This window comes from Testudinibacter aquarius (genome assembly GCF_004342725.1).
Classification (GTDB): Bacteria; Pseudomonadota; Gammaproteobacteria; order Enterobacterales; family Pasteurellaceae; genus Chelonobacter; species Chelonobacter aquarius.
This window is the reverse complement of the sequence record NZ_SMCP01000001.1, coordinates 276,778-334,448: the sequence shown is the minus strand read 5'-3', so window position 1 is coordinate 334,448 and position 57,671 is coordinate 276,778. Positions and strand designations below refer to the sequence as shown.

Sequence of the window (57,671 nt, the reverse complement as noted above, 5' to 3'; positions counted from 1 at the left end):
TCCATTCTGCCCAAGGGCCATAGCTTAAAATCGACGGCAAGTTGCCCAAAATATAGATCGCTGCCAGCACCAAAATAATCGCTTTGCGCCGATTCATGCGGGTTTTTTCTTGCAAGGCAGTGATCAGCACTTCATAAATTGTCAACGACGTGGTGAGAGCGGCAACGAGCAGCAGTGAGAAGAAGATGACGGCAAAAAATTTGCCAGCCCATAGGTGGGAAAACACAATCGGCAGACTTTGGAATACCAAGGTTGGACCGGAATCGGGGGCGACACCAAAGCTAAACAGCGAGGGGAAGATCATAAAACCGGCTAATACTGCGATTAGGGTGTTGGTAAAACCGGTGATTACTGCCGTTTGTACTAGATTTTCGCCTTTTTTCAAATAGCTGGATAAGGTGATGATCACCCCAAAGCCCAAACTCAACGCAAAGAATACCTGCCCCAAAACAAACATAAACAGTTGTGGCGTGATTTTGTTGAAATCCGGTTGCAGATAGAATCGAATCCCTTCAGCAGCGCCGGGCAGGGTGACATTACGGATCACCATGCAAATCAAAAACACAAACAGCAACGGCATCAAATATTTCACCGCTCTTTCAATGCCACCGATTACCCCTTTGACCAAAATAATGTAGTTAATGATCACAAACAGCAGAGTGTAAAGGCTGATCATCAGCGGGCTGTTGTTGATGCTTTGGTTAAAAAATTCCGCCGTCAGCTCTTTGCTCACCGGTTGTGAAATCGCTAAATTTCCGTTGAACAGGCTGATAATATAGTTGATCACCCAACCGCCGAGCACCATGTAATACGCCATAATGCAGAACGAGCCAAGCATCCCTAAATAGCCCAAATATTTCCAACCGGCGGCGATCGGTTTGCCGTTGATAGTGCCACTAAAGGAGTCAATGGCATTCACTCGAATACGGCGTCCAATCACATTTTCGACCAGAATCATTGGAATACCGATTACAATCATCGCGATACAAAACAGCAAAACATAAGCGCCGCCGCCGTTTTCGCCGACTAAATAAGGGAAGCGCCAAGTAGCGCCGAAACCAACTGTTGCGCCGGCGACAGTCATAATATAAGTAAGGCGGCTGCTCCAAGTCTGTCTTTCTGGTGCTTGCCGTGTTTGAGAGGTTGTTGTCATAGTTTGCCTGATAAAATTAGGGGTAAAGCTAAGTTTTAGCCGGACTTTTTAACATACCTTGTCGGCAATGTAAATCGTTCTGCAAAAAACGGTTAAGTTTGCTATTATTCTGCGACAGACCCTAAAATCAATAACAAGGAATAAAAACAATGGTGACGGTTTACGGTATTAAAAATTGCGATACGGTCAAAAAAGCATTGACGTGGTTGGCGGCGAACGGCATTGAAGCCAAATTGCATGATTATCGTGTCGACGGAATTGATGCGGCTTATCTCGCTGAAGTCGAGGCGTTATTCGGCTGGCAGGAGCTGGTGAACAAGCGCAGCACTACATGGCGCAATTTGGATCAAGCCACTAAAGACGGGTTGAATCAACAAGCTGCACTGGCGTTGTTGTTGGCGCAGCCGACTTTGATTAAACGTCCGATTGTATTGGGTGCGGCAAAACCGTTAATCGGTTTTAATGATAAACAGTATACGAACGTGTTTAACGGTTAAAAGTGCGGTCGGATGAAACAGACAATTATTGAATTAGCGCAGGATCTGATCAGCCGTCCGTCGATCAGCCCACAAGACTTGGGCTGTCAGCAACTGATTGCAGAGCGTTTGGCAAAAATCGGCTTTGAAATCGAATGGTTGCCGTTCAACGACACCCTGAATTTATGGGCGCGACATGGTACGCAACGCCCCTGTATCGCCTTTGCCGGCCATACCGATGTGGTGCCGACCGGTGAGCAAAGCCACTGGCAATATCCGCCGTTTGCCGCCGAAATCGTTGACGATATGTTATACGGCCGTGGTGCAGCCGATATGAAAGGATCGCTGGCGGCAATGGTGATTGCCGCGGAACACTATGTACAAGCCAATCCCGATCATCAGGGCAGCATCGCCTTTTTGATTACTTCTGATGAAGAAGCGGCGGCAACTGACGGCACGGTGCGTGTGGTCGAAACCTTGATGGCGCGTGGCGAGCAAGTGGATTTTTGCATGGTAGGCGAACCGTCAAGTGCGGTCAAGCTGGGCGATATCATCAAAAACGGGCGGCGTGGTTCGATTACTGCCAATTTGACGATTCAGGGCATTCAAGGGCACGTTGCCTATCCGCACTTGGCCGAGAATCCGGTGCATAAATCCCTTGCCATGCTAGATGAATTGGTCAACATCGAATGGGATCGCGGCAATGCCTTTTTTCCACCGACCACGCTGCAAATCGCCAATATCCACGCCGGTACCAGCAGCAATAATGTGATTCCTGGCGAGCTGTTGGTGCAGTTTAATCTGCGTTTTTCCACCGAAATGGCGCCGAAATTGATTCAACGGCGGGTGACGGATCTGTTGGCGAAATACGGACTGCAATATCGACTGGATTGGAATCTGTCCGGCTTGCCGTTTGTGACTGAACAAGGCGAATTTATTCAGGCAGTGAAAAGTGCGGTCAAGCAACATCTCAATATTGAGCCGAAACTGGATACCGGCGGCGGCACTTCCGATGGACGTTTTATCGCCCAAATGGGCACGCAAGTAGTGGAACTGGGTCCGCTGAACGCCACGATTCATAAAGTCGATGAGTGTGTGAGCTGCCAAGATCTGTATCGTTTGGGTTTGGTGCATCGTCAATTACTACAAAATTTATTAGGCTAAGACTAAATTGTGACTCGATTTTTGTTTACTGACCAAATGCTGACCGGCAAAACTGATGTACATCTGGTGCCGCTGCCGTCAGCCTACGCTAGCCATCACCGACTGCAAGCCGATGCGCAGCGTGCTTTCATTGCACTACAGCAAAGTGCGGTCAAAGCAGGCTTTGATTTGCAACCGGCAAGCAGTTTTCGTGATTTCAAACGCCAGCAGCAGATCTGGAACGGCAAGTTTTTGTGCCAGCGCAAAGTGCATGATGATGACGGTAATCCGCTGGATTTGACTTGCCTTGATGACTGGCAAAAAGCGCAAGCGATTTTACGTTGGTCGGCGTTGCCCGGTGCCAGCCGCCACCATTGGGGAACGGAAATTGATATTTACGACCCTACGCGCTTACCGTTGGGGCAAGCGTTGCAGCTTGAGCCGTGGGAATATGAAGAAAACGGCTATTTCTATGATTTAGCCTGTTGGCTGAGCGAACGGCTACCGCACTTTGACTTTACCCTACCGTTTCAAGCCGTCTCTACTTTGGAAATCGGACGCGAACCGTGGCATATCAGCTACAAACCGCTTGCGGAGCAAGCCAAAGTGCGGTTCAGCCCGGAAATTTTACTGCATAGTTGGCAAAATGAAGACGTTGAAGGTAGTAAGTTGTTGGCTACCAAGATTACGGAAATTTTCAAACGTTTTATTACATAATTGTTACCATTCCAAGCCTATTTATTTTTTTAAATTAAAAAAATGTGATCTAGATTTTATTTTTTTAATTTAATAATAGAAAGTCATTGGCACTTTTTAACCAAATCGTTTATAGTGCGCCCCAATTATGCTATGGAGCAATCCATCAGGTGTAATACCACATATTTTATAGAGACTGGTTGTTGTCGGCTGAAAAGCGGCAGTCTCGTTTAGATACTCTTCAAAAGAACCAATTTATTAGAGGTTAGTATGTCAAGTAATCTGTTTGCGGTTGCGCAAAAGATCGGTAAAGCATTAATGTTGCCTGTATCGGTATTGCCGATTGCGGGGATTTTATTAGGGATCGGGGCGGCGCATTTCAGCTGGATGCCGGAAGTTGTTTCCAATTTATTTGAACAGGCCGGTGGCTCAGTGTTCGGGCAAATGGCGCTGTTGTTTGCTATCGGGGTTGCGTTGGGCTTCACCAACAATGACGGGGTAGCCGCATTAGCATCGGTTGTCGGCTATGGGATTATGGTCGCCACATTGAAAGTGATGGCGCCGGTGGTCGGGGTTGAAAATATCGAAACCGGGGTGCTCGGTGGAATTTTGGTCGGGGCTGTTGCCGCTTGGGCGTTTAACCGTTTCTACCGCATCCAATTGCCAGCGTATCTCGGCTTTTTTGCCGGTAAGCGCTTTGTGCCGATTGTCACCGGTTCGTTGGCAATTCTGTTAGGTGTGGTATTGTCATTGGTTTGGCCTCCGGTCGGTGGGTTAATCGATACGTTTTCACGCTGGGCTGCGGAACAGAATCCGGCATTGGCATTCGGGATTTATGGCGTGGTTGAGCGTAGCTTGATTCCGTTTGGTTTGCACCATATCTGGAACGTACCATTCTTTTTCCAAGCCGGGACTTGTGTGGACGCCAGCGGTGTGACCCAGCACGGCGTGGTAACCTGTTTCTTATCAGCGACTGAAGCCAGCCGTACCCCTGAAATGAGCTATTTCGGACAGTTGGCGGGTGGTTATATGTTCAAAATGTTCGGTTTACCGGCTGCTGCAATTGCAATTTGGCGTGCGGCAAAACCAGAAAACCGTGCCCGTGTCGGCGGGATCATGATCTCCGCAGCTTTGACTTCGTTCTTAACCGGGATCACTGAACCGTTAGAATTCTCTTTCATGTTCGTTGCGCCGATTCTGTATGCGATTCACGCATTATTGGCAGGTTCAGCCTATGTCGTGACCAACATGTTGGGCATGGTGCACGGTATGACCTTCTCGCACGGTTTCATCGACTTCACCTTGTTGTCCGCCAATTCACATAAACTGTGGCTGTTCCCGGTGGTCGGTGGTATTTATGCGGTGATTTATTTCACGGTATTTACCGTAGTGATCAAAGCCTTGAATCTGAAAACGCCGGGTCGTGAAGACGAAAACGAAGGAAAAAGCGCCGCAGTTGCAAGTAGTGGTGATGAAATGTCAGCCAATCTGGTTGCGGCATTCGGCGGCAAAGAAAACATCAAGAGCCTTGATGCTTGTATCACCCGCCTGCGTATCGGCGTCAACGACGTCAGCAAAGTCAATCAACCGCGCTTGAAAGAGCTGGGAGCAGCCGGTGTGGTGGTGGTAGGTAGTGGGATCCAAGCGATTTTCGGTACCAAATCCGAAAACTTGAAAACCGATATGGATCATTGGATTCATAAAAACTAACCAAATCGGTTGAGCGATTAAAAAGCCTTGTGTCATTCGATTGGCGCAAGGCTTTTTTTATGCTTCAAAGTGCGGTCAAACTACTTCAATCACAACACCACTGTGCAACCCTCGCGGCAATTGTCCGCCACGGCGGCCACGTTCGCCTTTGAATTTCTCCAAATCCTCCGGTTTAAGTGTGACTTTGCGCCGTCCGGCGTGGAAAATCAGGCTGTTTTCCGGTTTGATTAACAGGATTCGGCTTAACAGCTCTTCACGCGATTTGGCATTGGCGGCCGGAATACTGATAATTTTATTGCCTTTTCCTTTCGACAGGCTTGGCAGATCGGTGACCGGGAAGATTAGCATTTTGCCGATCGAAGAGATTGCGACCAATAGCATACCATCTTCCAAGACGGCTTGCGGTGGCAGCACTTTGGCGTTTTCAGTCAGGCTGATCAAGGCTTTACCCGCTTTGTTGCGTGAAATCAGATCGTCAAATTTACACACGAAACCATAGCCCGAATCGGACGCCATCAGATAGGCTTGTTGTTCGTTATCCATCAATAATTGTTCCACCACGGCGCCGCTTGGCAGGCTGAGCTTGCCGGTCAGGGGTTCGCCTTGGGAGCGGGCGGACGGCAAGGCGAGCGGATCGAGCGCATAACTGCGACCACTGCTGTCGATAAACACCACTGCTTGATTGCTTTTACCGTTGGCGTGTTGCAGGTATTTATCGCCGCTCTTATAGTTCAAGCCTTGTGCGTCGATTTCATGCCCCTTGGCACAGCGTACCCAGCCCATTTCGGAGAGAATGACGGTCACCGGCTCGGCAGGCAGCATATCGGTTTCGGAAATCGCTTTGGCTTCGGCTCGTTCCACAATCGGCGAACGGCGTGGGCTGTCATAGGTTTTGGCATCTTGCTGAATCTCTTTTTTGATCAGCGTATTAAGGCGGCGTTCTGATCCTAAAACCAATTGCAATTGATCGCGTTCTTGTGCCAGTTCATCTTGTTCCGCCTGAATTTTAACCTCTTCCAACTTTGCCAAATGGCGCAATTTCAAATCGAGAATCGCATCGGCTTGGATTTGGCTGAGGTTGAAACGTTGCATCAATACCGCTCTTGGCTCGTCCTCGTTGCGAATGATCTCGATCACTTCATCAATATTCAAATAGGCGATCATCAAACCGTCCAAAATATGCAGCCGAGCCAACACTTTGTCCAAGCGATATTGCAAACGACGTGTGACGGTGGTGCGGCGGAAGGTCAGCCATTCGCTGAGAATGGTATGTAGGTTTTTGACTGCCGGTTTTTGATCCAAGCCGATCATATTCATATTGACACGATAGCTTTTTTCCAGATCGGTGGTGGCAAACAGGTGATCCATCAACGGTTCGAGATCGACCCGATTGGAACGTGGCACAATCACGATCCGTGTCGGGTTTTCGTGATCGGATTCATCACGCAAATCATCGACCATCGGTAATTTTTTATTGCGCATCTGTTCGGCAATCTGTGCGATCACCTTTGAACCGGAAGTTTGGTGCGGAAGTGCGGTTATGATGACTTCGCCGTCCTCTTTCTTCCAGATCGCCCGCATTTTGATCGAGCCGCGCCCATTTTGGTACAGCTTGGCGAGTTCCTCTTTCGGCGTGATAATTTCTGCTTCGGTCGGAAAATCAGGGCCTTGCACAATGGTTAATAACTGTTCAAGCGTGGTTTGCGGATTATCCAACAACAACACTGCCGCTTCGGCAATTTCATTCAGATTATGTGGCGGAATGTCAGTCGCCATCCCGACCGCAATGCCGGTGGTGCCGTTGAGCAAAATATGTGGCAGGCGTGCCGGCAGATATTGCGGCTCTTCTAATGTGCCGTCAAAATTTGGTTGATAATCAACCGTGCCTTGCCCCAATTCGGATAGCAGCACTTCGGCGATCTTTGACAAACGCGATTCGGTGTAACGCATCGCCGCGAAAGATTTTGGATCGTCTGCCGCGCCCCAGTTGCCTTGCCCGTCCACCAGTGGATAGCGGTAGGAAAACGGCTGTGCCATCAACACCATCGCTTCATAACAGGCACTGTCGCCGTGTGGATGGAATTTACCCAACACATCCCCGACGGTACGCGCCGATTTTTTGTATTTGGCGGAGGCATTCAGTCCCAGTTCAGACATCGCATAAATAATCCGCCGTTGCACCGGTTTCAAGCCGTCACCGATAAACGGCAGGGCGCGATCCATAATCACGTACATCGAATAGTTTAAATAGGCTTTCTCGGTGAAATGCGCCAGTGGCATTTGCTCTACGCCTTCGTAGTTAATTTGTTGTTCACTCATGTTTTATTACCTGCGAGGATTAAACCGCTAAATCGGCGTGGTTGCCGTTGAGTTGCAGCCAGTTTTTACGATCTTCAGAACGTTTTTTCGCCAGTAGCATATCCATTAATTCAAGGGTTTGGTTGGTCGATTGATGTTGCTCGACCGCACTTTCATTTTGTGCTGTGGTTTCTTTTTCCGCTTGTTGATAGGTCAGTTGCACTAAACGGCGGGTGTTGGGATCCATGGTGGTTTCGCGCAGTTGTAGCGGATTCATTTCGCCCAACCCTTTGAAACGCTGTACGTTTGGCTTGCCACGTTTGCCTTTTAGGCGATCGAGAATTCCTTCTTTTTCACCCTCGTCTAAGGCGTAAAACACCTCTTTGCCTAAATCAATCCGGTAGAGCGGCGGCATCGCCACATACACATGCCCTTGTTGTACCAATTGCGGAAAGTGGCGCAGGAACAGCGCACAGAGTAAGGTGGCGATGTGCAGGCCATCTGAATCGGCATCGGCGAGGATACAGATTTTGCCGTAACGCAGTTGCGATAAATCATCGTTGTCGGGGTCGATGCCCAGCGCAACGGCAATATCGTGGATTTCGTTAGATGCCAACACTTGATCGGAAGCCACTTCCCAGGTATTTAAAATTTTGCCGCGCAACGGTAAGATCGCTTGAAATTCCCGGTCGCGCGCTTGTTTTGCCGATCCGCCGGCGGAGTCGCCTTCCACCAAAAACAGCTCGGTTTTATTTAGATCTTGGCTGCTGCAATCGGCGAGTTTGCCGGGCAGTGCCGGACCACTGACCAATTTTTTACGCACCACTTTTTTGGCGGCACGCAAACGGCGTTGTGCCGAATTGATCGCCATTTCCGCCAATAATTCTGCCTGTTGTACGTTTTGGTTCAGCCACAAACTGAAAGCATCTTTCACCGTGCCGGCCACAAAAACCGCACTTTGGCGGGATGACAACCGCTCTTTGGTCTGCCCGGCAAATTGCGGATCCTGCATTTTCAGTGACAGCACATAAGCACAGCGATCCCAAATGTCATCGGCGGTCAGCTTCACGCCACGCGGTAACAAATTGCGAAATTCGCAAAATTCACGCATTGCATCAAGCAAGCCTTGGCGTAAACCGTTGACGTGTGTGCCGCCTTGTGGAGTTGGGATCAGGTTGACATAGCTTTCGCCCAATAATTCGCCGCCGTCCGGCAGCCACATCAATGCCCAAGTGACGGCTTCAGTATCGGCCTTAAATTCACCGACAAACGGAATTTCAGGAATGGTGGCGACGTCCTGCACGCTTTCTTGCAGGTAATCCGACAAGCCGTCTTGGTAGCACCAACTTTCCTGCGTGCCGTTCACTTTATCGCTGAAGCTGATTTCCAATTTTGGACACAGCACCGCTTTGGCGCGCAGCAGATGGCTTAAACGGCTAGCCGAAAATTTTGCCGAGTCGAAATATTTCGGATTCGGCCAAAAACGCACCGTGGTGCCGGTATTGCGCCGTCCGCAGTTGCCGATCACTTGCAGCTCTTCGATTTTTTTGCCGTTGGCAAAAGCAATGCGATAGATTTCGCCATTGCGCTTTACCGTCACTTCGACCCGATCCGACAGCGCATTCACCACTGAGATTCCCACGCCGTGCAAACCGCCGGAGAACTGGTAATTTTTATTAGAAAATTTGCCGCCGGCGTGTAGCTTGGTCAGGATTAATTCCACCCCGGAAATTTTTTCGACCGGATGAATATCCACCGGCATACCGCGCCCGTTATCAATCACTTCCAGCGATTGATCTTCGTGCAAAATCACCTCGATTTTGCTGGCATAACCGGCAAGGGCTTCATCGACGCTGTTATCAATCACCTCTTGTCCTAAGTGGTTGGGGCGGGTGGTGTCGGTGTACATGCCCGGTCGCAGTTGCACCGGTTCTAGATCTTTGAGGACGGTAATATCGTCGGCTTGGTAGTTCGAGGTTGTCATATCGGCTTTTATTCAGATGTCAGGTTAAATGCAAAATTGCCCAATTCTATCAAACCTGCCATGAAACCGACAATCTTAATTCGGTTTATTTGCTTTGGAGGCGATATTTTGTTGCTAGTCCTTGAGATAAGGGAGAAAAGTGTTTTTACATTTAGGGTAATTCGCTATAAAATGGGCGCCGGTTGTTAAGATAATAACTTGGAGTTAGTATCTTAAAGTCAAGCAGTTGGCATAAGTAAAAACACTGAGATTTGTTTGGTGAGCTGATAACGGTATAAAAATAAGATGAATATAAATACAATTGGAATAGTCGTATCGCTATCGTTGTCTGTGGTGGGGTGTCAAAACAGCGCTATAAAACAATGGGACCAGCAACATCCGCGCCCTTCGCTGCACATCGGAAATAATACCGAGAATGTCATCAAGATCTCCTATGATATCAGCAGTGCAAAGCAAGGTGCACAGACTGAATACAGCCTCAAGCGCTTACAAAAAAACCGAGATTGGGTCAATCAACTGAGTCAACAAAGCAAAACCGTAGAACAATTTAAGCCGGTCAAACTGGACAATATTGATACCGTTAATCCAAATGCCTACCTTTATATTGATGAGTACAATGTGCGTTTAGGCAAAGTGCGGGTTGGCTTGGGTGCCTTTGCCGATTATCGTGTGGCATCGCTGGGTTCAAGTGACAAAACTAAGATCTATTCCAATATCCAAGTGTACAACTGTAGCGAACGTAGTAGTATTACGGCGATTACTTACACCTATACCGCCAATACCTATGAAACACAAGTGTTTGCGCCGGAATCTACCTGGGAAACCCCGCGTCAAGGAACGGCACAGCGTTGGTTGATGAATGCGGTCTGTTCGGCAACACTGGTTGAAACCGACGATAGTTCCCTTGCGGTCGGTTACAGTGTGTTGCTTAATCAGCTGGGCTAACACAATAGCCGTCATCTCTCAGGTATGGCATAATAGGTAAGATATTATGCTGTTGAAAGAGGTTCATTGGTGATGCTGGATTTTAATTATTCCATTTATATTCAATTTTTTATCGGTTTGGTGGCAGTGGTGAATCCATTCGGCGTACTGCCGATTTTCGTTGGTATGACCTCTAACCAATATGAAGCGCAGCGTAATAGAACCAACTTAACGATGTGCATTTCCGTTGCAGTCATTTTGCTGACCAGCCTGTACCTGGGGCAGATTATTCTCAATCTTTTTAATATTTCACTGAATGCGTTCCGTATCGCCGGCGGTATTTTGATTGTCTCGATTGCAATGAGCATGATCAGCGGTAAATTAGGTGAGCAAAAGCAAAACAAAGAAGAGAAAAGTGCGGATCTGTCTGATTACGGCAACATTGCGGTGGTGCCGCTGGCAATGCCGATTATGGCCGGGCCGGGCACGATCAGCTCGACCATTGTATGGGCTTCACGCTATCACAGCTGGCTGGATTTTATCGGCTTCACCCTTGCCATTTTACTCTTTTCTGTTTTTTGCTATTTCTTGTTCCGCTCTGCACCGTTTGTGGTGAAAACCTTAGGCAATACCGGCAGCAATGTGGTCACGCGGATTATGGGGGTGATCTTGATGGCGCTGGGCATTGAAGTTGCTGCGGCAGGGATCGGCAATCTCTTTCCCGGCTTGGTGAATGGTTAATGATCAATGATGAATAGGTTTAAGCGAAGACTTTACTGCTGTTGCAAACCGCTGCTTATTTTATTCGGCAGCTTATCAATGCTGATCTCACTTTTCGGTTGCGATTGGCAATCGCCTGCGCCTGAAACCAAGCAACCGCAAAGTACGCTTGAGCTGCCGGATCAAAGCCGTTATCTATTAAAACGTGGGCTTTATGTTTCCGGCTTTACTTTACAACCACAACAGTTATCTGATGACTCACAATTGCCACTGATTCAGGATTTGTATGAAGGCCTGGTGCGTATTGATCAAGATGGCAAAGTGCAGGGTGGTGCGGCGCAATCTTGGCAGCAGCAACAGTATAAAATTTGGACCTTTCAGTTAAGACCGGGGTTGCGTTGGTCGAATGGAGAACCGCTGACGGCGCAGGATTTTGTACAGAGTTGGTATGCGTTGGCAGTGCAGGCACCGGATAATCCACTCAGCGAATATTTGCGCTTTATGGCGATTGAAAATGCGGAAAAAGTGTTGAGCAAAGAATATGGTGTCGAAATGTTGGGCATTAAAGCGCTGGATGCCGAGACGCTACAAATCACCTTATCGCAACCGATGCCCTATCTACCGCAAATGTTAAGCCATGTTGCGCTGTTGCCGCAATATCAGGGCGAAAGCAACGGCACGTTGGTCAGCAACGGTGCTTATAATCTGTTATACCGTCACACGACGGATTTATTGTTGGAAAAAAATCCATTTTACTGGGATGCTGATAATGTTTCGTTTCGCAATGTCAGTTACCATGCGCTCGACAGCAGCGATAATCCGGCACACTATGATCTGGTGCGTCAAATAGCCGGGGATGTACAGCCTGCTCCGCCGCAGATGCAACAATTGGCACTGCCGACACTCTGTAGTTATTATTACGAATTTAATTTTAGTCATCCACGGCTAGCGCAAAGTGCGGTGCGTAAAGCATTGACGGCGATGATCTCACTGCCGGAAATCAATAGCGATATTGCAAATATCGGACGGATCAATACTAAATTTTTACCACGCGATATGCAGTCACAACAGGCGGAGCAGAGCTGGGCGCCGACAGTAACCGAACAATTGCTGGTACAGGCAGGTGTGGACGGCGGTCAGCCACTGCGTTTGCGTTTGACTTATGAGCAGCAGGGTATTCACCCACAACTTGCGCAACGCTTGATTCAGATGTTGTCACAGTCTGATTTAATTCAAATTCAGGCGCAGGCAGTCACACGTCAGCAATTGTTGCAACAGCGTATGCAAGGGGATTTTGATTTGATTGCTTCCGGTTGGTGTGCAGATTATCCTGATCCTTCGGCTTTTTTTAGTATTTTCCACAGCCGGAGCGCCAATAACAAAGTCGCTTACCACAACCCACAGCTGGACGAGCTATTGCAAAAAAGTGTTGAAAGTGCGGTAACAGAAGCCGAACGGGTGCAGATTTATCAACAAATTGAGCAAGTGATCAACCAGGAGCAGCTGGTATTACCACTGTTTCAGTATTATAACTACTATCTGATCAAATCTGACTTGGCGGGCTATGCCAGCCCAGCAGCTACTAGCAGTCTTTATAGCCGTGATTTGTACCGCAAAATCCGCCTGACTCAATCAGAACAACACCCCGAGCAAACCGAACAGTAAGGAGGCAGCATGTTGAAACCCGTTGTGATCATTCACGCCAAATTGCCGGACGCACTATTGCGCAAACTGGAAGCGCATTTTCAACTGGTCATCGTTGAGAAGCTGTCTGCTGAAACAATGCCGTTATTGCGCCAACAGTTGGCAACGGCGGTCGGCATAATCGGTACGGGTTTGCGTGTTGATGAGGCATTGTTGCAACAAGCGCCATTATTGAAAGTCGCTTCCACTATTTCGGTCGGTTATGATCAATATGATTTATCGGCATTACAGCGCCGACAAATCACATTAACCCACACGCCGTATGTGTTGAACGATACGGTAGCGGATTTGGCGTTTGCCTTGATGCTGGCGGCAGCGCGAAGGGTGTGTGAACTCAATGCGGTGGTGAAACAGGGACAATGGCATAAGCAGAGCGAAAGCGGCTATTTTGGGGTGGATTTGCACCATAAAACACTGGCTATTTTAGGCATGGGGCGCATCGGACAAGCAATAGCCAAACGGGCTTATTTTGGGTTTGATATGAAGGTGAGCTACAGCGCACGCCATGATAAACCGGAGGTTGACCGCACTTTTCAAGCGCAGCGTGTTGAGCTGGATCAACTGCTGAGCAGTGCTGATTTTGTGGTCAATATTTTGCCGTCAACGATGGAAACGCAAAATCTGATTGGTGAAAAACAATTCGCGCTGATGAAGCCAAGTGCGGTGTTTATCAATCTTGGACGTGGCAATACCGTTGATGAGCAGGCGCTGTATCGGGCGTTAAAAAACAAACAAATTTTGGCGGCAGGCTTAGATGTTTATCAATCAGAACCGATTGCCACAGACTCGCCATTATTGACTCTGGACAATATTGTCTGCCTGCCACACATCGGCTCGGCAACCGCAGAAACCCGTTTCGCGATGCAGAGTTGTGCGGTGGATAATCTGATCAATAGCTTGTTGTATCCGAACGATCCGCAGAAAACGGTGTATCGGGTTAATTAAGCGATTTCACATATCATATAGGGCGTATGCAATACGCCCTACAAAAATATTGTTAACACCATTTGTCAGCAGTTCAAAATTGAACTTATTCGCTAATTTGTTCGCGCTGGCAGGAACAGCAAACACCGTGTTGATGTTGGTCATGCTCCTTATTCTCATGGTTATGCACAATCAAATGCCCCATTTTCTCGGCTTTAGTGCTTAGGTAAGCGGTGTTATAACGGTTTTCGCCAACATTCAGTGCCACTCGCTCGACCACATTGATGCCCGCTTCGCGCATCGTGTCGATTTTGTTGGGGTTATTGGTCAGCAACCGCACTTTCTTAACGCCTAGCAGCTCGAAAATATCAGCACAGACCGCAAAATTGCGCTCATCGGCAGCAAAACCCAGTGCTTCATTGGCTTCGATGGTATCCAGTCCCTGATCTTGTAGCGAATATGCTCTGATTTTATTAATCAAACCGATCCCACGCCCCTCTTCACGGTGATAAATCAGTACGCCGCGCCCGGCTTCACTGATTTGGCGAAGTGCGGTTTCCAGTTGGAAGCCACAATCACATTTCAGGCTATGCAAGGCATCACCGGTTAAACACTCGGAGTGGATTCGTGCCAGCACCGGATTGTGTTCGCTGTCGCTGATGTCGCCCATCACCAGAGCAGCGTGTTCTTTGTGGGTATCGGGAAATTCAAAACCGACCATCCGGAAAATACCGAATTTAGTCGGCAACTGAGCTTCCGCGACTAATTGAATTTTTGACATTATTTTTTTCCTTTTTATGCTGATTTAATATACGGCAGTATAACCGCACTTGGCTTAAAGCTTGTCTCTTTTTTTAAATGGATTCAATAGACAGCACCACCTTTTGCATTTTTCCACCTTTTTTTGCGATTCCGTGCAATGTGTCAAAGAAATAACGGCGGTTTTTCGCTAGAATCTAAACAATGATTGTTAACGGAGTAGATTATGTATTATTACGGATTGGATATTGGCGGCACCAAAATTGAATTGGCGGTTTTTAACCAAAAATTGGAAAAATTGCACAGTGAACGGGTCAACACCCCGAAAGAGGATTACCATGAGTGGCTTGAAGCGGTTGCTGGCTTGGTAGAGCGTGCCGACAGCCGTTTTGACTGTAAGGGAACCGTGGGAATCGGGGTTCCGGGATTTGTCAATCGTGAAAGTGGACTGGCGGAGATCACCAATATTCGTGCGGCGGATAATCGCCCGATTATTTTTGATTTGAGCCAGCGTTTAGATCGCGAAGTGAGGGCAGAAAATGATGCCAATTGTTTTGCCATTTCCGAAGCTTGGGCGGAAGAGAATCAGCAATATCCGTTTGTGTTGGGGTTGATTTTGGGCACTGGCTTTGGCGGTGGCTTGGTGTTCAACGGCAAAGCCCATGCCGGTCATGTCGGTATGGCCGGTGAATTGGGGCACATTCAACTCAACTACCATGCTTTAAAATTATTAGGTTGGGATAAAGCCCCAATCTATGAGTGCGGTTGTGGCAATCGCGCTTGTTTGGATACTTACCTGTCCGGACGCGGTTTTGAAATGTTATATCGTGATCTCAAAGGTGAGGCGCTGCCGGCTAAAACCATTATTGAACGCTTTTATGCCAACGATGCCACGGCAGTCAGTTTTGTACAACTGTTTATTGAATTGACCGCAATCAGCATTGGCAATATTATCACGGTGTTGGATCCGGATATGATCGTACTGGGCGGTGGTTTGTCTAACTTTGATTATCTGTATCAAGCACTGCCGAAAGCCTTACCGGCGCATTTGATGCGAAGTGCGGTAGTACCGGTGATCAAAAAAGCTAAATATGGCGACTCCGGCGGCGTGCGTGGCGCAGCGGCACTCTTCTTGAGCCGTTAGCAGCGAGACAGATTTACAACAATGCTGAAGTCTCCAATACGATTTTGCCATCGCTGACACGCAATTTTTTTACCATCTGTTTAATCATATTTTGGGTGGCATCGTTGCTGTCGAGAGTGTACACCGGAAATTGATTCAGCAGCGTTTGCACAGTGTTGTTTAACATCGGCATAATCAATTGCAGCTGGTCGGCATATTTTTGCGGCTGTGACGACCAGCGTAACATTCGTAGGTTTTTCAGATAAACGGCACCCTGCTCGGCGTTATATTCGGGTTCTACATCAAAAACCAAATTGATTCGACTGTCGAATTGCCGGTTGTTATAAGAAAATGCCGCACTGACAACACCGTCCAGCTCGATTTTATTACTGTTGTTGCGCCCGACGTTTGCCTGCATTTGATCGACTTTATAGCGGATATTGATAATTCCGGGCAGATTAAATTGATCGTTAAAGCCCAATTTCCGGCTTAAATAATGATTGATTTGTGCCTCGCTGATCTCGATGTTGTTGGCATTAGCGGATAACGGCAAGGCAAACGGCAACATAAAAAGCAGCATGAACAGAACACGAATAACAGGCATTTGAAGCATAAAAAAACATCCTTGAAGGTTTAAATCAGTAAAAAAAAACGATAGAATGAGGCAATTTCTCTATTTTGTGAATAAATTTTAATCACTTGGTTTTGAATCAATCTATTTTTCATTAAGCGATTCTCAATGAATCCATTTCAAATAAAATAAGGAATTCTATGAAAAACTCTCTTATAAAAACAGCAGTGCTGTCTGCGGTGTTAGCATTGACTGCTTGTAGTCATTTGACCGATGAAAGCGGCACAAGTTCAACCTCGGCTCAATCAGTGTTGAATCAGTCTTTTGCTCAGTTGGAGCAAGCGGCAGCTAATCAAAACAGCTTTCAGTACCAATTGAATAAAGAGATGTATAAAGCTTATTTCAATGGTGGTTCACTGAGCTATGTGTTGCAGCAGGGTGAAAAAGGTGAGCGCAAAGTTTTTTATAAAGCAGGAAAATTGTACGGGGTACAAGATGCCGAGGGGAGCTATGAATTTGATGCAGCTGGAAAATTGATCACTGCGTTAAATTCTAGCGGTAATACCTTGTCATTGTCGGCCGAAGCGCTGGCGAAAAAACAGCAAGAATTGAATGCCAGTGGCAAAAAATTAGCCGCGATGTTGAGCAGCAATTCAGCGGATCGCTCGGTTGGATCGATCAGAACCGGTGGCGATGCTAAGCTGAATTATTTGTGTATTGCCAAAATTCAACAAGTGGCATCGACCAAACGGGTGTTTCGCAGCTCACCGAATAAAGCCGGCAGCACCAGCCGCTTGACCGCAGATGTACGTTTGAACGGCAACCAGTATTACAATATGGATTGTCAGCTACAGGGCGAACGTGTCGCTTTGCTGAGTTTAATTCAAAAATAATTCATCTAAACCGGATGGGAATATAAAAGAGCGGTTCGGAGCGCCAACCGCTCTTTGTCTTTTTGAAAAATGATAATGACAAATTTACAGCAAACTATTGCGCAAGTGTTAAGTGCCAATCGAGGTGAACGAGTAGTGGCGTTCGATGTTGACCATCAGAAATATTGGCTGAAGCAAGCGGAAAAAAATACCGGATTTATGCGTATTTTGAAAGCCAATCCGCAGCGGGCGCTGGCGCAAGAAATTCAGGCTCTGCAATACCTGAATAAAGTTGGGGCACCTTGTGCCGAGCTGGTGGCGTGGGACGATGATTATTTGGTGCTGAAAGATGTTGGCGCAACGGTCGATCAATGGCTGCAAAATTCTGCCTGTGACCAACAACAAAAGCAGCAGATCATTAATGATTGCGCAATGGCTTTGGCAGAATTACATGCTTTGGATCTGGTGCATGGTCGTCCGGCAACACGTGATATCGGCTGGGAAAACGGCAAAGTGCGGTTTATTGATTTCGAATCAAAGTTGAATATCGACCGTTTGCAGTGGAATAAAGCCAGAGATTTGATTATTTTTATTCACGATCTTTATCGTAACACTTTGCCTCAGCAAATGGTTGAAAGTGCGGTGTCCAGCTATCGCCAGCACGCAAACAGTGAGCAAAATTGGCAATATGCGTTGCGGATATTACATAAATACCGTTTTTTATATCCATTATTTAAACCGTTTTACTCGATTGCCGGCAAAGATCTGCTGGCAGGTTTAAAAGTATTTGAGTATTGGCAGAACAACAGCAGCGACAATGAGGTGAACAAATGAAATGGATTCTAATTGTAGTGTTGGCATTGGCATCGGCGGCTTGCAACAGTGGCAGTATCAGCGGTGGTGTTGGGGGAGGTAGCATGGGTATTGGCGGTCAAATCGGGATTTCCGGTGGCATCGGGTTTTAAAGATACCGCACTTTTGATGATTGTGGAATGAATAATCGGCCGGAATTTCGACTTCAGTGCTTTTTTGTTGACGGAAAACTTGCTATTTCTGGTTTAACTCATTACAATACGCCCATATTTTCGGACGCGGGGTGGAGCAGCTTGGTAGCTCGTCGGGCTCATAACCCGAAGGTCGTTGGTTCAAATCCAGCCCCCGCAACCAATTGAAATTTGCTTTCAGCTCAACTTTCAATGTAAAGCCAAAACGCAACGGGTGCTTTGTTTTAGCGGTTTTAAAACAAAAACATCAGCTTCCGGTTCTAGCCTACAAAGCCCCGATATGGGGTTTTTTTGTGCAATAATTTTGACTGTTTAGCCTTGGCTGAACTATTTTGAAACGGGCTGTCAGCCCTTTTTTTATATCTTATTTTTCAATAAATCGTTTTCTTGATTGGGGGTTGTCTTGGCAACATTGGAACAAAAAATACAGGAATTGGTACAGGATTCCATTGAGGCACTGGATTGTGAGTTGGTCGGCATTGAATGCCAACGCAGTGGTCGCTTTCTGACGGTGCGAGTCTATATTGATAAAGACGGTGGCGTGAGTGTTGATGATTGTGCCGATGTCAGCCGCCAAGTCAGTGCGATTATGGATGTCGAAGATTTGATCGCCGACAAATATAATTTGGAAGTGTCATCTCCGGGATTGGACAGACCACTGTTCAGTTTAGCGCATTATCAGCGTTTTATCGGACAAGAGGTCAGCGTACATTTGCGTGTGCCGGTGTTGGACCGCCGTAAATGGACCGGCAAACTGGAGAATGTTACTGGCGATGTGATTACCCTGATAGTGGATGGCACGCCACAAGTATTTGCTTTTGGGAATATCCAAAAAGGCAATATTGTTTATAAATTTGAAGATTAATTTTGATCATGGCACGGCAAAGTGCGGTGATGTAGACAGAGGCGAAAATGAGTAAAGAAATTTTATTAGCGGCCGAAGCCGTATCTAACGAAAGATTATTACCGCGTGAAAAGATTTTTGATGCGTTGGAAAATGCTTTGGCAATTTCGACCAAGAAAAAACATGAAATGGATATCGATGTGCGTGTGGTGATCGACCGTAAAACCGGTGATTTTGAAACCTTTCGCCGTTGGTTAGTGGTCGAAGAAGTCACGGCACCGACCAAAGAGATTACTTTGGAAGCTGCGCGTTACGAAGAACCTGAAATTCAGTTGGGAGAATTCATTGAAGATGAAATCGAATCCATCGCTTTTGACCGCATCACGATGCAGACCGCACGCCAAGTGATCAGCAGTAAAATTCGTGAAGCGGAAAGAAACAAAGTGCTGGAGCAGTTCCGTAGCCAAGAAGGTGAAATTGTCACCGGCGTGGTGAAAAAAGTCAGCCGTGATGTGATTCAACTAGATTTGGGCAACCAAGCGGAAGCCGTGATTATGAAAGAAGATATGCTGCCACGTGAAAATTTCCGCCCGGGCGATCGGGTGCGTGGTGTGTTGTATCAAATTAAACCGGAGTCCAAAGGCGCACAGCTGTTTGTTACGCGTGCTAAACCGGAGATGATTATTGAACTGTTCCGTATCGAAGTGCCGGAAATCGGCGAAGAGCTGATTGAAATCAAAGGTGCGGCTCGCGATCCGGGATCACGTGCTAAAATTGCGGTGAAAAGCAATGACCGCCGAATTGATCCGGTCGGGGCTTGTGTCGGTATGCGCGGTGCTCGTGTGCAGGCGATCACCAATGAATTGGGCGGTGAGCGTGTCGATATCGTATTATGGGACGACAATCCGGCGCAATTTGTGATTAATGCGATGGCACCAGCCGATGTCAGCTCAATTGTGGTGGATGAAGACAAACATTCGATGGACATTGCGGTAGAGTCGGCAAATTTAGCGCAAGCGATTGGTCGTAATGGACAGAATGTGCGCTTAGCAACCCAATTGACCGGCTGGACATTAAATGTGATGACCTCGGAAGAGTTGAGTGAGAAACATCAGCAAGAAACCAGCAAATCATTGAATTTGTTTGTGCAACATCTGGATATCGATGAAGACTTTGCTGAGTTGTTGGTCGATGAAGGCTTTACCTCATTGGAGCAAATTGCCTATGTGCCGACCGATGATTTGATGGAAATTGACGGCATGGATGAAGATTTGGTCGAGGAACTGCGTGACCGTGCGAAAAGTGCGCTGACCACAATTGCGTTGACCGAACAAGAAAAATTGTCGCAGTCAAATATTCAGCCGGAACTGCTGGAATTGGACGGTATGGATCGCCATTTAGCTTTTAAATTTGCTGAAAAAGGGATCACCAATTTGGAAGAGCTGGCAGAGCAGAGCGTTGATGACTTATCCGATATCGAAGAATTAAGCGAAGAAAAAGCTGCAACATTGATTATGGCAGCGAGAAATATCTGCTGGTTTGGCGCAGAGTAAATTGAGGGGGAATAGATGAGTAAAACAGTTAAACAGCTTGCTAATGAGATTAGCACCCCGCTTGAACAGTTATTAAAACAATTATCTGATGCCGGGATCAAAAAACTTGAGAGTGACCCGATTACGGCGGAAGAAGAACGACAGTTGTTGAAATCGTTGAGTGGCGAAGGCGTTAAACCAAAAAAATTAACGCTACAGAAAAAAGAGCGCAGTACCTTGAAAATCGCCGGTTCCGGCGGTAAAAACAAGGAAGTGCAGGTAGAAGTGCGGAAAAAACGAACCTTCACTCCGACATCTGCTGAGGATATCGCGAAACAAAAAGCCGAAGAGCAAGCTCGTCTGGAAGCAGAAGCTGCGGCAAAACGTGAAGCAGAACAGAAAGCCAAAGCAGAAGCTGAACTGCGAGCAAAACGGGAAGCGGAAGAAAAAGCCAAACGTGAAGCGCAACAGAAAGCACGGCAAGATGCCGCCGCTAAAGCGGAGCAAAGTGCGGTTGAAGCCAAAGAGAGCAAAAAAGCCGATCCGGAAAAAGAGAAATTAAAAGCTCAAGAGGCAGAATTGCGTCGTAAAGCGGAAGCGTTGGCACAACAAAAAGCAGAAGAGAAAGCGCGTAAAGCCGCAGAAGAAGCGCGCAAGCTAGCGGAATCGAGTGCTCATCATAAAGAAGAGCAACCAAAAACTGAAAGCTTCACCGATCTGCATTTGACTTCGCGTTACGCCCAAGAAGCGGAAAGTGAGGAAGAGCTGCGTAAAGAAGGCCGTGGCCGTGCGAAAAAAGCCAAAAAAGGCGGTCGTGACGATGATAAAAGCACCAAAACTGAGCGCGAAGCTAATCGTCGCAATCAGAAAAACATCAAAGGTGGCAAAAATCAACGCCGTGGCAGCTCGCTACAACAAGAGTTCACCAAACCGGCACAACCGGTTAACCGTGAGGTTGTCATTGGCGAAACCATTACGGTTGGCGAATTGGCGGCAAAAATGGCGGTGAAAGCCACGGAAGTGATCAAAACCATGATGGGCATGGGCGCCATGGCGACCATTAATCAGGTGATCGATCAAGAGACTGCACAGTTGGTGGCGGAAGAAATGGGACATAAAGTGATGTTGCGCCGTGAGAACGAACTGGAAGAGTCGTTGCTCAGTGATCGTGACAGCACTGCGGTGGAAGTTAACCGTGCGCCGGTGGTGACCATTATGGGACACGTTGACCATGGTAAAACCTCATTATTGGACTATATCCGCAAAACCAAAGTGGCTTCCGGTGAAGCGGGCGGAATTACCCAACATATCGGGGCTTATCATGTTGAAACTGATAACGGCATGATCACCTTCTTGGATACACCGGGACACGCTGCGTTTACTTCGATGCGGGCGCGCGGTGCCAAAGCGACGGATATCGTGGTGTTGGTGGTGGCAGCTGATGACGGTGTGATGCCACAAACCATCGAAGCGATTCAACATGCTAAAGCGGCAAAAGTGCCGTTGGTGGTCGCGGTGAATAAAATTGATAAACCGGAAGCCGATCCGGATCGCGTTAAAAATGAATTGTCACAATATGATGTTATTTCCGAAGAGTGGGGCGGCGATACGCAATTTATCCATGTTTCCGCCAAAAAAGGCTTGGGGATTGATGAGTTGTTGGATGCGATTTTGGTGCAGTCAGAGGTCTTGGAATTGACCGCAGTTACCGATGCCATGGCAAGTGGTGTGGTGATCGAGTCCTATCTAGATAAAGGGCGTGGTCCGGTTGCAACCGTGCTGATTCAATCCGGTACCTTGCGTCGTGGCGATATTGTCCTGTGCGGTTTGGAATACGGGCGTGTGCGTGCGATGCGTGATGAAAACGGTAAAGAAATCGCCGAAGCCGGTCCATCTATTCCGGTCGAAATTTTAGGGCTTTCCGGCGTACCATCAGCCGGTGATGAAGCGACGGTAGTGCGTGACGAGAAAAAAGCGCGCGAAGTGGCATTACACCGTCAAGGAAAATTCCGTGAAGTAAAACTGGCTCGTCAGCAAAAAGCCAAGTTGGAAAATATGTTTACCAACATGACTGAAGGCGATGTTGCCGAAGTGAATATTGTGGTGAAAGCCGATGTTCAAGGTTCGGTCGAAGCAATTTGCCAATCCTTAGTCGAGCTGTCAACCGATGAAGTGAAAGTCAAAATTGTCGGCTCCGGTGTCGGTGGAATCTCAGAAACCGATGCAACCTTGGCGGCAGCGTCGAATGCGATTCTGGTTGGCTTCAACGTGCGTGCCGATGCCTCTGCCCGCCGTGTAGTGGAATCGGAAAATATCGACTTGCGTTACTACTCGGTGATCTATGATTTGATCAACGAAGTGAAAGCCGCGATGAGTGGTATGTTGGCGCCGGAATTCAAGCAACAAATTATCGGCTTGGCAGAAGTGCGTGATGTATTCAAATCACCTAAACTGGGCGCAATTGCCGGTTGTATGGTCACTGAAGGGGTGGTTAAACGTAATAATCCGATTCGGGTTCTGCGTGATAACGTGGTGATCTACGAAGGCGAGCTGGAATCACTACGTCGCTTCAAAGATGACGTCAACGAAGTGCGTAACGGCATGGAGTGCGGTATCGGAGTTAAAAACTACAACGATGTTCGCGTTGGTGACCAAATCGAAGTATTTGAAACGATTGAGATTAAACGCACTATCTAATCGTATCATAATAATACGAGCGTTATGACAAAAGTAGGGCGGATTATATATCCGCCCGCTTGCGAAGTGCGGTCTAAGCACTTAATCAATAACAGAGAAATATAAAATGTAGTTCGGGCGGATATATAATCCGCGCCTACGTTGCCTCATCAAATATCTTTGTCAAGAAACCGAGGCGATCATTAGATCGCCTTTTGCATAAACAAAGGAAAAATAAAATGGCAAGAGAATTTAGCCGCTCGCAGCGAGTGGCGCAAGAGATAAAAAAAGAGATCGCGATAATTTTACAGCGTGAAGTGAAAGATCCGCGTATCGGCATGGTAACAGTGTCTGATGTAGAACTTTCGCGTGATTTGGTGTACGCCAAAGTATTTGTCACATTCTTGTTCGATCAAGATCAGGAAGCAGTAAAAAACGGTATGGAAGGACTGCATCAGGCGTCGGGCTATATTCGCTCATTACTGGGCAAAGCGATGCGGTTGCGGATTGTGCCGGAATTGCGTTTTGAATACGACAATTCGTTGGTCGAAGGAATGCGGATGTCGAATTTAGTCAGCCAAGTGTTGAATGAAGACAAAGCCAAACATAAAGATGATAGTCAATAAACGGAAAAATTGTGTCGAGACCAAGAAAACGAGGGCGTGACATTGACGGGATCGTGCTGCTCGATAAACCACAAGGTTTGAGCTCCAACGATCTGTTGCAGAAAGTCAAACGTCTGTATCAAGCCAATAAAGCCGGGCATACCGGTGCTTTGGATCCGCTGGCAACCGGAATGTTGCCGATCTGTTTGGGCGAAGCGACCAAGTTTTCCCAATTTCTGCTGGATGCGGATAAACGCTATCGTGTCACCGCAAAATTGGGGGAGCGCACCGACACCTCAGACGCCGAAGGGCAAGTGGTAGCCGTGCGTGAGGTCAAGTGCGGTTTGGAGCAAATTCTGGCGGCGCTACCGCACTTTCGTGGTGAGTTGCAGCAAGTGCCTACCATGTTTTCGGCCTTGAAACACCAAGGCAAGCCGCTGTATGAATATGCCCGTGCCGGCATTACAGTCGAACGCGAAGCCCGCCTGATTACGATTTTTGAGTTGGAATTTATTGATTATCAAGAGCCATTTTTAACCCTTGAGGTACATTGTTCAAAAGGTACTTATATTCGTACTTTGATTGACGATCTGGGCGAATTTCTCGGCTGTGGCGCACACGTTACCGTGTTGCACCGCAGTGCAGTGGCGAATTACCCGACCCAGTCGATGGTGACGTTGCAAACTCTGCAACAACTGGCGGAACAGCAAGCGTTGAGCTCATTGGATCAGCATTTGCTGGCGGCAGATACTGCGGTGGCAAACTTGGCAAAAATTGATCTGAATCCAGAACAGACCCGAGCGATCAGTTTCGGGCAGCGGCTGCGTTTTGACAATCCGCAACAGTTACAAGGGCAAGTGCGGTTATACAGCGATAAACAGTGTTTTTTAGGGGTGGCAGAAGTGGACGAATACAGCGTGATTCACCCGAAACGGCTGGTGACTCAGTTTTCAGCCTAGCCCTAATTCAATTTGATACCGATAAAAAAGCCAAATCTGGGTTACCGATTTGGCGTTGATCTTTGCGTAAGTTAGCGAATTAACCTCTGTTACTGTGTTTCATAATCCGTTCTTTAGTGCGCTGCCATTCTCTGTCTTGGATCGCATCACGCTTATCATGTTGCTTTTTACCTTTGGCCAAGCCTATTTTGACTTTTGCCCAAGCATTTTTCCAATATAAGGAGAGGGCGACGATGGTGAATCCGTCACGGTTGGCTTTGCCGAACAGATTGTCTAACTCTCGTTTGCTAAGCAGTAATTTACGGGTACGTGTCGGATCAGCGACCACATGGGTAGAGGCAACATTCAACGGGGTGATCATCGCACCGAACAGATAGGCTTCGCCGTCTTTGAAAATCACATAGCTGTCACTGATATTCGCCTTGCCGGCACGCATTGATTTGACTTCCCAGCCTTGCAGCGACAAACCAGCTTCGATCTCTTCTTCAATAAAGTAATCGTGGCGCGCTCTTTTATTGAGTGCGATGGTATTGGAACCGACTTTTGGTTTTTTCTTGGTCATTATTTTTCTGCTTCAAAGTCATTTAGTTAAATGGTAGTTCAAATTGTATCAATAAGTCGACAAAGCACAAAGGAAAATGCGCAATAAAATTTTAACAGACCCTAAAAAATCAGGATTAATTTCAGTAAGGATTTGCTATGCTATAGCAAGGTGAATTCTTAACAAGAATTGAGGTTTTGTAAATGCCGATTCAACAAAAACTGGTTAACGTTCGCGGCGAACGGATTGCCGTGGTGGCAGGTTTGCGCACGCCTTTTGTGCGGCGAAATTCCGAGTTTAAAGAGTGTTATGCAACCGACTTGGGTATCATGGTGACCAACGAGCTGCTAAATCGTTTGCCGTTAGCACGTGAAGTGGTTGAAAAATTTATTTTTGGGCAGGTGATTCAGCAGCCGGATGTGCCAAATTTGGCGCGTGAAATTGCTTTGACGCTCTCAATGCCGCATGCTCAGGCTTATACCTTAAGCAGCTCCTGCATCACTGGTTTGCAAGCGGTGGCAAATGTGTGTAACGGGATTATCAGTGGCTCAATCTCTTGTGGCTTGGCGGGTGGGGCAGACTCGATTTCCAATGCACCGATCAGCTTAAAACCAAAGGTCAGTCGCACCTTGCGTGATATTTTGCGTACCTCAAGTTATTCAAAAAAATTCAATTTATTCAAACGCCTCTCTTGGGATGATGTAAAGTTGCAGCAAGTCAATTTGCGTGACGCTTTGACCGGCTATTCATTGGGTGATATTTCTGAACAAATGGCGCAAAATTTCGATTTGAGCCGCGAACAATTGGATCAATATACCGCACTTTCACATCAGCGAGCGGAACAAGCGTGGCAGCAAGGGATGATGAGCGAACAGGTGATGCTTTCCCACCCGGCACCTTATAAACACTACGTTACACGCGATAATATGATTAGCACACAAACTACCGCAGATTATTACCAGCGTTTTAAACCGTTGCAGTCGGGGCAGCATAAAACTGTTACGGCATGGAGCGTTTCCGAACCGGCAGACGGTGCCGCAGCGGTGCTGTTAATGCGTGAAGAACTGGTGGAGCAATACGGTTTACAGCCGTTGGGCTATATTCGCAGCTTTGCGTTGACCGGCAATGATGTGTGGAACAATATGTTGCTGGGGGCGACTGCGGCATCCGCAAAAGCATTGGCGTGGGCACAAATGGAACTGGGCGATATTGACCTGATTGAAATGCATGAATCCTCGGCGGCACAGGTGTTGGCGAATTTGAAATTGTTTGAGTCGCGGCAGTTTGCTCAAAGCCATTTGCAGCGCGATCAAGCGCTTGGCAGCATAGATATGGATAAATTCAATATCAACGGCGGTTCGTTGGCGTATGGTTCGCCACGAGCGATTACCAGTTTGCGAGTGTTGATCCAGGCGTTGCACCAGTTGCAGCGTCAAGGAGGAGAAACCGCACTGATTGCCTCCGGCGGTTTGGGCGGGCTGGGTGCAGCGATGGTGTTGGAAAGAGAATAAGCTTGGAACAGTGAATCTGAAAAGGGACAGGTAAAGTATAAAAATGCAAACCGATTATCAAATTGTAGCAAAAGCCGACTATCAGAATGATGCACATGCTGATCTGTTTCGTCTGAGTTTTTATCAGGACAATATTGCCGTCATCGCATTCAATATCAGTGCTAAAAAACAAAATTGGTTGGACGAGCGTTTTATTGAGCATTTACAGGCATTGCTCGATCAATTGCCGGCTTGGCAGTTGCGCGGTGTGATTTTTGTTTCAAGCAAAGAAAATAGCTTTGTACAAGGTTTTTCGTTATCCCCGCTGGAACAGAAAAGTGATGCAGAATTGTATCAATTTAGCCAGCAGTGTCAGCATTTGATCCAAAAAATTAAGGCACTAACCGTACCGACAATTTGTGCGGTGCAAGGTAGTTGCTTCGGTTTTGGGTTGGAGCTGGCACTGGCATGTGACTACCGCTTGGCGACTGACGACATTGAAACCAGTTTTGCGATGCCGCAAGTGAAATCAGGGATTTTACCGTTTGCAGGCGGCTGTGCGCTGTTGACTGCGCAAATTGGTTTGAAACCCGGATTATTGATGTTACTTTCCGGCAATAAAATCAGTGTAAACCGTGCATTAGATAAAGGGCTGATCGATGAAGTCGTGCCAAAAGCCATTCTGTTTCAAATTGCGGTCAATCACATTAATAATCAAATGTCATCTACGTTGCAGAACGTGAAAAAAGGCTATCACCGTTTACGTTTTAAAACTGAAAATATTGCTTGGCTGCGCCGTTATTTGATTGAGCAGGTCGAGCAACAAGTTTGGTTGAAAGCTTTTGACAATTATCCGGCAACCAAAGCGATTATTCAGCTGTTTAAACAGCGGCAAGAGGCTCTGCCAAGTGCGGAAAGCGATTGTTTTGTGATGTTATTTGGCAATAAAACCTCAGCAGTATTGCGACGGATGGAGCAAACTAACCGAGAAATGCGCCACCAATATCACGATTTGCAAAGTGACGATAAAATTAAGAAAGTTGCGGTGTTGGGCAGTGGTTTCATGGGCGCGGGGATTGCGTACATCACGGCTGCTCGCGCAGGATTGCCGGTGCGAATTAAAGATATTAATCCGGATGGGGTGCAAAAAGCGTTGCGTCTCAGTTATTTACTGTTGCAAAAAGAGGTGGACCGTGGTCATCTGCCTTATGGCAAATTGCTGCAAAAAATTTACCTGATCAGCGGCGGTGAGCGTTTTATCGGCAAACAGACAGCGGATATTGTGATCGAGTCAGTGTATGAAGATCTGCAATTGAAACAAAACCTGATTGAAGAAAGCGAAAGTTACTACGATAAGAACACCATCTTTGCCAGCAACACTCTCACGTTGTCGATTGCGGAAATTGCTGCCAAAGCGCAGCGCCCGCAAAATGTCATTGGTGTGCACTATTTTACCCCGGTCAGCCAGCGTCGTATGGTGGAAATTGTACCGCACTTTTTACAGCGAAACGTGCAAGGGAAGGTATTGCCACAAGGGACCTCACAACAAACGATTGCCAAGGCGATCAGCTTGGTGATCGAGCAAGGGCAAATTCCGTTGCTGGTCAAAGACTCACCGGGATTTTTTATTAATCGGGTGCTGATTCCGTATCTTTTGGAAGCCTATTATTGCGTTTTGGACGGCGAAGCGGTCGGCACTATTGACCGTGCGTTGTTGGAGTTCGGTTTTCAAGTTGGTCCATTGGCGATGATTGATGAGATGGGACTGGATATTTTGGTGAAAGCGTTGCCGACTTTGGAACGCAGCTTTGGTTTCCGCTTTGCCTTACCGCATAAAGTCGAACAATTATTGTTAAACGAGCGCAAAGGACGCAAAAATCGGCGTGGTTTTTATTTGTATCACTCTCGTAGTGGCAACCGCACCCAAGTGGACAAAAGTATCTATCAAGTGCTGGACATCACGGTAGAAAACAATTTGGAACCGGAGCAAATTGTGCGCCGCTGTATTTTGATGATGCTGAATGAAGCGGCTTATTGTGTGCAAGAGCAAATTATCAGCAACCAAAATGAAGGCAATGTGGCTTCGGTTTTAGGCATGTTTTTCCCGGAATTCAGAGGCGGAATTTATGCCTATATGCGTGATGTTGGCGCTGCGACGATTGTGGCAGAGCTGGAATTGATGATGGCACAACACGGCGAGCGTTTCCGCCCTTGCCCGTGGTTGGTGCAACAAGCCGTAGAGGAGCAAGTGGCACAATCAACGGCAGAGCCAAGCGCACTTTGATGAATATCACCGAGGAATAAATATGGTTGGTGCGGCGCGTTGGGATAGCTATGCCAAATTTTATAATCTGGTATTGAAAACGGTAGCAGCACAGCGACAGCAACTGTTTCAGCGTTTAGTGTTATCTGAACCGTTAAAGGTTTACATTGCCGGGTGCGGCAGTGGTTTAGATCTGCCCTATTTACCGGCGCAAAGTGCGGTGCTGGGGGTGGATTTTTCGGCAAAAATGCTGAAACAAAGTGCGCAGCTACAGCAACAATTGCAAGCGCAAGGACATCCATTGGCACTCACGTTGCAACAAGGTCGCGCTGAATGTTCAGGTTTGGCGGATAGCAGTGTTGATCTGGTGCTGCTACATTTAATTTTAGCGGTGACTGATCAGCCACAGGCGTTGTTGCAAGAGGCGATCAGAGTGTTGAAACCGGGCGGCGTTATTTCGATTTGGGATAAATTTGCGCCGCAGCAAATCAGCAGATTGCGTCGAATTGCGGATTACCTCAGCCGAAGATTAGGTACGACTTTGCTTTTGCAGATTGATGACTTGCTACAACCGCATTCATTGGTGATAATGCAGCGACATCGCATGTTATGTGGGCAAATGCAGCATTTAATGATGACAGACCCGACAACACACTTGACAACACACAACAAAGAGAGAGGATAAGACGAGATGAATTCAGTAGCAATCGTGGGGCTGGGCTGGCTGGGATTTCCTTTGGCAAAACATTTGCAACGGGTTGGCTGGACGGTGAAAGGCAGCAAACGCACCCACGAAGGCACAGAAAGCATGCGCTTGAACGGGCTGGAAGCCTATTGTGTACAGTTGACGCCGGAAGTCGATGCCGATCCCGATGATCTCAACGAACTACTTTCGGTAGATTCATTGATTATCAATATTCCGCCAAGCCAATATTTTTTCGATACGCGCAGTTATGTCGAGGGTATCAAGAATCTGGTCAATGAGGCCCTGCTGCACGGTGTACAGCACTTGCTGTTTATCAGCTCGACCTCGGTTTTTCCACAAAAAGACAGTGAATATCATGAGGAAAGTGCGGTTGAGCCGGAATCTGATGTTGGACATGCGTTGTATGAGATTGAAAACTGGCTGTTAGCGCTAAACGGTGTTGATTGTGATATTTTGCGTCTTGCCGGACTGATCGGGATCGATCGCCATCCAGTCAGCCATTTGGCGGGCCGACAACAGATCAAAGGCGGTAACCAAGCGGTCAATCTGGTGCATCAAACCGACTGCATTTTGGCGATGCAGCTATTGTTAGAAACCAGAGGATATAAACGGTTGTATCATTTGAGTGCGCCACAGCACCCGAAACGTGCGGATTATTATAAGAAAATGGCGCAGTTGTTGGCGTTGGACGAACCGCACTTTGTGACTGACGAAACGGATTTACAGCGTATCGTACATGGCAACAAAATCGTACAGGAATTGGATTTTGACTATGCCTATCCTGATCCGTACCAAATGCTGCCGCAAGCAGAACAATACTTTCATCAAGACTAACATTACATTTTTATGAAAATCAGCCATCAAAACCGCACTTTGGATTTATCGCTTCCTAAAATTATGGGGATTCTGAACTTCACCCCCGATTCGTTTTCCGACAGCGGACAGTTTTACCAATTGGATAAAGCGCTGTACCATGTCGAGCAAATGTTGGCAGACGGCGCAGATATTATTGATATCGGTGGAGAATCCACCCGCCCGATGGCGGCGGAAGTCTCTTTAGAGCAGGAGTTGCAACGGGTTGTACCGCTGGTTGAAGCCGTCAGGCAGCGCTTTGACTGCTGGATTTCAGTGGATACCTCCAAAGCGCTTGTAATGCGTGAAGCCGCAAAAGTCGGTATGAATTTGATCAACGACATTCGGGCGTTGCAGGAACACAATGCGCTGCAAACGGCGGTCACACTGGATTTGCCGGTGTGTATCATGCACATGCAGGGGCAGCCGCGCACCATGCAAGCAGCGCCGCACTATCAGAATGTGGTGGCGGAAGTGACAGATTTTTTGCGTCAACGTGCACAGCAGTGCATTGCCGCAGGTATCAAACAAACGCATTTGATCGTTGATCCGGGCTTTGGATTTGGTAAATCATTGCAGCATAATTATCAATTATTACAACAGTTACAGGTTTTTAGCGAACTGGGCTATCCGGTATTGGCAGGCGTTTCACGCAAAAGTATGATTGGGCAATTGCTGGATAAACCAGTGGAACAGCGAATGGTTGGCAGTGTGGCGGCAACGTTGTTGGCGGCAATCAACGGTGCGTCGATCTTGCGGGTACATGATGTTGCTGCAATGGCCGATGCGCTAAAAGTCTGGCAGGCGATGCAACAAGCGTAACGTATTATTTAATCAAGATAACAGACCCTAGAACAACAAAAGGAATTTCATTATGGCAGAACGTAAATATTTCGGCACTGACGGCGTCCGTGGCAAAGTCGGTACTTTTCCCATCACCCCGGAATTTGCTTTAAAACTGGGTTGGGCGGCAGGTAAAGTGCTGGCAACGCAGGGCAGTCGCAAAGTATTAATCGGCAAAGATACCCGAATTTCAGGCTACATGTTGGAATCGGCGCTTGAAGCCGGGCTGGCGGCAGCGGGTCTGTCGGCGGCGTTTATTGGCCCGATGCCGACCCCCGCAGTGGCGTATCTGACCCGCACTTTCCGTGCCGAAGCGGGGATTGTGATCTCCGCCTCGCATAACCCATATTGGGATAACGGCATTAAATTCTTCTCCAACAAAGGTACAAAATTGCCGGATGATGTGGAGGAGGCGATTGAAGCTATGCTGGAACAACCGATGGATTGCGTAGAGTCGGCGGAACTGGGGCGTGCCAGTCGGATCAACGATGCGGCAGGACGCTATATCGAGTTTTGCAAAAGTACATTCCCGGCAGCACTCAGTCTGGAAAATTACAAAATTGTGGTGGATTGCGCCAATGGTGCGACTTATCATATTGCGCCAAATGTGCTGCGTGAACTCGGAGCCGAAGTGATCGAAATCGGCACCAAACCAAACGGGCTGAATATCAATGAAAAGTGCGGTGCTACCGATATTCATGCGCTGCGTGAAATTGTGTTGCAGTCAAAAGCGGATGTCGGCTTGGCATATGATGGTGATGGCGACCGCTTAATTATGGTTGACCACCTAGGCAATGCCGTTGATGGTGATCAAATTCTGTTTATTATTGCCCGTGAAGCATTGCGTGCCGGTAAATTATCGGGCGGAGTGGTCGGTACGTTGATGAGTAACATGGCGTTGGAAGTGGCGTTGAAACAACTTTCGATTCCGTTTGTGCGTGCTAATGTCGGCGATCGTTATGTGTTGGAAAAAATGGAAGAACACGGCTGGAAATTTGGCGGTGAAAATTCAGGACATATCATTATCTTAGACAAAAACAGCACCGGCGACGGCATTATTGCTTCCTTGGAAGTGCTGGCAGCGATGGTGCAACAAAGAATGTCGCTGAATGAATTGGCAAGTGCGGTCAAATTGTTCCCGCAGGTATTGATCAATGTACGTTTCAGCGGTGGTGCCAATCCGTTGGAACATGACAGCGTGAAGGCAATTGCGGCACAAGTAGAGAAAGAATTAGACGGAAACGGAAGAATTTTATTAAGAAAGTCAGGAACCGAGCCACTGATTCGTGTTATGGTTGAATGTGCTGACGCTGAGTTGGCGCAGCAATCGGCAGAACGCATTGCCGAAGCAGTGAAAAGCGTATAATCATTTTTCTAACGCTTGTTCCATTTGGGGAATCAGCGATATTTTGTGGGAGATTTAAAATGACATTATCTAAAAAATGGCAAGCAGTGGTCGGAAGTGCGGTATTGGCACTGGCAACCATGACCAGCGTATCGGCAGTGGCAAATTTGCAAGGGGATATGCAAACCATGGGTAAAAGTGTTTCTGCTGCGTTGAAAACCGACAGCAGCCAAGAGTTTATCCAGTCGTTGCAAACATTCAGTCAAACCGTTGAAAATGCTAAACAGCAGGCATTGCCTTATAGTTTGCATGACAAAGCCCCTGACAGCGCTGAAGTCAATGATTACAAACAAGGTTTGCAAACCTTGATCAATCAAGCGGACACAGCGATTAAAACTGCAGAAAGTGGTGATTTGGCACAAGCGAAACAACAAGCAGAAAAATTGCTTGAAATTCGTAACGAGTACCATAAAAAGTATAAATAATCACGGTTGATTATGTAGTAGAGGGCGGATTGCATCCACCCTAGATTATTGACAAAGATATTTGGTGAGGCAAAGTAGGGGCGGATTATATATCCGCCCGTTGCGAAGTGCGGTATAAGTACTTAATCAATAAAGGAAAAATGCAAAGTGCGGTTCGGGCGGATATATAATCCGCCCCTACTTTTGCAATATTAATCGTATATTTTAACTTTCTCAGCAGGTAGAGGGCGGATCGCGATCCGCCCTTTTTTAGTCAGCCGTTTCCAGTGATTTCAAATACTGAAAGATTTCACGGTAGAATTTTGGTGGTTTTTGAGTGGCGCGTTCTTTTTGCGCCGCACGGATCAAATTACGCAGATGTTGAATATCCAATGCCGGATATTGGGCAATCAATTGTGACAGCACGTTGTTATTGTCGGTTTCCAACAGTTGATCCCGCAGCTGTTCCAAGCGGTGAAACATGGCTTGTTGCTGGTTATGCTTGTTTTCCAGCTTATCCAGCGCTTCTTGCAACGGTTCAATATCGGTATTACGCAACAATTTGCCGATATATTGCAATTGGCGGCGCAGTGCGCCTCGTTGCGAACGTTGTGCCAGTGTAATCGCATCCGCCAGTTTTTCGTCCAGTGGAATTCGTTCTAAATTAGCGGCAGTCAGTGCGACCAATTTAGCACCAAATTTTTTCAGCGCTTCGGCATCACGTTTGATTTCGCTTTTGCTGACCCAAATAATCTCTTCCTGCTCTTCATCCAATTCTGACAAATGCTCGTCTAAAAAAGCCATATCCTGTGCGGCGTGTTTATTCTTCATGGTTTATATCGCTTGTGGTTATCCAAAATTGGCGCTAATCATAGCATAATTTGAGAATTACCGATAAAAGTAGGGTAGAATTAGCCACTAATTTTTAGAAAAATAACATTGATCGGTAATACAGATGACACAACAAGATAAACAGCAGGATTTATTGAAACAGCAGCAAAACGACTTATTGGCTGCGGCAGCGTTGGCGTTGGATTTGGCGCGTCAAGCCGGTGCCGAAGCGCAAGTTGGTGCAACCAAAAGTATTGGATTATCGGTTTCGACCCGTTTGCAGCAAATCGAAAATATTGAGTTTAACCATGACGGCGCACTGGGGATCTCGATTTACAGCGGGCAACGCAAAGGCAATGCTTCGACTTCTGATTTATCACCGCAGGCGGTGAAAAGTGCGGTTGAAGCTGCGTTAAGTATTGCCAAATACACCTCGCCGGATCCGTACAACGGTTTGCCGGAAAAAGCGTTGCTGGAATTTAATCCGCCGGATTTGGATCTCTATCACCCTTATGAGGTTGATGTGGACAGTGCAGTCGAACTGGCATTGGAAAGCGAAACACAGGCATTGCAGACCGATGCTCGGATTGTGAATAGTGAAGGCGCAAGTTTCAACGCGCACCGCGGCATTCGGGTGTATGGCAACACATACGGTGTGTTAAACAGCTATCTTTCCAGTCGCTATTCGCTCTCTTGCAGTGTGATTGCTGAAGCCGATCAACAAATGGAACGGGATTACGAATATACCATCTCCCGTCGCTTTCAGGATCTGGCGTCGCCACAATGGGTTGGCAAACAGTGTGCTGAAAAGACGGTTGCCCGTCTATCGGCACAAAAATTGACCACTCGCACAGCGCCGGTGGTTTTTCATGCCGATGTTGCCACCGGCTTAATCGGTTCGTTGGTCGGAGCCGCGAGTGGCAGCAGTATTTATCGCAAATCTAGCTTTTTGCTGGATAAACTCGGTTGCCAAATTTTGCCACAATGGTTTGAAATTAAAGAGAAACCGCACTTGCTTGGGCGTTTGGCATCGTCACCGTTTGACAGTGAAGGGGTGAAAACCAGTGATAGAGCGATTATCCGTGATGGCATTTTGCAAACCTATTTGTTGACCAGCTACAGCGCCAAAAAATTGGGTATGCAAAGCACCGGTCATGCGGGCGGCATCCATAACTGGTTGGTCAAACCGAATGCAAAGTGCGGTCTGGACGGCTTGTTGAAACAGATGGGCACCGGGTTGTTGCTGACAGATTTGATGGGTAACGGGGTGAATTTAGTCACAGGAGACTACTCACGCGGGGCTTCCGGATTTTGGGTGGAAAACGGCGTGATTCAATATCCAGTGCATGAAATTACCATCGCGGGACAATTGCAAACGATGTTAGCCAATATGGTGGCGGTGGCAGACGATATTGAGCTGCGCTCCAACATTCAGAGCGGATCAATTTTACTCGATGAAATGAAAATATCCGGCAACTAAGATTTATTTCACATTAATGCTAATAATTATCATTGACAAGAATCAATAACCTGCTAAGATGAAAGCCAGTTGCAGGAGTGCGACAGAAGTCCGCAAAGATTGTGATAGCAGTCGAGCAGATGTAGAGTAAAAGTAAATTCGTTAGGGTCACTGGCTGGAGCTTGCTCCAGCCTTTGTTTTTTGTGCTTTTTGTTCGTTATGATTGTGCTATCATAGCGCCTGTCAAATTGGATTTTAAAAGGTCATCCCATGAAAAAACACTATGTTGAAACGTTGCTCAGCCAATCGGAAGTCGGTTCTCGAGTGCAGGAGCTGGGCACTGAAATTACCCGTTTTTACCGACATCAAAATGCTGACAAAATTGTTGCTGTCGGGCTGCTCAAAGGTTCGTTTATGTTTATGGCGGATTTGGTCAGAGCTATCGATTTGCCGACAGAAATTGATTTTATGACTACTACCAGCTATGGCAGCGGCATGTATTCCAACCATGATGTCAAAATCTCCAAAGATTTAGACGGCGACATCAAAGGCAAGCATGTGTTGATTATCGAAGATATCATCGACACCGGTTACACCTTGGATAAAGTGCGCCAAATCCTACTGTTGCGTGAACCTGCTTCACTCACCATCTGCACCCTGCTGGACAAACCATCGCGCCGTGAAGTGAATGTACCCGTTGATTGGGTCGGCTTTGCGATTCCGGATGAATTCGTAGTCGGCTTCGGCATCGACTACGCCCAACAATACCGCAATTTAGGTTATATCGGCAAAGTGGTGTTGGAAGAGTGATAAGATCTGACCATTTTGTTATATACCTATAGTTCCCGTTTAGGCTCAATTTAAAGCACGGCTGCTGTAACATGAAAACTCAGTTTGTGCTTGATGTTGTCGTTCTTTAATTGCTTTAAAAGCGATAATGTTATAAAGGCGACAAACTGCAATGAATTTCATTTAAAATCGTAAATTATCCTTTATTCCCGAAAATCTCTGTAATATCATGTTTCTGTGTATGAATATTCATTATAACTATAGATAGGATCGGCTTAAGCGCTGGAAATTATTTTCCAATCTATCTTTGAGGAGAATGGTGGTATGTTGAGTGCATTACTAAGAAGCGGAGATGTGAAGGATTACACTGCGTTAGGCCAGGACGGACAAGCAGTTTACTCAATCGCTTCTCAATTACGGGATACGATACGATTAAAACGGGGGCGTGTATTTTCTGATTATCTTGCGGTGCCGCAGCGTAACGATCAAGGTAATCGAATCGACTGGTATGTTCCCTTTGAGTCTGATCAACCGGATGGTAAATATTTTATCATTCCGTGGTCATCGGCAACACCGGAAGAAAAACAAAAAGCACTCGCCGAATTGCACGTTTTCGAAAAAACCATGTTGGAGCTCGGAAACGAGATCGCAAAGAATCCTAGTCTTAAAGGTGATCAACTTCTTTTCTCCCGCCTACTCAGTGGCGACTCCGCCCATGCCGATCAACATAGTCTGAAAGCGCTTCGCTTTCCTAATGCCGAGCATGTTTATCTAGTCAATGATCGCCCGGTGATCACTTTTTGGGGATTTATTGAAAAAAATGCCAATGTTTACGGCAGTCCGTTTCTGCCTTTGCAACCGGCTGCGCCAATTGTTGCGCCAGCAACACTTGCCGATGCGGTCATCAGCGAGCCGATTGTAGAGAAAAGCGTGACGCCGTGGTGGCGACGCTGGTGGTTTTGGTTGCCACTGTTAGGGTTGCTGGGGTTATTATTGTGGTGGATTTGGTGTACTTATTTCAATGTGAAACCACTGTCTATTACAACGGATCCGATAAAAAATGAACTGACCGCACTTGATAAAACCGAACTTGCTAAAAATGAAGTGAAGAAAAAAGTGGCTTGCATTATTGACGGTAACATTATCACCGATGCTGCGCTTTGCCAACCGATTAAATCAAAATTTCCATATGTTTATGATAATAATCAATGGCTTGATTCTAATGGTGCTATTGTTAAGGATGCGGCTGTATTAGACAAATTGCAAGCGCTCGATCCCAATGCGTTTCAACCTAATGTCGATAAAAATGGTGCTGATCCAGTTCCTCCTACCACTGAGGCGTTAGACAATAAAGCGGCAGCGCAAGATGACAAGACGCAAACTGCGGATGCGACTAATGCAGCCAATAATCCGAGTGACAAAGACAAAGACAGTGACAAAAACAATCAAACAGGGGCAGTACCGCCTCCAAGTTTAGATGAAATCGATAAAACCAAAACGGATAATCTGAAAATGGATAATCAAAGTGCGGTCACAAATGCCCAACCTAATCCTGCGCAAAATACACAAAAAAACTTGAATATTCCGGCGCAGAGTTTAAATTCGGGTAATGTGGATTTCTTAAACGGCAAATGGAATGCCGGTGCAGGTATTCAGGATCAAACCACCGGTAAGCCGCTGCGTTTGAATTATGAATTTAACGACGGCAAAGGGCAGGTGAAAGTTGAACGTAGCGACGGTGTGCAGTGCACAGGCAACGTCGGTGCAGGTGTCAGTGGCGGCCATTTAAATATTGATAATCAGGGCGTGGCACAGTGTAGTGACGGCTCTACTTATCAATTGCCGACAATCAATTGTAAACCGAATACCAATGGTACGGCAGAATGTGAAGGGATTTACGGCAATAGCAAATTTCCGATTTCAATGAAAACACCATAACGACAGTTTAAAAACAGGTTAAATGAAATATGCTTCCAGAATTAAATAAATTTGATCGAGAGTTGTCTCTGGTCATGAACAGCGGAATTCAGTTTATTGATTTTGCACTGAATATAAATTGGAAAGATAAATTATGGCGGGAAAAAGCAACGGGAAATTTTGTCTCGTCTGCGGTAAACGGGCCGTTACGCCGTTTGCTCGAAGACAAAAACGGTGACGGTTTTTATGATCCGAGCCGTCCCGGAATGCTGGTTCGTCCTGAACAGGAAATCAGTGTAGAGCAATCTTTTAAACTGTTTGATGCAGTTTGGTTACCGATTCCGGTTTTAAGAACCGTTCCCCCGGATCGGTTTGACGAAGGGCCTTATAACTGGGCCAGGGTGCGGATTGTCGAACTTGCCGAACCGGATCAAGACGGCAATACCCATCGTATTACCTTTGCGTTTGACACTAAAGTATTTCCAAACAGTCAAGATACGGCATATTTGGCGCCGACCGCCGAAGATATTCGTTCCGGCGTCGCATTTGGGCTGGCATATCAATCTGATCACATGTCTTGGTTTTTAGATTTTAAATGGATTAATGAGTGGCTGTTGGAGTTGTTTAATGAATTGGCTCCTCAACCGACACGGTTAAAACTTCATGCTGAAGATTTGCAGTATGAAATCGAACATAAAGTTTACCAAGGACATTTTCTCAATATTCTGGCAATTTTAGGCACTGAGTTGACCTTGCCGAGAATTAAAGTCGTCTCGAATAAAACGGATGATATTATTAAGGCAATTCCTGTTGATATGGTTTTAGATGTCGGAAATTCGCGTACCTGCGGTATTTTGATCGAAGATCACGAGCAAGAAAAAGACGGCTTAAAAAAACGTTATGAGTTGGAACTACGGGATTTAAATCGTCCGGAACAGGTTTACCATGAGCCTTTTGAAAGTCGGATTGAGTTCGCCCAAGCCTCCTTCGGTAAAGATCATTTCTCAGTGCAAAGCGGACGACGGGATGCGTTTCAATGGGCAACGATTGCCCGTGTCGGCAAGGAAGCGGCGCGTTTGGCAAGTCGTCGTGAAGGCAACGAAGGTTCGACCGGTTTATCCAGTCCGAAGCGATATTTGTGGGATATTGAAAAATACGAACAAGGCTGGCGTTTCAATTCTTCTTATGTCAAAACCGATTATGAACCTTATGCCACTGCCGAACCATTATCGGGATTGATTAATGAATTCGGTGAAGCCTTGCATAGTTTGCGGGATGATGTCGAAGAAGAGTTCGAGCGAAAAATGCCGGTATTCCAACCGAAATATTCCCGCAGTTCGTTAATGATGTTTATGTTGTCGGAAGTGTTAATGCAGGCATTGATGCAAATTAACAGTCCGGCACAGCGCGGCAAGTTGGAACATTCGCGCACGCCTCGTTTTTTACGTTCGATTATCTTAACCATTCCGCCGGCAATGCCGAAACCGGAACGTGAAATTTTCAAAAACAGTATGTATCAAGCGATCGGTTTGGTATGGAAAAGTTTGGGGTGGGATAAATCTGATGACGATTTGGATTTTACTACGGATGCAGCGCGGCATAAGTATTGGCCGATTCTACCTGAAGTTTATATTCAGTGGGATGAAGCAACTTGCGGTCAGATAGTCTATTTCTTTAATGAAACGCAACATAATTATGGCGGCCGTCCGGAGGAGTTTATTGCGGCAATGGTTCGTCCGGATAAACCCCAAAAAGAGCGGATTACGATTGCCTCGGTCGATATCGGTGGCGGCACAACGGATTTGGTTATCAATGATTACGCTTTGGATTACGGGGAAAATAGCGAGTTTTCCGGCGGAAGCAATGCGTTTCTGGTGCCGACCCAACGTTTTCGCGATGGGTTTAAAGTTGCCGGTGATGATATTCTGTTGGATATTGTGCGTGATGTGGTTTTGAGCTCATTAACCAATGGGCTAAAAGTATTGGGACTGGTTGATCCGGAACCTATTTTATCTGAATTGATCGGTAAGCAGGCGTTAAAAGTCCAGAATGCTTTATTACGTCAGCAACTGACATTGCAGGTGTTTAGTCCGATTGGCTTACGGATTTTAAAAGAATACGAACAATACAATCCGTTCTCCTTCGAGAACACGCTGAGCGGGGTGACATTTGCCGATTTACTGTCCGAGGCGGAATACCCGACAGAGAGTGTTTTGAATTATATCAATGAGCCTATCCGCCGATTATTGAGAAACAGTGATTTCAATATTATGAAATTGCCGATTAAAGTGGATTTGCGCTTGATTCATCAGCGTTTCATCAAAGGCGATTATTACGATATCTGTAAAACATTTACCGCACTTTGTGAGGTTATTAACAGTTACCAGTGCGATGTTCTACTGCTGACCGGCCGTCCGTCGCGTTTACCGGGAATTCAGTCTTTCTTCAAATCCAGAGTGCCGCTTCCTGTGGGCAGAATTTTACCGTTGCACCATTATCGCACCGGAGGCTGGTACCCGTTCAATAAACAAGGACGGATAGAAGATCCGAAAACAACGGCGGCGGTGGGGGCGATGCTGTGCTTTTTAAGCCAACATTTGCGCTTGCCGAATTTTAATTTCCGTTCTGCCTCGATGCATTCCTATTCAACCGTGAAATATATCGGATTGCTGGATAATAACAATGTGATCAAGGACAGCAATGTTTATTATAAAGAAATTGATCTGGATAATGAGGATTATGATTTCCCTGACACCTCGTTTGAAGTGCGTGGATTCACCCGTTTAGGTTTCCGTCAGTTGAATGTAGAGCGTTGGACAGCTTCTCCGCTTTATACTTTGGATATTATTAATCCAGCAGTAAAACAGCGTGTCGCCAATGGGGTTTCTTTGACGGTAACACTGGGGGTCAAAACGAAAAGTGGCCGTTTCAGCAATAAAGAGAAAGCGGAAAACTTCTATGTGAAAGCCGTTTCGGCAAGCGATGGCGCAAGTTGTCGCCGTAATGAGGATATTAAGTTGGCACTCAATACCATGACGGATGTTGGGTTGAGTGATACGGATTACTGGTTGGATAGTGGAAGCGTGAAAAGATGAGCGAAATAGCAGCGAAATTAACCGAATCTTGGCAAAATATTTTTAACGGCTCACAAAAAGCAATTGATTGGGTCAGTGATGTTCGTCCGAATGTTGCTCGCTTGAATAGTGAAGCCGATAGCTTGATTTTAGAATTGCGGCGGTTACGCAATACGGCAAAGCGTCTGGGAGCAGTCTCTTCGCGCCCGATGACCGTCGGTTTTTTCGGATTGTCCCAAGCCGGAAAATCCTATCTGGTTTCTGCTTTGGCGGCAGGCGAAAACGGTAAATTGGAAACCACATTCGACGGCAGGCAATTGGATTTTATCGAACATATTAATCCGCCTGGCGGAGGCAAAGAGGCCACAGGGCTGGTTACACGTTTCAGTCGAACGGAAAAAGGCGGGATTGATGGTTTTCCGCTGGAGTTGCGTCTGTTCAGCGAAATTGAAATTGCCAAGATTTTATTGAATTCTTATTTTAATGATTTTGATAAAGAGAAAATAGATTATCAATGTGAGCCGCAGCAAATCAATGAACTGATCAAAAGGGCGACACAACAGACAAAAGCAGCACCGGTTAACGGCGTGACGGCAGACGATGTAGTCGATTTACAGGATTATGCGACCGATAGTTTCGGCAAATCCCTTGCCGCCCTGCAAGGCAGCTATTGGGCAAAAGCGACCGCACTTGCGCCAAGGCTTGAGATTCAAGATCGTGCAGCGCTGTTTTCTATTTTGTGGGGAGAAGTGGCTGAATTAACCTCGATCTATATTCAATTTGCCCATGCGTTGGCCAAATTAGGGCATCCGGAGAAGGTATATGCGCCGCTAAGTGCGGTTGTTAAAGAGGTTGATGGCGCATTATCACAAGCCGACAGTATTATGAATGTTGATATGCTGGATCGGTTGGGTTCAGCAAAAGATGAGAATATTCAAGTTCGTCCGAGTTTGAATGACGGGACATTAAGTGATGCTGTTGACATTTCCTTGGCTCAATTGACCGCACTTACCGCCGAATTGGTATTCCCGTTAATCAACAAAACATGCTCTCCAACGTTTGAAAATGTGGATTTACTTGATTTTCCCGGTTATCGAGGGCGGTTATCGATTAAATCGCTGCCAGAGGTGAGTGAAAAAGAACTGATTCCGCAAATTATTTTGCGGGGGAAAGTGGCGTACCTGTTTGAACGTTACACCGACAGTCAAGAGATGAATATTTTGATTATGTGTACTCCGTCGAATGCGCAATCGGAAGTGAATGAAGTCGGGCCGGTCTTGGAGCGTTGGATCAAAAAAACACAAGGTGATACGGCTGAACAACGTAGCGCTCGCAAACCGGGATTATTGTGGGCAATTACTAAATTTGATATCCGTATTCAATCTGATCTTGCCAAAGCAGAAGGCATGTTGAAACAGAGCTGGGGAGTGGGCGGATTATTGCAACAAACCATTTTAGAACGTTTCGGCAACTATGATTGGATCAACGATTGGTCAAACGGTAAACCGTTCAACAACTTGTTTTTGGTTCGGAAACCGGGCTTTCCGGTGCCGTTTTTAGAGCTTGAAAACGAAAAAGAGATCGCCGAACGTGAACAAGGACAACTTGCCTTGATGCGGCGTACTTTTGCGGCAGATCCGGATGTGCGCACCTATGTCGCTGATCCCGAGCAAAAATGGGATGCGATGATGTTGTTGAATGACGGTGGTATGAAGCGAATTAGCGACTATTTGCAAGCCATCGCCTTGCCTGAAGTGAAACAACAGCGGATTAAAGAACAACTGAATGAAGCGATCAATCATATTGTCGAAAATCGTTTTTCCAGTTGGTATCAACGTGACGGTGCGGAAGAAGTCAGTAAAAAACGGCAGCTGGCAAATGCGGTTGCCAATGAACTGGGAAAAAAGGCTATGTTGGTGGGTGAGTTCTTGCGCTGTTTGCAATTACCCGAAGATACCATCCGTTCGTTATATTTTAGTGATATGGACGAAACCGCACTTGATGACGAAAAAGATCAAGAGCAGGAGCTGAGCAATGATTTTGGCGGTGGCTTCGGTTTTGACGATGGCTTTGATCTTTTTGCTGAGCCGCAAGAGATGCCGACGAGTCCGGAAAAAACGATTATTGAGCCGATTGCCGAATCACGTTTTGCTCAAGCGGTGTTTAAAGCCTGGATTGAACATTTGCGTGGCATTTCCAATAATGACCATCTGATGAATTTTTTCGGTTTTAGCAAGCAAAATATCGAAGCGTTAGTGGGCGAATTAGTGACCGGAGCGAATCGATTGAAACTGCAAGAGAAATTGTCAAAAGTCGTATTTAAAAATGAAAATACCGGTAGCAAACGCGATCAGTTGGTCGAACGGCAGGTTTTTTCAATGAATATGTTGATTGCTGATTTCATTGCATGGCTTGATTTTATCCATCAACCGTTAAATCAGCGCCCCGCAAGTCGGGCGGTAGCGGGTGCTGCTGTGTTCGAATTTAAAGAAGTCGAAAAAATCAATAATTTGCCGAAACTGAATGAAAGCACCAATAATTTTATGAAGAACTATTTATTTGATTGGTTCGTGGCTTTCGGGCAGTTTGCCGAGAGTAATGCGGGACACAGTGCGGGGCGTGAAATCGATGCGTCACAAAATGCCAAATTGGGCGATGTATTGACGATTTTTAGCGCTTCGGCAATCAACTAGAGAAATTGGAGTACAGCGTCATGTTAAGAATCGAATTAAAAGAGAGCAGACCGGGATATGCCCAATTTTCTGCGGCAAACTGGAAGGGCGGTTCAGAGGTTGAAGTTAGCATCCAGCGTAGTCAGGACCATTACTATTTCGCACAAGATAACCAATGGAACACGGAACCGGTTTGGCATAGAGTAACGCAGCTGAGTGTGGTTGACGGGATTTTACAAGGGGAACTTGGCCCTTGGTTAGTGGATGCCTTGGTACAACAAAATGCCAATGTGCAATATCAAATGATGGTGCGCGATACCCATGCGGTAGACAATGTGGTGACTGATCGTGGCGTATTGAAAATGGTGGGTAATATTTTAGCTTCTTCTGCCAGCGGCGATACGAGCCGTGTTAGTGATATTCGCCATGAACCGACAACCGTTGCGCCGACAGCCGTTGTGCAGACAATGCCGATAATAGAGGAACCTGAATCCATAGTTGTGGAGCCGGAAGTCATGACAGAACCACCGTTAGAGACTGAGGCGGTGGCTATACCGGTAACCGAAACGGAAAAACCGAAAAGCAAGCTCGGTTTGATAATAGGCGGGTTATTGTTACTCATTTTGGCTGCAGCGGCGGCATGGTTCTTTCTGTTGTCGGATAAATCGGCTGAAGCGACCGAGGTTAAACCGTCTGAACTTAGCGCTTGTTCGATACAAGCGGGTAGTGATGATGAGATCGCATTTCTTCAGCGTTGTTTGAACAGTAATCCGGACGATAGCCAAATTTTAGTGCTGATTGCCGAGGCGAAAAAAGCGAATAAGTGCGGTATTGCCCAACGGTTATATGCGAATAAAGCACAGGGCGGTAATGCTGCGATTGCGGTGGCGTATGCTAAAGAATATGAAACGGCAACGACAAACGGCTGTTTCAGTGCAGATAAAGAAACGGCCATTTATTGGTATGAAACGGCGTTAGAGGCTGATCCGAATAATGCGGAGGCAAAAGCACGTTTACAGGAGTTGAAAAAATGATCGGATATCTTAAATTACTCTCTTCGGCATTATTGCTAGGCTCATTGTTGACCCAAAGTGCGGTGGCGGCACAACCGTTATTGCAACAAGGGAAAAAAACGTTATTTCAGCGTGTGCTGAGCACACCGACTTGTGAATTGGTTGAGAGTGCCGGGCAGAGCGGCGGTAAAAAAGCCGTTGTGTTTTCTCGTTATTATGTCTATCAACGAGAGAGTGTGAATGGCAAAGAGTGGCTACAAGTTGGGCCGGATACGTTCGGAAAAACCGTCGGCTGGTTGGCAAGCGAATGTGCCGTGCCGTGGAATATGCAAATGACATTGGCATTTACCAATCCGGCAGGACGTGATCCCCTGTTGTTTTTTAAAGACAAAGCGACGCTGGAAAGTTTGATTGAGGCGGATAATCCGGCGGCACTGCTTGAACCTATTCGCGCCGATTTAAACAGCGGGAAACATACCCCGCAAGTGTTGGCGCAAGAGCCGGCAGAGTACATTGATTTCCAAAAGAATTTCTACTTATTACCTATTTTGCAAGGCGAAGAGGTGATGAACAGTAAAGGCTTTTATGAGCGTATTTTAGAAGTCGCTTCCGTCAGCAAGGACGATAAAGTCTTAAGCAATACCCAACATCCTACCCAAGGAGCAAATACCTCAACAGCTGGTGCAGCGACAAACCCATCAACAGCCGGTGCGGTGACGAATGCGCAAAAAATTACGGGTTTCAGCGCAGCGATTGTGTTTGTCATTGATTCTTCTATTTCCATGGATCCCTATATCAACCGCACGCGTGAAGCAATGAAGCAAATCTATGCGCAAATCGAAAAAGAAAATTTAAGTGAACAAGTAAAATTTGGTTTGGTCTCGTTTCGCTCTAATACAGCGGCGACACCGGGGCTGGAATATACCGCAAAAATGTTTGTTGATCCCAGCACGGTCAAAGACGGCAAAGATTTCATGAATAAAGTAGCCGATTTGAAACAGGCCAAAGTGTCCAGTAAGGAGTTTAATGAAGATGCTTATGCCGGTATTGCTACAGCACTAAATGATATCGCTTGGGACAACTTTGGCGGGCGTTACATTGTTTTGATCTCCGATGCCGGCGCATTAGACGGGAATAATCCGTTATCCAGCACCGGATTAGATGCCAAACAGCTGCGCTTGGAAGCCCAACATCGAGGTGTCGCTATTTATACATTGCATTTAAAAACGGCAGCGGGTAAGAAAAATCATGATGAGGCACAAAAGCAGTATGTTGATTTGGCCTTTAACAATTATTTGAATAAGCCGCTGTATTATCCGGTGAATGCCGGAGATGTGAATGAATTCGGTGATAAAGTCAGCTCGCTGGCAAAAGCGATCACTTCGCAAGTACAACTCGCCTACCGTGGTGAATTGGCTGCCGGCAGCGCATTAACCGTGGAAGAGAACAAAGAAGCGAAAAAGGCGGAAGAAAAAGACGACAGCGAAATTGCAAAAGATGCCGCTTTATTGGGTAAAGCGATGCAGTTGGCATACTTGGGCGATGTGAAAGGAACAACGGCTCCGCCGGTTTTCAAAGCATGGATTAGCGATAAAGATTTTGTCAAAAACAGCCCGACTGCAGAAGCAAGGGTATTATTGACCAAATCTCAGCTGAGCGATTTAAGCGATGTCGTGAAAAAAATTGCAGAAGCTGCCAACAGCGGATTGATTTCACCGAGTGATATGTTTACTCAATTACGTTCTGTTGCCGCAGCAATGGGACAGGATCCCAATAAACTGAAAGAGAACGCCTCGGTAAAAATTGCTGATCTAGGTCTGATGGGGGAATATCTGGACGACATTCCCTATAAAAGCCAAATTGCCTCAATAGATGAAGAGACTTGGAAAGGCATGAGCGCTCAAGAGCAAGAGCGGTTTTTGCGTGGCTTACATCAAAAATTACGCCATTATCAAATTATGAACGAAGATAGCGCCCGTTGGATTTCCTTGTCCGAAGAGAGCGACAGTCGTGATTTTGTTTATCCGGTTCCTTTGGAAGCGTTACCATAAGAGCGTATTATGCTGCATATTGAGAACATGTCGGTTTGTCGTGGTGTAGGCAATAATGCTTTTACGGTTTCCTTACCACATTTATCGTTAAATAGCGGCGAAGTTGTCGCTATTTGCGGCACAAGCGGCTGTGGTAAGAGCACGCTGCTTGAAATGATCGGTTTGATTCTGAAACCGACTCGACTAACACGTTACCAATTAGCCGCAGAGCAGGATATCAGCCCGCTTATTTTACAACAAAATCAAACCGCACTTGCGACACTAAGGGCAACATCTCTGGGATTTATGCTCCAAACCGGAGGGCTATTACCATTCTTAACGGTTAAACAGAATATTGGGTTGCCGAACGATATTCTCAATAACAATGCTGTTAATGAGAAGGTCGATAGTGATTGGATTTCACATCTGGTCCAGCAACTGAATCTTGGCCATTTATTGGAATCTTATCCCAATCGTCTTTCTATCGGCGAACGACAAAGGGTTGCCTTCATTCGGGCGGTAGCGCATAAACCCAAATTATTATTGGCAGACGAGCCAACCTCGGCATTAGATCCCGAGCATGCAAACATTTTATTTGATCTGATGTTGAATTTAGTACAAGAACAGAATATTGCTGCGTTGGTGGTCACACATGATCGGGCGTTGATTAACGCCCGAAAATTGCCTTATTTGCAAGCTGATTTAACCTCAGCCGGTTGTGCGGTGTTTGGCAAGCAATCAGGCGGTGCGGCATGAATAATTTGAAAGTGTCCAATCGATTGCTGGCTAAACTGGCATGGTTGGATTTGCTTTATGACCGAAATGTTTCGTTTTGTATCGTCGCTTCTTTGGTTGCGGTTATTGCGCCGTTATTATTATTGTTCAGTTTAAAATACGGCGTTGTTTCACAATTGCAGCAACAACTGACCAATAACCCACAGAATTTGGAAGTGAAAATTGTCGGTAATTTAAATTTGAAACAGGCCTGGTTTGATTGGTTGAAAGCACAGCCCGAGACGGCATTTGTGATTCCGTTGACCCGCTCACTAAACACGTCTGCCGATATCAATATCAGTTCCAATCGTTTTATAAAAAATGTAGAGATTTTACCAACAGCCAAAGGTGATACGTTGTTAGAGCAAATGGAGTTGAAACAGGAAAACGGCGTGATTCTGTCGGCACTTTCTGCTGAAAAATTGCAAGCGAAAACAGGTGATAAAGTGCGGTTGGTCGTCAGTCGAAAACGGAATAATATTGATGAAAACGGCATTGTAGAATTAAGTGTCGAAGGTATTTTACCCGAAAGTCGATTTGCACGCGCCGCCGCTTTTGTACAACTTCCTGTTTTGCTTGCCATGGAAGACTATCGTGACGGTTACCAAACCGCACTTTTCCAAGACGCCAATGTTCAAGGAGAATTGGTTCGCACTCAAGCTAGAGAATCGTTTGCCAGAGCAAGAATCTATGCTAAAAGTTTGGATGATGTTGCCCCGTTGGCACAAAAATTGCGTGAAAATAATATTGAAACCCGTACCGAAGCCAATGCGATTGAAAATGTCAAAGCCATCGATTGGGTGCTGAATGTGATTTTCGGCGTGATTGCTTTTACCTCGGGTTTAGGCTGTATTTTATCGCTAATCGGCGCATTTTTGGCGAATATTGATCGTAAACGTAAGGAAATCGCCTTGTTGCGTTTACTTGGATTTAAACCTTATTCAGTGGTGGTTTACTTGATTATTCAAGCGTTATTGCTCAGTTCAGCCGCATTTGTTATTTCCTGTTGTTTATTCTTTTTGGGTAGCCACGCATTCAATTCGGTGTTGGGGAGCCATTTATCCGCCGACATTTTTATCAGTAATTTGCACTTAAATCATCTTGGTATAGCTTTTGCTACGGCACTCGTCATGGCAACAATCGTTGCGGGAATTGGCGGTATTCGGGCTGTAAAAATTCAACCGGCGGAGAGTCTACGCAATGTTTAATACGGTATTCAATCAAAAATGTCGAGTGTTGACCGCACTTTTTATGTTCAGTGCGGCAGCTCAAGCGGAGCAATGGGATGAAAAATTTTATAATCCCAAAGCGGATAAAGAGGATGTGATCATGCCGATGCCTTGTCATGGCAGCATGGTTTTTCGAATTGTCAAAACCGGAACAAAATCCCCTTTGGACGATATGTCTGTTGTGTTGGGCAGCGATAGCGGCACAGAGGCGTTCGCTGAGCATTCTACACCGAATTATATCTCCGGCGGCTTTAGTGGGCAGAATAATGAAAAGGAGCAAGAGCGGTATTTTTTAATGGCGAAATATGAAGTATCGCAATTGCAATATCAAGCAGTGATGAATGAACAATGCCCGTCTCCTAATCTGAAAGGGCGGCAGCCTGCCGTCGATGTGAGTTGGTTTGATGCGGTGAATTTCAGTCATAAATACAATGAATGGCTGATGAAAAATGGGCGGGATAAGTTACCGAAAGAAGATGGCGTCAGTGGTTTTATTCGCCTGCCAAGCAATACCGAATGGGAATATGCAGCACGCGGCGGTATTGCGGTTTCAGCTTCCGAATTTAGAGAAAACACGTTTCCTGTACCAAATGGTTTGAAGGCCTATGCGTGGTTTTCCGGCTCGCAATCGGCAAACGGGCGCTTGCAATTGGGCGGGTTGTTAGAGCCGAATCCGTTAGGACTGTTCGATATGCTCGGCAATGCCAGCGAAATGATGCTTGATCCGTTTAAACTTAACAAGCTGGATCGCTATCACGGACAAAATGGCGGGGTTACCGTGCGGGGGGGAAGTTATCTCACTTCCGAAAGTGAAATATCCAGTGCATTACGCATTGAGAAACCGTTTTATGCCGCTGACGGTAAGGCGGATAAAGCCAAGGATATGGGGTTTCGTGTGGTGATAGCCGCTCCGGTATTAACCTCGGGTGATCGGATCAAACAAATAGAGAATGAATGGAAAAATCTTGGTAATGATAATTTAAAAAACGACAGCCACGGTAGCGGTAGTAATATTGTGGGCAAATTGGAAAAAATCACCAATGATATTGAAAATGAAAACGTGAAAAAAGAGCTTAAGTCATTACAAGATGCATTGCGCTCTGCTAATCAGTCGCGTGATGAACAGCGAGATCACGCTATTCGTTCTGTGTTGGAGTTAGGTGCATTTCTATGCACTAATATTGCCGATTTAGAGGCTAATTATCAGCAAAAAGTGGCTGCACAAAATTATATTGCACAGGCTTGTCCGGCGGGCAGTGAGCCGATTGGTCTTTGTGAGCCTACGGCGATCGAAGAAAGCAAGACTGTGCTGGCGGAAGCAAAAGGCGTGCGTGACTTTGTATTGACTTATTATGCCGATACGATTGTGAGCACCAGTACCGCTTATAATATTGCAACGGTTCAGACGCAAGTGGATAAAAAACAGCTGACAGGCAAGGCGAATTTAACAGAGTACGTTGATCTTTATTGGAAACATTTGCAACAGTATTATAAAGACGGTAAGGTAAATCGTGAGCAATGGTTGGCTGATTGCAAGCAATGGTAAGTAATGGTATATATTAGTAAATAATAATAAGTGGCACAACCAATAGGAGCATATATGTACTTAATCAAAAATAGCAAAACAATTTTGAGCGCATTGGCGCTATCGGCAAGTATTGTTTTAACCGGTTGCCAAAATGATGGTCTCGGCTCCAGCAGCAATGTCGATAGCCGATTGACACAGGGACAGCAAGCCAAATTCTTTAGTGAGTCGGGGCGCAGTTCATGTGGAATGGGCGCTTTGGGCGGTGCTTTGCTTGGCGGGCTGATCGGTGCACTGTCTGGTGACTCGGAAGATGCAGTAGCCGGTGCTGCGATTGGTGCGGTTGCCGGTTGTGGCGTTTTAATGGGAGCAAACTATTATTTAGAAGATCAACGTGCAAAATATTCCAACAAAGAACAACGGATTAATGCAACGATTAATGATGTAAAAAATGATACTGCACAAGTTCAAGCCGTGACCAATTCGGCAAAAATTGTGTTGGCGCAAAACAAACAAACATTAAACAACTTACAAAAACAGCTTAACAATAATACAATCCAAAGAACTCAGGCTAAACAACAGTTGGCGCAAGTTGATGGTAATATTAAATATCTCTACGATAAATTGAGTAAAATGAAACAAAAAGAGACTGTTTGGCGTGATGTGGCGAAACAAGAGCGGCAATCCGGCGCAAATGTGCAGAAGTTAAATGCGCAAATTGCACAGCTTAATAAACAAATCAATCTGTTGGAAAATCAGGTGAGAGAGGTTTCCAAACAACGTACGGCAATCAGATTAGGATAATCTCATGAACAAAGTAAAATTATTGGCTTTGACCGCACTTTTATCTGCTACAGCGCTGATATCTTCGTGTTCCGCCACGGCCGAGGAGTGCGATCCGAGCGTTGAATTAAATGTGTTCTCTAAAGCTGCATGTAAATTTTCCGGCAGTTATGATCAGCGGATTGAGCAAAAAGAGAAAATTTTGTTGAACGAGCAGGAAACCAATAAAAAATTCCGCCAAATTTATGCTGATATTCAAGCACAGCAAAAGTCGGTTAATCAGTCGATCAGCCAGAAAAAAGCGCAGCAAGCGAAGCTCACCAAATCGTTAAATTCACTTACACGGGATTTGAAGCAAAAGGCGAAAGGGAGATCCGATCTGCAAGCGCAAATTGCCGAGGTGGAGAAGCAGTTAAATGGGGTTAATAATTCAAGTGCTTCTGAAGTCGAGAAGCAAGTTCAATTGCAAGCGCTACAGCAAAAACTGGGGCAACTGCAAAAAACATTAGGGCTATAGCTGGTAAAATAAGCGGTTATATTTTAGGTTACATTACGTTTGAGGTAGGTAGCTTGATTTATAACCGCTGATTTTCTTGTGTTAAAAACGCATTTTTGTGTTAAAGAAATAAATATTTGGTGTAAGAAAGGATTGGTATGCAACGACTGGCAAGATTAACCAAGCAAGAGAGTGATGCCTCTGCGGTAGCGCTTTTCAGCCAATATAACGAACTGATGTTAATTTTGCTGCGTCATTTGCCGCCGAGCACCGCAAGTTTGTTTGCCCGCCCAAGAGAAAATGCGGATTATGTCGAATGGTACACCGATTTAGAAGGACAGCCTTATCCGCTGGGGAGCGGGGAGAAGGATAAGCCTCTTGCGTCCAGAATCAATACCTTAATTGCCCAACGTTTGCAGTCTATAGAACGTTTGGCCGAGGAGTTAAAAAACAATGGAAAAATTCAGCCCGCCCAAGCTGAATTGTTACAAAAACTGGTAGACGCAACAAAACAGGATACCAGCCAAGTCTATCTTATCAATGATGAACCGGTGATTATCGGTTGGGGTATGGGAAAAGAACTGCCAAAACCGATTATTGCGCCAGCCGTCGCTCCACCGCTTGTTGCTGCAACTTCGCGTCGTTGGTGTTGGTGGCTACTGCCGTTATTGTTATTGCTACTCGGATTTTTGGCATGGTGGTTCTATTTTCGACCTCAAATGCAGTTGGAGTTGGTACGGGCAGTTAAAGCGGACATTCAATATCCGCAAGTTGCTAAGTTAGAACCCATTATGCCGAAAATCGAATTACCGAAATTGATTTTACCGCCGACGGAAACCGCAAAGATCGAACCTCAACTTCCACCGCCTGTGGTAGCAGAGACTGTAAATAAAGCAAAAGAGTGCAGAACAAAAGTTGACCCGGGAAAAACGCCGCAGATGGTCATCGTATTTGATAATTCGGCATCGATGTTTTTGACGTTGGCGGAAAGTCCGCAAACGCTTAAAGATTTCCAGCAGAGATGGACAAATTATGGCGTAACAGAGGCTGAAATCAATTATATGTATCGTTCACCGAATCGATTGGGTGTAGCTAAAAAAGCGTCGGCTTCGATTATTAATAATATCTCACCCAATGTTGAAATCGGTTTGGTATCCTTGTATCGATGTCCGGCAGCAACCCGTTTAGGGCGTTATTCGCCGAGTAAACGCGGTGCGCTGAAGGCTAAAATCAATGGTATGCTACCGTCCAGGGAAGATAGCGGAACTCCGCTTTATAGCGGATTGCAACAAGCGGCAGCAATGGTTGACGGCAAGAACCGCGATGCCTTTATTTTGATTATCAGTGATGGCGAAGATAATTGTAAGTCGGGCGATGTTTGTTCTTTAGCACGGCAAATTGCGAAACAAAAGCCACGTTTGAAAATCAATGTAGTTGATATCGGTGGGGCTAAGGCTGCAAATTGTATTGCAACGGCAACAGGTGGCAAGGTATTTACCGGCAATAATCAAAAACAGGTTGCAAACATGATTAATCAAGCGGTAAAACCGATGACTAAAGTGAATGAATGTGAATAAACAACAGGATATATTATGAAAAAACTCGTTTTTCTTACCACCGCACTTTTAAGTTTGTTCTGCTACAGTGCATTTGCAGAGATCATTAATTTTCCTGATGGTTCGGTTTACGACGGAGAAATAAAAGACGGAAAACGGCACGGACAAGGTAAATTCACGTTTAGTGACGGGGAAGTTTATATCGGTCAATATGATAATGATCAACGTACCCAAGGCACATTAACATTTCCAAGCGGAGATAGTTATCAAGGCACCTTTAAAAACGGGGTAATAGCGGGGAGTGGTTTGTATAGCTATAAAGACGGCTCGAAATATAGCGGAGAATATAACGCAGGAAAACGTCACGGAAAAGGCGAGTATATTTTTCCTGACGGAAAAGTGTATAGCGGCTATTTTGACAATAATGAGTTTAGCGGACAAGGAAAACTCACCGATAAAACCGGCAAGGTTTTATATGAAGGAAAATGGAAAAACAGCGAGCCGGAAGTGAAATAGGATTTAAAGTAAGAGTTTGATCAGAAGGCGTTCAAAATTCTGTATCAGGCATATTATAGTTTAATTATACCATCTAACCGACCTTTGAAAAATAGCGAAAGTGGTGTGATTGTTTGTCCTCAGTTGGTTACAGGAATTGCCCATTTTTCGCCGATTTGCTCAATGCCGATGTACGGCTTCAACCGCATTTTGAGCATTACTTTTGTCCTTTTATGCCGATTAATCAATCTATTCATATGAAACGATAAAGTACATCGTCCTCGATAAAAATAGTAGGTTAAAAATTCAATCTACTGTTTTACATTTCTTCTCATAGTAGAGTAATTTTCTTCAATGTTTAACTTACATTAATGTTGATCTTCAAATAAATATCCAACTAATTAACTTGGTTTTTAAACCATTCCTAACAAAAAATACCTCTTTTGAGTTATTCTAAGTGCTTTCAAATAGTTATATGTCATTTTATGTATTTCACAAGTATGTTATAGCTTTGTTTGTGTGAATTAAGTTAAATTTTTGTTGTTTAAACTTTTCTATTAATTTATATTAAGCTATCAATTTACTATGTGCAGGGCATGATTATCGCTGTTTCTTATCATATTCTGAACAAGAAACTTAATTTTAATTACACTTATTGAAGGATCCGGGATGAAAAAATTTAGCATCATGATACTGGCTACAGTAGCTTTAACAGGCTGTCAGTTACCAAGTACAGGAAATAACCAACCACTGGAAAAGTGGCGTAATTATTTACCGGAGAAGGTGAGCACTGAGAATCTAGGTGCTAACCAAGGTATGGTTGTATTCTATCGACAGGCTGATATTACGGGGCCGGCAGTTAATATTTATGTCAATGGTGATTACCAAACTTCGTTACTGAATAATGGTTTTAGCCCGGTAATTCTATGTGCTGATCGTAACTTAATCAGTTCCTCTTTTAGTAGTAATAAAGGTGCGGGCAACCGTATCAATGGTGTTAAATTTGTTTCACCTAGCCACCAAGTCACCTATATTAAAATTAGGCAATCCTCAAACGGTTCTTTGATGTTTGAACGGACAGAGCCGGAGCAAGGCATTGAAGATATCAAAAGTTTACAAATGCAAGCGCAAACCGTTTCTCGCGTTTCCTCCTCTTCTTGTAATCAAACCGAATATATTCTCGATGCAAAATTATTAAATGCTAATGCGACTTTCCCACTGGACAAACATAGTTACAAAGATGTTTTGCCTGAAGGTAAACGTAATGTGCGGGAATTTGCAGAGAAAATTAAAATCTTCCATCCGCAAGCGATTAGTAAAATCGAAGTAAACGGTTATACCGATCCGGTGGGCTCCGATAGCTATAACCAGAAATTATCTGAAAGACGTGCTGACGCTATTAAAGAAACACTAATAAATGAAGGTGTTAAGTTACCGATTAAGGCTACCGGATTTGGTGAAAGTGAGCTTCTCGTCAAAGATTGCGAGGTTGAATACCGCAAAAATATTGCAGCTAAAACACAATGTAATCTACCGAATCGTCGAGTAGAAATCATTGTTTATGGTAGCGAACTGTAAATTTTAGAGTACTGATATGAATAAATTTAATTCAGTTTATTCGTATATTAATAACCGGTTTAGATATTAATGGAAGCGTCGACAGACGATCTCATCAAGATTAGGGATAAAATTATGTCAATTACATTAAAAGTATTAAATGCTAAAACTGAAGTAGCCAGTTATAAAGTTGAAAATGGTGCAACCTTAACTATTCAAGCTCAAGATAACGTTAATTATCAATTAATTGACGATACAACAGGCTATGCACCGCAAAACTTGATTGCTAAGCGAGTAGGCAATGATTTGCAGGTTATGTTAGAAAATGGTGACATGGTGCCGGATATTATCATTGAAGATTATTATGGTGATGAAGACCCGGCAGCAGTAACCAACCTATTGGTAGGTCAGCATGAAAGCGGTAAAATGTATGCTTATGTCCCTGAATCCGGAGAAACTTCTGATGCGGTCAGTATGCTGGCAGAACAAGTTGCTGCTCCACAAGCGCTCGGAGGTGATGAAATCACCGGTCTGTGGGTATTTAGCCCTTGGTGGTTATTGGCATTATTACCATTGGCGGCGCTGATTCCTCGTGATGGAGGCAATAAAGCGGCACCAGATACCGCTGCGCCACACTCCCCTGATGTAGATGCTAAAGATGATGGCTCAGTTGTCATAACCCCGCCAAGCGATGCAGATACCAAAACTATTGATATCACCTATACCAAACCAGATGGTACAGTGACAGCAACTAAGGTTGTCAAAGGCGATGATGGAAAATGGACGACCACCGATCCGGATGTGACCGTTGATCCGACCACCGGTGTGGTGACCATTCCGGAAGATAAAGTGAAAGACGGTACGGAAGTCAAATCAACCGCAACCGATACTTCCGGCAATACCAGCGCCCCGGACAGTGACATCGCCAAAGATGTGACTGCACCGACGCAACCGGACGTCAAAGCCAATGATGACGGCTCTGTGACGATCACACCACCAACCGATGCAGATACCAAAACTATTGATATCACCTATACCAAACCGGATGGAACCACCACGACCACTACGGTCAGCAAGGATACGGATGGCAAATGGACGAGCACCGATCAGGATGTGACCGTTGATCCGACCACCGGTGTGGTGACCATTCCGGAAGACAAAGTCAAAGACGGCACGGAAGTCAAATCAACTGCAACCGATACTTCCGGCAATACCAGTGCACCGGACAGTGATATTGCCAAAGATGTGACCGCACCGACGCAACCGGACGTCAAAGCCAATGACGACGGCTCTGTGACGATCACCCCACCAACCGATGCAGATACCAAAACTATTGATATCACTTATACCAAACCGGATGGAACCACCACGACAACCACCATCAGCAAAGATGCGGATGGCAAATGGACGACCACTGATCCGGATGTGACCGTTGATCCGACCACGGGCGTGGTGACCATTCCGGAAGACAAAGTCAAAGACGGCACGGAAGTCAAAGCGACTGCAACCGATACTTCCGGCAACACCAGCGCCCCGGACAGTGACATCGCCAAAGATGTGACTGCACCGACGCAACCGGACGTCAAAGCCAATGATGACGGCTCTGTGACGATCACCCGACCAAGCGATGCAGATACCAAAAGCGTCGATATCGCCTATACTAAACCGGACGGCACGACAACCACCACCACGGTCAGCAAAGATACGGATGGCAAATGGACGAGCACCGATCCGGATGTGACCGTTGATCCGACCACCGGTGTGGTGACCATTCCGGAAGACAAAGTCAAAGACGGCACGGAAGTCAAAGCGACTGCAACCGATACTTCCGGCAATACCAGCGCCCCGGACAGCGACATCGCCAAAGATGTGACCGCACCGACGCAACCGGACGTCAAAGCCAATGACGACGGCTCTGTTACGATCACCCCACCAACCGATGCAGATACCAAAACTGTCGATATCACCTATACCAAACCGGATGGCACCACCACGACAACCACCATCAGCAAAGATACGGATGGAAAATGGACGACCACCGATCCGGATGTGACCGTTGATCCAACCACCGGTGTGGTGACCATTCCGGAAGACAAAGTGAAAGACGATACGGAAGTCAAAGCGACTGCAACCGATATTTCGGGCAACACCAGTGCACCGGACAGCGACATTGCCAAAGATGTGACAGCCTCAAGCAAACCGACGGTTGAGATTTTAGACGGCGGTGACGGCAAGTTGAACAAAGCCGAGATTGATGCTGGGGTACAAGTCAAAGTCACCCCGCCAGCGG

Annotated in this window: 47 protein-coding genes and 1 tRNA gene (1 of these 48 running past the window's edge); 41 read left to right on the top strand and 7 right to left on the bottom strand. The window is 46.0% G+C overall.

Annotated elements, in window-relative coordinates; translation table 11 throughout:
• On the bottom strand, positions 1-1,153 hold the 5' portion of the coding sequence (locus tag EDC16_RS01515) for a sodium-dependent transporter (RefSeq protein WP_132964682.1). 227 nt of this gene lie to the left of the window's left edge; 1,153 of the gene's 1,380 nt are visible here — the first part of the coding sequence; it begins with the start codon at positions 1,151-1,153; the stop codon falls past the left edge of the window.
• A 149-nt stretch (positions 1,154-1,302) separates the two neighbouring features.
• Here EDC16_RS01515 and EDC16_RS01510 point away from each other — a divergent pair, with 149 nt between their 5' ends.
• From EDC16_RS01510 to ptsG, 4 genes are all read left to right on the top strand, one after another.
• On the top strand, positions 1,303-1,650 hold the full coding sequence (locus tag EDC16_RS01510) for an ArsC family reductase (protein WP_132964680.1): 348 nt from the start codon (positions 1,303-1,305) through the stop codon (positions 1,648-1,650).
• Between the two features lie 12 nt (positions 1,651-1,662).
• Positions 1,663-2,793, top strand: coding sequence for a succinyl-diaminopimelate desuccinylase (gene dapE, locus EDC16_RS01505; RefSeq protein ID WP_132964678.1), 1,131 nt, complete (start codon positions 1,663-1,665; stop codon positions 2,791-2,793).
• A 36-nt stretch (positions 2,794-2,829) separates the two neighbouring features.
• Complete coding sequence (locus EDC16_RS01500) at positions 2,830-3,489, top strand: M15 family metallopeptidase (RefSeq protein WP_132964792.1); 660 nt, start codon at positions 2,830-2,832, stop codon at positions 3,487-3,489.
• 249 nt (positions 3,490-3,738) lie between these two features.
• On the top strand, positions 3,739-5,178 hold the full coding sequence (gene ptsG, locus EDC16_RS01495; protein ID WP_132964676.1) for a PTS glucose transporter subunit IIBC: 1,440 nt from the start codon (positions 3,739-3,741) through the stop codon (positions 5,176-5,178).
• A gap of 75 nt (positions 5,179-5,253) precedes the next feature.
• Here ptsG and parC read toward each other — a convergent pair whose 3' ends face one another.
• Entirely contained in the window at positions 5,254-7,497 is a 2,244-nt protein-coding gene (gene parC / locus EDC16_RS01490) for a DNA topoisomerase IV subunit A (RefSeq protein ID WP_132964674.1), read from the bottom strand.
• A gap of 19 nt (positions 7,498-7,516) precedes the next feature.
• The gene (gene parE, locus EDC16_RS01485; RefSeq protein ID WP_132964672.1) at positions 7,517-9,460 is read right to left on the bottom strand and encodes a DNA topoisomerase IV subunit B; all 1,944 of its coding nucleotides are present in this window, start codon (positions 9,458-9,460) and stop codon (positions 7,517-7,519) included.
• A 285-nt stretch (positions 9,461-9,745) separates the two neighbouring features.
• Between parE and EDC16_RS01480 the strand changes: the two genes are divergently transcribed.
• The 4 genes from EDC16_RS01480 (at position 9,746) to EDC16_RS01465 (ending at position 13,753) form a co-directional block, all read left to right on the top strand.
• On the top strand, positions 9,746-10,405 hold the full coding sequence (locus tag EDC16_RS01480) for a hypothetical protein (protein ID WP_132964670.1): 660 nt from the start codon (positions 9,746-9,748) through the stop codon (positions 10,403-10,405).
• Positions 10,406-10,477: 72 nt separating this feature from the next.
• A complete protein-coding gene (locus EDC16_RS01475) occupies positions 10,478-11,125 on the top strand; it encodes a YchE family NAAT transporter (RefSeq protein ID WP_416069085.1) in 648 nt (215 codons plus the stop codon).
• A 78-nt stretch (positions 11,126-11,203) separates the two neighbouring features.
• Entirely contained in the window at positions 11,204-12,769 is a 1,566-nt protein-coding gene (locus EDC16_RS01470) for a peptide ABC transporter substrate-binding protein (protein ID WP_157330497.1), read from the top strand.
• A 9-nt stretch (positions 12,770-12,778) separates the two neighbouring features.
• A complete protein-coding gene (locus EDC16_RS01465; RefSeq protein ID WP_208857760.1) occupies positions 12,779-13,753 on the top strand; it encodes an NAD(P)-dependent oxidoreductase in 975 nt (324 codons plus the stop codon).
• An 85-nt stretch (positions 13,754-13,838) separates the two neighbouring features.
• Here the strand turns inward: EDC16_RS01465 and ribA are convergent, their stop codons facing one another.
• Positions 13,839-14,513: a GTP cyclohydrolase II gene (gene ribA / locus EDC16_RS01460; RefSeq protein WP_132964664.1), complete on the bottom strand. Its 675-nt coding sequence runs from the start codon at positions 14,511-14,513 to the stop codon at positions 13,839-13,841.
• A gap of 204 nt (positions 14,514-14,717) precedes the next feature.
• Here ribA and nagK point away from each other — a divergent pair, with 204 nt between their 5' ends.
• The gene (gene nagK / locus EDC16_RS01455) at positions 14,718-15,635 is read left to right on the top strand and encodes an N-acetylglucosamine kinase (protein ID WP_132964662.1); all 918 of its coding nucleotides are present in this window, start codon (positions 14,718-14,720) and stop codon (positions 15,633-15,635) included.
• A 13-nt stretch (positions 15,636-15,648) separates the two neighbouring features.
• Here the strand turns inward: nagK and EDC16_RS01450 are convergent, their stop codons facing one another.
• On the bottom strand, positions 15,649-16,227 hold the full coding sequence (locus EDC16_RS01450) for a YceB family lipoprotein (protein WP_132964660.1): 579 nt from the start codon (positions 16,225-16,227) through the stop codon (positions 15,649-15,651).
• Positions 16,228-16,385: 158 nt separating this feature from the next.
• On the opposite strand from EDC16_RS01450, the gene EDC16_RS01445 reads away from it, so the two are divergent.
• The 9 genes from EDC16_RS01445 to truB all read left to right on the top strand — a co-directional run bounded on the left by EDC16_RS01445 (position 16,386) and on the right by truB (position 24,677).
• The gene (locus EDC16_RS01445; RefSeq protein ID WP_132964658.1) at positions 16,386-17,078 is read left to right on the top strand and encodes a hypothetical protein; all 693 of its coding nucleotides are present in this window, start codon (positions 16,386-16,388) and stop codon (positions 17,076-17,078) included.
• Positions 17,079-17,153: 75 nt separating this feature from the next.
• Entirely contained in the window at positions 17,154-17,891 is a 738-nt protein-coding gene (locus EDC16_RS01440) for a phosphotransferase (protein WP_157330495.1), read from the top strand.
• Positions 17,888-18,022, top strand: a complete 135-nt coding sequence (locus tag EDC16_RS12885) for a hypothetical protein (RefSeq protein ID WP_255296788.1) — start codon at positions 17,888-17,890, stop codon at positions 18,020-18,022. Before EDC16_RS01440 ends, EDC16_RS12885 begins: the two co-directional genes overlap by 4 nt.
• A gap of 125 nt (positions 18,023-18,147) precedes the next feature.
• A tRNA-Met gene (locus EDC16_RS01435) sits at positions 18,148-18,224 on the top strand.
• 240 nt (positions 18,225-18,464) lie between these two features.
• On the top strand, positions 18,465-18,926 hold the full coding sequence (rimP, locus tag EDC16_RS01430) for a ribosome maturation factor RimP (protein WP_132964654.1): 462 nt from the start codon (positions 18,465-18,467) through the stop codon (positions 18,924-18,926).
• A gap of 47 nt (positions 18,927-18,973) precedes the next feature.
• On the top strand, positions 18,974-20,458 hold the full coding sequence (gene nusA, locus EDC16_RS01425; RefSeq protein WP_132964652.1) for a transcription termination factor NusA: 1,485 nt from the start codon (positions 18,974-18,976) through the stop codon (positions 20,456-20,458).
• Positions 20,459-20,473: 15 nt separating this feature from the next.
• The gene (gene infB, locus EDC16_RS01420) at positions 20,474-23,134 is read left to right on the top strand and encodes a translation initiation factor IF-2 (RefSeq protein ID WP_132964650.1); all 2,661 of its coding nucleotides are present in this window, start codon (positions 20,474-20,476) and stop codon (positions 23,132-23,134) included.
• 218 nt (positions 23,135-23,352) lie between these two features.
• Positions 23,353-23,739, top strand: coding sequence for a 30S ribosome-binding factor RbfA (gene rbfA, locus EDC16_RS01415; protein WP_132964647.1), 387 nt, complete (start codon positions 23,353-23,355; stop codon positions 23,737-23,739).
• 11 nt (positions 23,740-23,750) lie between these two features.
• Complete coding sequence (gene truB / locus EDC16_RS01410) at positions 23,751-24,677, top strand: tRNA pseudouridine(55) synthase TruB (RefSeq protein WP_132964645.1); 927 nt, start codon at positions 23,751-23,753, stop codon at positions 24,675-24,677.
• Between the two features lie 79 nt (positions 24,678-24,756).
• Here the strand turns inward: truB and smpB are convergent, their stop codons facing one another.
• Complete coding sequence (gene smpB / locus EDC16_RS01405; protein ID WP_132964643.1) at positions 24,757-25,239, bottom strand: SsrA-binding protein SmpB; 483 nt, start codon at positions 25,237-25,239, stop codon at positions 24,757-24,759.
• A gap of 182 nt (positions 25,240-25,421) precedes the next feature.
• Between smpB and EDC16_RS01400 the strand changes: the two genes are divergently transcribed.
• From EDC16_RS01400 to EDC16_RS01370, 7 genes are read left to right on the top strand one after another with little or no spacing between them, the layout of a single operon-like run.
• Positions 25,422-26,729: an acetyl-CoA C-acyltransferase gene (locus EDC16_RS01400; protein WP_132964641.1), complete on the top strand. Its 1,308-nt coding sequence runs from the start codon at positions 25,422-25,424 to the stop codon at positions 26,727-26,729.
• Positions 26,730-26,772: 43 nt separating this feature from the next.
• The gene (locus EDC16_RS01395) at positions 26,773-28,992 is read left to right on the top strand and encodes a 3-hydroxyacyl-CoA dehydrogenase NAD-binding domain-containing protein (protein WP_132964639.1); all 2,220 of its coding nucleotides are present in this window, start codon (positions 26,773-26,775) and stop codon (positions 28,990-28,992) included.
• Between the two features lie 22 nt (positions 28,993-29,014).
• Positions 29,015-29,656, top strand: coding sequence for a class I SAM-dependent methyltransferase (locus EDC16_RS01390; protein ID WP_132964637.1), 642 nt, complete (start codon positions 29,015-29,017; stop codon positions 29,654-29,656).
• A 6-nt stretch (positions 29,657-29,662) separates the two neighbouring features.
• On the top strand, positions 29,663-30,511 hold the full coding sequence (locus tag EDC16_RS01385; RefSeq protein ID WP_132964635.1) for a Rossmann-fold NAD(P)-binding domain-containing protein: 849 nt from the start codon (positions 29,663-29,665) through the stop codon (positions 30,509-30,511).
• 12 nt (positions 30,512-30,523) lie between these two features.
• Positions 30,524-31,351 carry a dihydropteroate synthase gene (gene folP / locus EDC16_RS01380; protein ID WP_132964633.1) on the top strand — a complete coding sequence of 276 codons (828 nt, stop codon included), beginning with the start codon at positions 30,524-30,526 and terminating at the stop codon, positions 31,349-31,351.
• Positions 31,352-31,403: 52 nt separating this feature from the next.
• A complete protein-coding gene (gene glmM / locus EDC16_RS01375; protein ID WP_132964631.1) occupies positions 31,404-32,738 on the top strand; it encodes a phosphoglucosamine mutase in 1,335 nt (444 codons plus the stop codon).
• A 59-nt stretch (positions 32,739-32,797) separates the two neighbouring features.
• Positions 32,798-33,202 carry a cytochrome b562 gene (locus EDC16_RS01370; protein ID WP_132964629.1) on the top strand — a complete coding sequence of 135 codons (405 nt, stop codon included), beginning with the start codon at positions 32,798-32,800 and terminating at the stop codon, positions 33,200-33,202.
• A gap of 249 nt (positions 33,203-33,451) precedes the next feature.
• On the opposite strand, the gene yjgA is transcribed toward EDC16_RS01370, so the two are convergent.
• A complete protein-coding gene (gene yjgA, locus EDC16_RS01365) occupies positions 33,452-33,985 on the bottom strand; it encodes a ribosome biogenesis factor YjgA (RefSeq protein ID WP_132964788.1) in 534 nt (177 codons plus the stop codon).
• Between the two features lie 151 nt (positions 33,986-34,136).
• Between yjgA and pmbA the strand changes: the two genes are divergently transcribed.
• From pmbA to EDC16_RS12645, 16 genes are all read left to right on the top strand, one after another.
• Positions 34,137-35,492, top strand: coding sequence for a metalloprotease PmbA (pmbA, locus tag EDC16_RS01360; protein WP_132964627.1), 1,356 nt, complete (start codon positions 34,137-34,139; stop codon positions 35,490-35,492).
• Between the two features lie 249 nt (positions 35,493-35,741).
• The gene (gene hpt, locus EDC16_RS01355) at positions 35,742-36,281 is read left to right on the top strand and encodes a hypoxanthine phosphoribosyltransferase (RefSeq protein WP_132964625.1); all 540 of its coding nucleotides are present in this window, start codon (positions 35,742-35,744) and stop codon (positions 36,279-36,281) included.
• 303 nt (positions 36,282-36,584) lie between these two features.
• Positions 36,585-38,198, top strand: coding sequence for an SrfA family protein (locus EDC16_RS01350; RefSeq protein WP_132964623.1), 1,614 nt, complete (start codon positions 36,585-36,587; stop codon positions 38,196-38,198).
• Positions 38,199-38,227: 29 nt separating this feature from the next.
• Complete coding sequence (locus tag EDC16_RS01345) at positions 38,228-41,272, top strand: virulence factor SrfB (protein WP_132964621.1); 3,045 nt, start codon at positions 38,228-38,230, stop codon at positions 41,270-41,272.
• Entirely contained in the window at positions 41,269-43,944 is a 2,676-nt protein-coding gene (locus EDC16_RS01340; RefSeq protein WP_132964619.1) for a putative virulence factor, read from the top strand. The genes EDC16_RS01345 and EDC16_RS01340 overlap by 4 nt, the downstream gene beginning before the upstream one ends.
• A 20-nt stretch (positions 43,945-43,964) precedes the next feature.
• Positions 43,965-44,957, top strand: a complete 993-nt coding sequence (locus tag EDC16_RS01335) for a tetratricopeptide repeat protein (protein ID WP_132964617.1) — start codon at positions 43,965-43,967, stop codon at positions 44,955-44,957.
• Positions 44,957-46,987 carry a vWA domain-containing protein gene (locus tag EDC16_RS01330; RefSeq protein ID WP_416069086.1) on the top strand — a complete coding sequence of 677 codons (2,031 nt, stop codon included), beginning with the start codon at positions 44,957-44,959 and terminating at the stop codon, positions 46,985-46,987. Before EDC16_RS01335 ends, EDC16_RS01330 begins: the two co-directional genes overlap by 1 nt.
• A 9-nt stretch (positions 46,988-46,996) precedes the next feature.
• Positions 46,997-47,722 (top strand): ABC transporter ATP-binding protein, encoded by a 726-nt coding sequence (locus tag EDC16_RS01325; RefSeq protein WP_132964613.1) that lies wholly within the window; start codon positions 46,997-46,999, stop codon positions 47,720-47,722.
• On the top strand, positions 47,719-48,948 hold the full coding sequence (locus tag EDC16_RS01320) for an ABC transporter permease (RefSeq protein ID WP_132964611.1): 1,230 nt from the start codon (positions 47,719-47,721) through the stop codon (positions 48,946-48,948). The genes EDC16_RS01325 and EDC16_RS01320 overlap by 4 nt, the downstream gene beginning before the upstream one ends.
• Positions 48,941-50,515 carry an SUMF1/EgtB/PvdO family nonheme iron enzyme gene (locus EDC16_RS01315; RefSeq protein ID WP_198362757.1) on the top strand — a complete coding sequence of 525 codons (1,575 nt, stop codon included), beginning with the start codon at positions 48,941-48,943 and terminating at the stop codon, positions 50,513-50,515. Before EDC16_RS01320 ends, EDC16_RS01315 begins: the two co-directional genes overlap by 8 nt.
• A gap of 54 nt (positions 50,516-50,569) precedes the next feature.
• Positions 50,570-51,298, top strand: a complete 729-nt coding sequence (locus EDC16_RS01310) for a glycine zipper 2TM domain-containing protein (RefSeq protein WP_132964609.1) — start codon at positions 50,570-50,572, stop codon at positions 51,296-51,298.
• A 4-nt stretch (positions 51,299-51,302) separates the two neighbouring features.
• Positions 51,303-51,794, top strand: coding sequence for a kinetochore Spc7 family protein (locus EDC16_RS01305; protein WP_132964607.1), 492 nt, complete (start codon positions 51,303-51,305; stop codon positions 51,792-51,794).
• 137 nt (positions 51,795-51,931) lie between these two features.
• Positions 51,932-53,350, top strand: a complete 1,419-nt coding sequence (locus EDC16_RS01300) for a VWA domain-containing protein (protein ID WP_132964605.1) — start codon at positions 51,932-51,934, stop codon at positions 53,348-53,350.
• Positions 53,351-53,365: 15 nt separating this feature from the next.
• The gene (locus EDC16_RS01295; RefSeq protein ID WP_132964603.1) at positions 53,366-53,845 is read left to right on the top strand and encodes an MORN repeat-containing protein; all 480 of its coding nucleotides are present in this window, start codon (positions 53,366-53,368) and stop codon (positions 53,843-53,845) included.
• Positions 53,846-54,493: 648 nt separating this feature from the next.
• Positions 54,494-55,402, top strand: coding sequence for an OmpA family protein (locus tag EDC16_RS01290; protein WP_132964601.1), 909 nt, complete (start codon positions 54,494-54,496; stop codon positions 55,400-55,402).
• A 114-nt stretch (positions 55,403-55,516) separates the two neighbouring features.
• Positions 55,517-57,671: hypothetical protein (locus EDC16_RS12645; protein WP_165894178.1), on the top strand; the 2,155-nt coding region annotated here is incomplete at its 3' end.

Bases quoted from the DNA above. Each gene is read 5' to 3' on its own strand.
- EDC16_RS01510 (WP_132964680.1), top strand. From the start codon at position 1,303: ATGGTGACGGTTTACGGTATTAAAAATTGCGATACGGTCAAAAAAGCA.
- dapE (WP_132964678.1), top strand. From the start codon at position 1,663: ATGAAACAGACAATTATTGAATTAGCGCAGGATCTGATCAGCCGTCCG.
- EDC16_RS01500 (WP_132964792.1), top strand. From the start codon at position 2,830: ATGCTGACCGGCAAAACTGATGTACATCTGGTGCCGCTGCCGTCAGCC.
- ptsG (WP_132964676.1), top strand. From the start codon at position 3,739: ATGTCAAGTAATCTGTTTGCGGTTGCGCAAAAGATCGGTAAAGCATTA.
- parC (WP_132964674.1), bottom strand. From the start codon at position 7,497: ATGAGTGAACAACAAATTAACTACGAAGGCGTAGAGCAAATGCCACTG.
- parE (WP_132964672.1), bottom strand. From the start codon at position 9,460: ATGACAACCTCGAACTACCAAGCCGACGATATTACCGTCCTCAAAGAT.
- EDC16_RS01480 (WP_132964670.1), top strand. From the start codon at position 9,746: ATGAATATAAATACAATTGGAATAGTCGTATCGCTATCGTTGTCTGTG.
- EDC16_RS01475 (WP_416069085.1), top strand. From the start codon at position 10,478: ATGCTGGATTTTAATTATTCCATTTATATTCAATTTTTTATCGGTTTG.
- EDC16_RS01470 (WP_157330497.1), top strand. From the start codon at position 11,204: ATGCTGATCTCACTTTTCGGTTGCGATTGGCAATCGCCTGCGCCTGAA.
- EDC16_RS01465 (WP_208857760.1), top strand. From the start codon at position 12,779: ATGTTGAAACCCGTTGTGATCATTCACGCCAAATTGCCGGACGCACTA.
- ribA (WP_132964664.1), bottom strand. From the start codon at position 14,513: ATGTCAAAAATTCAATTAGTCGCGGAAGCTCAGTTGCCGACTAAATTC.
- nagK (WP_132964662.1), top strand. From the start codon at position 14,718: ATGTATTATTACGGATTGGATATTGGCGGCACCAAAATTGAATTGGCG.
- EDC16_RS01450 (WP_132964660.1), bottom strand. From the start codon at position 16,227: ATGCTTCAAATGCCTGTTATTCGTGTTCTGTTCATGCTGCTTTTTATG.
- EDC16_RS01445 (WP_132964658.1), top strand. From the start codon at position 16,386: ATGAAAAACTCTCTTATAAAAACAGCAGTGCTGTCTGCGGTGTTAGCA.
- EDC16_RS01440 (WP_157330495.1), top strand. From the start codon at position 17,154: ATGACAAATTTACAGCAAACTATTGCGCAAGTGTTAAGTGCCAATCGA.
- EDC16_RS12885 (WP_255296788.1), top strand. From the start codon at position 17,888: ATGAAATGGATTCTAATTGTAGTGTTGGCATTGGCATCGGCGGCTTGC.
- nusA (WP_132964652.1), top strand. From the start codon at position 18,974: ATGAGTAAAGAAATTTTATTAGCGGCCGAAGCCGTATCTAACGAAAGA.
- infB (WP_132964650.1), top strand. From the start codon at position 20,474: ATGAGTAAAACAGTTAAACAGCTTGCTAATGAGATTAGCACCCCGCTT.
- rbfA (WP_132964647.1), top strand. From the start codon at position 23,353: ATGGCAAGAGAATTTAGCCGCTCGCAGCGAGTGGCGCAAGAGATAAAA.
- smpB (WP_132964643.1), bottom strand. From the start codon at position 25,239: ATGACCAAGAAAAAACCAAAAGTCGGTTCCAATACCATCGCACTCAAT.
- EDC16_RS01400 (WP_132964641.1), top strand. From the start codon at position 25,422: ATGCCGATTCAACAAAAACTGGTTAACGTTCGCGGCGAACGGATTGCC.
- EDC16_RS01395 (WP_132964639.1), top strand. From the start codon at position 26,773: ATGCAAACCGATTATCAAATTGTAGCAAAAGCCGACTATCAGAATGAT.
- EDC16_RS01390 (WP_132964637.1), top strand. From the start codon at position 29,015: ATGGTTGGTGCGGCGCGTTGGGATAGCTATGCCAAATTTTATAATCTG.
- EDC16_RS01385 (WP_132964635.1), top strand. From the start codon at position 29,663: ATGAATTCAGTAGCAATCGTGGGGCTGGGCTGGCTGGGATTTCCTTTG.
- folP (WP_132964633.1), top strand. From the start codon at position 30,524: ATGAAAATCAGCCATCAAAACCGCACTTTGGATTTATCGCTTCCTAAA.
- glmM (WP_132964631.1), top strand. From the start codon at position 31,404: ATGGCAGAACGTAAATATTTCGGCACTGACGGCGTCCGTGGCAAAGTC.
- EDC16_RS01370 (WP_132964629.1), top strand. From the start codon at position 32,798: ATGACATTATCTAAAAAATGGCAAGCAGTGGTCGGAAGTGCGGTATTG.
- yjgA (WP_132964788.1), bottom strand. From the start codon at position 33,985: ATGGCTTTTTTAGACGAGCATTTGTCAGAATTGGATGAAGAGCAGGAA.
- pmbA (WP_132964627.1), top strand. From the start codon at position 34,137: ATGACACAACAAGATAAACAGCAGGATTTATTGAAACAGCAGCAAAAC.
- hpt (WP_132964625.1), top strand. From the start codon at position 35,742: ATGAAAAAACACTATGTTGAAACGTTGCTCAGCCAATCGGAAGTCGGT.
- EDC16_RS01350 (WP_132964623.1), top strand. From the start codon at position 36,585: ATGTTGAGTGCATTACTAAGAAGCGGAGATGTGAAGGATTACACTGCG.
- EDC16_RS01345 (WP_132964621.1), top strand. From the start codon at position 38,228: ATGCTTCCAGAATTAAATAAATTTGATCGAGAGTTGTCTCTGGTCATG.
- EDC16_RS01340 (WP_132964619.1), top strand. From the start codon at position 41,269: ATGAGCGAAATAGCAGCGAAATTAACCGAATCTTGGCAAAATATTTTT.
- EDC16_RS01335 (WP_132964617.1), top strand. From the start codon at position 43,965: ATGTTAAGAATCGAATTAAAAGAGAGCAGACCGGGATATGCCCAATTT.
- EDC16_RS01325 (WP_132964613.1), top strand. From the start codon at position 46,997: ATGCTGCATATTGAGAACATGTCGGTTTGTCGTGGTGTAGGCAATAAT.
- EDC16_RS01320 (WP_132964611.1), top strand. From the start codon at position 47,719: ATGAATAATTTGAAAGTGTCCAATCGATTGCTGGCTAAACTGGCATGG.
- EDC16_RS01315 (WP_198362757.1), top strand. From the start codon at position 48,941: ATGTTTAATACGGTATTCAATCAAAAATGTCGAGTGTTGACCGCACTT.
- EDC16_RS01310 (WP_132964609.1), top strand. From the start codon at position 50,570: ATGTACTTAATCAAAAATAGCAAAACAATTTTGAGCGCATTGGCGCTA.
- EDC16_RS01305 (WP_132964607.1), top strand. From the start codon at position 51,303: ATGAACAAAGTAAAATTATTGGCTTTGACCGCACTTTTATCTGCTACA.
- EDC16_RS01300 (WP_132964605.1), top strand. From the start codon at position 51,932: ATGCAACGACTGGCAAGATTAACCAAGCAAGAGAGTGATGCCTCTGCG.
- EDC16_RS01295 (WP_132964603.1), top strand. From the start codon at position 53,366: ATGAAAAAACTCGTTTTTCTTACCACCGCACTTTTAAGTTTGTTCTGC.
- EDC16_RS01290 (WP_132964601.1), top strand. From the start codon at position 54,494: ATGAAAAAATTTAGCATCATGATACTGGCTACAGTAGCTTTAACAGGC.